At 39.2% G+C, this 57,671-nt stretch carries 54 protein-coding genes and 1 tRNA gene (2 of these 55 only partly in view); 15 read left to right on the forward strand and 40 right to left on the reverse strand.

Features of this window, described 5'->3' with window-relative positions:
• The 4 genes from JG30_RS05815 to trmL form a co-directional block, all read right to left on the reverse strand.
• Positions 1-616, reverse strand: partial view of a CpsD/CapB family tyrosine-protein kinase gene (locus JG30_RS05815; RefSeq protein ID WP_046316946.1) — the 5' portion only. It extends 98 nt beyond the left edge of the window; the window shows 616 of its 714 coding nt (coding positions 1-616); it begins with the start codon at positions 614-616; its stop codon lies beyond the left edge, outside the window.
• Between the two features lie 11 nt (positions 617-627).
• Complete coding sequence (locus tag JG30_RS05820; protein WP_046316948.1) at positions 628-1,404, reverse strand: YveK family protein; 777 nt, start codon at positions 1,402-1,404, stop codon at positions 628-630.
• A gap of 121 nt (positions 1,405-1,525) precedes the next feature.
• Entirely contained in the window at positions 1,526-1,909 is a 384-nt protein-coding gene (locus JG30_RS05825; RefSeq protein ID WP_052725230.1) for a DUF1149 family protein, read from the reverse strand.
• Between the two features lie 8 nt (positions 1,910-1,917).
• Complete coding sequence (trmL, locus tag JG30_RS05830; protein ID WP_046316949.1) at positions 1,918-2,427, reverse strand: tRNA (uridine(34)/cytosine(34)/5-carboxymethylaminomethyluridine(34)-2'-O)-methyltransferase TrmL; 510 nt, start codon at positions 2,425-2,427, stop codon at positions 1,918-1,920.
• Between the two features lie 324 nt (positions 2,428-2,751).
• On the opposite strand from trmL, the gene JG30_RS05835 reads away from it, so the two are divergent.
• Positions 2,752-3,738 carry a GMP reductase gene (locus JG30_RS05835; RefSeq protein ID WP_046316951.1) on the forward strand — a complete coding sequence of 329 codons (987 nt, stop codon included), beginning with the start codon at positions 2,752-2,754 and terminating at the stop codon, positions 3,736-3,738.
• Positions 3,739-3,823: 85 nt separating this feature from the next.
• Here the strand turns inward: JG30_RS05835 and JG30_RS05840 are convergent, their stop codons facing one another.
• The gene (locus tag JG30_RS05840) at positions 3,824-4,963 is read right to left on the reverse strand and encodes an AI-2E family transporter (protein ID WP_046316952.1); all 1,140 of its coding nucleotides are present in this window, start codon (positions 4,961-4,963) and stop codon (positions 3,824-3,826) included.
• Between the two features lie 190 nt (positions 4,964-5,153).
• Between JG30_RS05840 and JG30_RS05845 the strand changes: the two genes are divergently transcribed.
• Both JG30_RS05845 and JG30_RS05850 read left to right on the forward strand, forming a co-directional pair.
• Complete coding sequence (locus JG30_RS05845; protein ID WP_046316954.1) at positions 5,154-6,173, forward strand: lactonase family protein; 1,020 nt, start codon at positions 5,154-5,156, stop codon at positions 6,171-6,173.
• 18 nt (positions 6,174-6,191) lie between these two features.
• A complete protein-coding gene (locus JG30_RS05850) occupies positions 6,192-7,019 on the forward strand; it encodes an undecaprenyl-diphosphate phosphatase (protein ID WP_046316955.1) in 828 nt (275 codons plus the stop codon).
• Between the two features lie 107 nt (positions 7,020-7,126).
• Here JG30_RS05850 and mgtE read toward each other — a convergent pair whose 3' ends face one another.
• From mgtE to yjbM, 4 genes are read right to left on the reverse strand one after another with little or no spacing between them, the layout of a single operon-like run.
• Positions 7,127-8,497 carry a magnesium transporter gene (gene mgtE / locus JG30_RS05855; protein ID WP_046316957.1) on the reverse strand — a complete coding sequence of 457 codons (1,371 nt, stop codon included), beginning with the start codon at positions 8,495-8,497 and terminating at the stop codon, positions 7,127-7,129.
• A 7-nt stretch (positions 8,498-8,504) separates the two neighbouring features.
• Positions 8,505-9,383 (reverse strand): RluA family pseudouridine synthase, encoded by an 879-nt coding sequence (locus tag JG30_RS05860; protein WP_046316959.1) that lies wholly within the window; start codon positions 9,381-9,383, stop codon positions 8,505-8,507.
• The gene (locus tag JG30_RS05865; RefSeq protein WP_046316961.1) at positions 9,380-10,180 is read right to left on the reverse strand and encodes an NAD kinase; all 801 of its coding nucleotides are present in this window, start codon (positions 10,178-10,180) and stop codon (positions 9,380-9,382) included. The genes JG30_RS05860 and JG30_RS05865 overlap by 4 nt, the downstream gene beginning before the upstream one ends.
• Positions 10,158-10,829 (reverse strand): GTP diphosphokinase, encoded by a 672-nt coding sequence (yjbM, locus tag JG30_RS05870; protein ID WP_046317290.1) that lies wholly within the window; start codon positions 10,827-10,829, stop codon positions 10,158-10,160. The genes JG30_RS05865 and yjbM overlap by 23 nt, the downstream gene beginning before the upstream one ends.
• Before the next feature lie 155 nt (positions 10,830-10,984).
• Between yjbM and JG30_RS05875 the strand changes: the two genes are divergently transcribed.
• The gene (locus tag JG30_RS05875; protein WP_052725232.1) at positions 10,985-11,596 is read left to right on the forward strand and encodes a DsbA family protein; all 612 of its coding nucleotides are present in this window, start codon (positions 10,985-10,987) and stop codon (positions 11,594-11,596) included.
• On the opposite strand, the gene JG30_RS05880 is transcribed toward JG30_RS05875, so the two are convergent.
• The 4 genes from JG30_RS05880 to JG30_RS05895 form a co-directional block, all read right to left on the reverse strand.
• Positions 11,547-12,467 carry a competence protein CoiA gene (locus JG30_RS05880; protein ID WP_046316963.1) on the reverse strand — a complete coding sequence of 307 codons (921 nt, stop codon included), beginning with the start codon at positions 12,465-12,467 and terminating at the stop codon, positions 11,547-11,549. The genes JG30_RS05875 and JG30_RS05880 overlap by 50 nt on opposite strands.
• 31 nt (positions 12,468-12,498) lie before the next feature.
• The gene (locus JG30_RS05885; protein ID WP_046316965.1) at positions 12,499-13,143 is read right to left on the reverse strand and encodes an adaptor protein MecA; all 645 of its coding nucleotides are present in this window, start codon (positions 13,141-13,143) and stop codon (positions 12,499-12,501) included.
• A gap of 128 nt (positions 13,144-13,271) precedes the next feature.
• Positions 13,272-13,673 carry a transcriptional regulator Spx gene (spx, locus tag JG30_RS05890; RefSeq protein WP_046316966.1) on the reverse strand — a complete coding sequence of 134 codons (402 nt, stop codon included), beginning with the start codon at positions 13,671-13,673 and terminating at the stop codon, positions 13,272-13,274.
• Between the two features lie 112 nt (positions 13,674-13,785).
• Entirely contained in the window at positions 13,786-14,517 is a 732-nt protein-coding gene (locus JG30_RS05895) for an MBL fold metallo-hydrolase (protein WP_046316968.1), read from the reverse strand.
• Positions 14,518-14,544: 27 nt separating this feature from the next.
• Here JG30_RS05895 and JG30_RS05900 point away from each other — a divergent pair, with 27 nt between their 5' ends.
• On the forward strand, positions 14,545-14,967 hold the full coding sequence (locus JG30_RS05900; RefSeq protein WP_046316970.1) for a hypothetical protein: 423 nt from the start codon (positions 14,545-14,547) through the stop codon (positions 14,965-14,967).
• On the opposite strand, the gene JG30_RS05905 is transcribed toward JG30_RS05900, so the two are convergent.
• The 4 genes from JG30_RS05905 to JG30_RS05920 form a co-directional block, all read right to left on the reverse strand.
• A complete protein-coding gene (locus JG30_RS05905; protein ID WP_046316972.1) occupies positions 14,964-16,964 on the reverse strand; it encodes a copper-translocating P-type ATPase in 2,001 nt (666 codons plus the stop codon). The genes JG30_RS05900 and JG30_RS05905 overlap by 4 nt on opposite strands.
• Positions 16,965-17,458: 494 nt before the next feature.
• Positions 17,459-19,195: a phosphoenolpyruvate--protein phosphotransferase gene (gene ptsP / locus JG30_RS05910; RefSeq protein ID WP_046316974.1), complete on the reverse strand. Its 1,737-nt coding sequence runs from the start codon at positions 19,193-19,195 to the stop codon at positions 17,459-17,461.
• Entirely contained in the window at positions 19,195-19,461 is a 267-nt protein-coding gene (locus JG30_RS05915) for a phosphocarrier protein HPr (protein ID WP_046316975.1), read from the reverse strand. The genes ptsP and JG30_RS05915 overlap by 1 nt, the downstream gene beginning before the upstream one ends.
• A 139-nt stretch (positions 19,462-19,600) precedes the next feature.
• Positions 19,601-19,786, reverse strand: coding sequence for a hypothetical protein (locus JG30_RS05920; RefSeq protein WP_046316977.1), 186 nt, complete (start codon positions 19,784-19,786; stop codon positions 19,601-19,603).
• Between the two features lie 249 nt (positions 19,787-20,035).
• On the opposite strand from JG30_RS05920, the gene JG30_RS05925 reads away from it, so the two are divergent.
• Together JG30_RS05925 and JG30_RS05930 are read left to right on the forward strand one after the other, a co-directional pair.
• Positions 20,036-22,231 (forward strand): ATP-dependent Clp protease ATP-binding subunit, encoded by a 2,196-nt coding sequence (locus tag JG30_RS05925; RefSeq protein ID WP_046316979.1) that lies wholly within the window; start codon positions 20,036-20,038, stop codon positions 22,229-22,231.
• Positions 22,232-22,373: 142 nt separating this feature from the next.
• Complete coding sequence (locus tag JG30_RS05930; RefSeq protein WP_084616682.1) at positions 22,374-22,937, forward strand: GNAT family N-acetyltransferase; 564 nt, start codon at positions 22,374-22,376, stop codon at positions 22,935-22,937.
• A gap of 56 nt (positions 22,938-22,993) precedes the next feature.
• Here JG30_RS05930 and JG30_RS05935 read toward each other — a convergent pair whose 3' ends face one another.
• From JG30_RS05935 to JG30_RS05950, 4 genes are all read right to left on the reverse strand, one after another.
• The gene (locus JG30_RS05935; protein ID WP_046316982.1) at positions 22,994-23,923 is read right to left on the reverse strand and encodes a DUF4097 family beta strand repeat-containing protein; all 930 of its coding nucleotides are present in this window, start codon (positions 23,921-23,923) and stop codon (positions 22,994-22,996) included.
• Positions 23,920-24,579, reverse strand: coding sequence for a DUF1700 domain-containing protein (locus tag JG30_RS05940; protein WP_046316984.1), 660 nt, complete (start codon positions 24,577-24,579; stop codon positions 23,920-23,922). The genes JG30_RS05935 and JG30_RS05940 overlap by 4 nt, the downstream gene beginning before the upstream one ends.
• A complete protein-coding gene (locus JG30_RS05945; RefSeq protein WP_046316985.1) occupies positions 24,572-24,889 on the reverse strand; it encodes a PadR family transcriptional regulator in 318 nt (105 codons plus the stop codon). The genes JG30_RS05940 and JG30_RS05945 overlap by 8 nt, the downstream gene beginning before the upstream one ends.
• Before the next feature lie 358 nt (positions 24,890-25,247).
• Positions 25,248-26,825, reverse strand: a complete 1,578-nt coding sequence (locus JG30_RS05950) for a peptide chain release factor 3 (protein ID WP_046316987.1) — start codon at positions 26,823-26,825, stop codon at positions 25,248-25,250.
• Positions 26,826-26,968: 143 nt separating this feature from the next.
• On the opposite strand from JG30_RS05950, the gene JG30_RS05955 reads away from it, so the two are divergent.
• Complete coding sequence (locus tag JG30_RS05955) at positions 26,969-27,421, forward strand: hypothetical protein (protein ID WP_046316989.1); 453 nt, start codon at positions 26,969-26,971, stop codon at positions 27,419-27,421.
• On the opposite strand, the gene JG30_RS05960 is transcribed toward JG30_RS05955, so the two are convergent.
• The gene (locus tag JG30_RS05960) at positions 27,422-28,234 is read right to left on the reverse strand and encodes a DNA/RNA non-specific endonuclease (protein ID WP_052725234.1); all 813 of its coding nucleotides are present in this window, start codon (positions 28,232-28,234) and stop codon (positions 27,422-27,424) included.
• Positions 28,235-28,269: 35 nt separating this feature from the next.
• On the opposite strand from JG30_RS05960, the gene JG30_RS05965 reads away from it, so the two are divergent.
• On the forward strand, positions 28,270-28,752 hold the full coding sequence (locus tag JG30_RS05965) for a methylated-DNA--[protein]-cysteine S-methyltransferase (protein WP_046316991.1): 483 nt from the start codon (positions 28,270-28,272) through the stop codon (positions 28,750-28,752).
• A gap of 57 nt (positions 28,753-28,809) precedes the next feature.
• Here the strand turns inward: JG30_RS05965 and JG30_RS05970 are convergent, their stop codons facing one another.
• Together JG30_RS05970 and JG30_RS05975 are read right to left on the reverse strand one after the other, a co-directional pair.
• A complete protein-coding gene (locus JG30_RS05970; RefSeq protein WP_046316993.1) occupies positions 28,810-29,346 on the reverse strand; it encodes a DUF402 domain-containing protein in 537 nt (178 codons plus the stop codon).
• Between the two features lie 72 nt (positions 29,347-29,418).
• Positions 29,419-30,201, reverse strand: a complete 783-nt coding sequence (locus JG30_RS05975; RefSeq protein ID WP_046316995.1) for a RecX family transcriptional regulator — start codon at positions 30,199-30,201, stop codon at positions 29,419-29,421.
• A 60-nt stretch (positions 30,202-30,261) separates the two neighbouring features.
• On the opposite strand from JG30_RS05975, the gene rlmD (JG30_RS05980) reads away from it, so the two are divergent.
• Positions 30,262-31,671 (forward strand): 23S rRNA (uracil(1939)-C(5))-methyltransferase RlmD, encoded by a 1,410-nt coding sequence (rlmD, locus tag JG30_RS05980; protein ID WP_046316996.1) that lies wholly within the window; start codon positions 30,262-30,264, stop codon positions 31,669-31,671.
• A 595-nt stretch (positions 31,672-32,266) separates the two neighbouring features.
• On the opposite strand, the gene JG30_RS05985 is transcribed toward rlmD (JG30_RS05980), so the two are convergent.
• The 3 genes from JG30_RS05985 to JG30_RS05995 are packed head-to-tail and all read right to left on the reverse strand — an operon-like array spanning position 32,267 to position 35,849.
• On the reverse strand, positions 32,267-33,427 hold the full coding sequence (locus JG30_RS05985) for a hydroxymethylglutaryl-CoA synthase (RefSeq protein WP_046316997.1): 1,161 nt from the start codon (positions 33,425-33,427) through the stop codon (positions 32,267-32,269).
• Positions 33,427-34,689 carry a hydroxymethylglutaryl-CoA reductase, degradative gene (locus tag JG30_RS05990; RefSeq protein ID WP_046316999.1) on the reverse strand — a complete coding sequence of 421 codons (1,263 nt, stop codon included), beginning with the start codon at positions 34,687-34,689 and terminating at the stop codon, positions 33,427-33,429. Before JG30_RS05990 ends, JG30_RS05985 begins: the two co-directional genes overlap by 1 nt.
• On the reverse strand, positions 34,686-35,849 hold the full coding sequence (locus JG30_RS05995) for a thiolase family protein (RefSeq protein ID WP_046317001.1): 1,164 nt from the start codon (positions 35,847-35,849) through the stop codon (positions 34,686-34,688). The genes JG30_RS05990 and JG30_RS05995 overlap by 4 nt, the downstream gene beginning before the upstream one ends.
• Positions 35,850-35,893: 44 nt before the next feature.
• On the opposite strand from JG30_RS05995, the gene JG30_RS06000 reads away from it, so the two are divergent.
• Complete coding sequence (locus JG30_RS06000) at positions 35,894-36,193, forward strand: hypothetical protein (RefSeq protein WP_046317003.1); 300 nt, start codon at positions 35,894-35,896, stop codon at positions 36,191-36,193.
• Here the strand turns inward: JG30_RS06000 and galU are convergent, their stop codons facing one another.
• The 3 genes from galU to map all read right to left on the reverse strand — a co-directional run bounded on the left by galU (position 36,194) and on the right by map (position 38,920).
• Positions 36,194-37,093 (reverse strand): UTP--glucose-1-phosphate uridylyltransferase GalU, encoded by a 900-nt coding sequence (galU, locus tag JG30_RS06005; protein ID WP_046317005.1) that lies wholly within the window; start codon positions 37,091-37,093, stop codon positions 36,194-36,196.
• 69 nt (positions 37,094-37,162) lie between these two features.
• The gene (locus JG30_RS06010; RefSeq protein ID WP_046317007.1) at positions 37,163-38,122 is read right to left on the reverse strand and encodes a YihY/virulence factor BrkB family protein; all 960 of its coding nucleotides are present in this window, start codon (positions 38,120-38,122) and stop codon (positions 37,163-37,165) included.
• A gap of 9 nt (positions 38,123-38,131) precedes the next feature.
• Complete coding sequence (map, locus tag JG30_RS06015) at positions 38,132-38,920, reverse strand: type I methionyl aminopeptidase (protein WP_046317008.1); 789 nt, start codon at positions 38,918-38,920, stop codon at positions 38,132-38,134.
• A gap of 126 nt (positions 38,921-39,046) precedes the next feature.
• Here map and JG30_RS06020 point away from each other — a divergent pair, with 126 nt between their 5' ends.
• Entirely contained in the window at positions 39,047-39,508 is a 462-nt protein-coding gene (locus JG30_RS06020; RefSeq protein WP_046317010.1) for a flavodoxin, read from the forward strand.
• 13 nt (positions 39,509-39,521) lie between these two features.
• A complete protein-coding gene (locus JG30_RS06025; RefSeq protein WP_052725235.1) occupies positions 39,522-39,995 on the forward strand; it encodes a GtrA family protein in 474 nt (157 codons plus the stop codon).
• A 12-nt stretch (positions 39,996-40,007) separates the two neighbouring features.
• On the opposite strand, the gene wecB is transcribed toward JG30_RS06025, so the two are convergent.
• The 6 genes from wecB to JG30_RS06060 form a co-directional block, all read right to left on the reverse strand.
• On the reverse strand, positions 40,008-41,153 hold the full coding sequence (gene wecB, locus JG30_RS06030; RefSeq protein WP_046317014.1) for a non-hydrolyzing UDP-N-acetylglucosamine 2-epimerase: 1,146 nt from the start codon (positions 41,151-41,153) through the stop codon (positions 40,008-40,010).
• 245 nt (positions 41,154-41,398) lie between these two features.
• Positions 41,399-41,472 (reverse strand) — tRNA-Arg (locus JG30_RS06035).
• 100 nt (positions 41,473-41,572) lie between these two features.
• A complete protein-coding gene (locus JG30_RS06040; protein ID WP_052725237.1) occupies positions 41,573-42,688 on the reverse strand; it encodes a DEAD/DEAH box helicase in 1,116 nt (371 codons plus the stop codon).
• Between the two features lie 191 nt (positions 42,689-42,879).
• Positions 42,880-43,644, reverse strand: a complete 765-nt coding sequence (locus JG30_RS06045) for a GH25 family lysozyme (RefSeq protein WP_052725239.1) — start codon at positions 43,642-43,644, stop codon at positions 42,880-42,882.
• 116 nt (positions 43,645-43,760) lie between these two features.
• Entirely contained in the window at positions 43,761-46,904 is a 3,144-nt protein-coding gene (locus tag JG30_RS06050) for a WxL domain-containing protein (protein ID WP_046317016.1), read from the reverse strand.
• A 768-nt stretch (positions 46,905-47,672) separates the two neighbouring features.
• Positions 47,673-48,707 carry a branched-chain amino acid aminotransferase gene (locus tag JG30_RS06060; RefSeq protein WP_046317020.1) on the reverse strand — a complete coding sequence of 345 codons (1,035 nt, stop codon included), beginning with the start codon at positions 48,705-48,707 and terminating at the stop codon, positions 47,673-47,675.
• Between the two features lie 340 nt (positions 48,708-49,047).
• On the opposite strand from JG30_RS06060, the gene JG30_RS06065 reads away from it, so the two are divergent.
• Positions 49,048-50,742 (forward strand): phosphoenolpyruvate carboxykinase (ATP), encoded by a 1,695-nt coding sequence (locus tag JG30_RS06065; RefSeq protein ID WP_046317022.1) that lies wholly within the window; start codon positions 49,048-49,050, stop codon positions 50,740-50,742.
• Between the two features lie 278 nt (positions 50,743-51,020).
• Here the strand turns inward: JG30_RS06065 and JG30_RS06070 are convergent, their stop codons facing one another.
• Positions 51,021-51,539 (reverse strand): PadR family transcriptional regulator, encoded by a 519-nt coding sequence (locus JG30_RS06070; protein ID WP_046317024.1) that lies wholly within the window; start codon positions 51,537-51,539, stop codon positions 51,021-51,023.
• A gap of 129 nt (positions 51,540-51,668) precedes the next feature.
• Between JG30_RS06070 and JG30_RS06075 the strand changes: the two genes are divergently transcribed.
• Entirely contained in the window at positions 51,669-53,363 is a 1,695-nt protein-coding gene (locus JG30_RS06075) for an MFS transporter (RefSeq protein ID WP_376856702.1), read from the forward strand.
• A gap of 686 nt (positions 53,364-54,049) precedes the next feature.
• On the opposite strand, the gene JG30_RS06080 is transcribed toward JG30_RS06075, so the two are convergent.
• The 3 genes from JG30_RS06080 to JG30_RS06090 form a co-directional block, all read right to left on the reverse strand.
• Positions 54,050-55,558: a DUF262 domain-containing protein gene (locus JG30_RS06080; protein WP_245626297.1), complete on the reverse strand. Its 1,509-nt coding sequence runs from the start codon at positions 55,556-55,558 to the stop codon at positions 54,050-54,052.
• 608 nt (positions 55,559-56,166) lie between these two features.
• Entirely contained in the window at positions 56,167-57,531 is a 1,365-nt protein-coding gene (gene rlmD / locus JG30_RS06085) for a 23S rRNA (uracil(1939)-C(5))-methyltransferase RlmD (protein WP_046317028.1), read from the reverse strand.
• A 65-nt stretch (positions 57,532-57,596) separates the two neighbouring features.
• Positions 57,597-57,671, reverse strand: the 3' end of a protein-coding gene (locus JG30_RS06090; RefSeq protein ID WP_046317030.1) for a diacylglycerol kinase. Its footprint extends 924 nt past the window's final position; the window shows 75 of its 999 coding nt (coding positions 925-999); the start codon falls outside the window, past its right edge; it ends in the stop codon at positions 57,597-57,599.

Raw genomic sequence — 57,671 nt, forward strand, 5'->3', positions numbered from 1 at the left:
GTTTAGCTTTGAGTAGAGCAGCCTTTTCACTAACACCTTCGCGCGCCACCAGAATGGTTCCGTCAGCTTTAGAAGCTACAATTTGTGCATCAGTTACCGTAACTACAGGCGGCATATCTACAATAATCACATCAAATAACCGAGTCAATTGATCCATAATGACCTCCTCGCGGGTTGAGCCCAGTAACTCCGAGGGGTTAGGTGGTTGTGGGCCACTTGTTAATACAGATAAATTATCAATCGTTGTTTTTTGAATTGAATCAGCAATATCATCAGGAGATACTAATAACGTGCTCAGTCCTTTTTGATTGCTTAAGCGAAAAGTTTTCCAAACCGTGGGTTTGCGCATATCACCATCCAACAACAGTGTCTTTTTACCAGACTTGGCAAAAACTATTGCCAAATTGGCCGCCGTTAAGGATTTTCCCTCTGATGGTCCCGAAGAAGTAATTACAATGGATTTGACAGGATGATCACTGGAAGCTGCAAATTGGATATTAGTACGAATGGTCCGGTATTGTTCCGCAATAGTTGACCGCGAATTTAATAAACTAATTAAACTGACAGCCGCAGTTTTTTGACTAGCTAATTGGGTTTTGCTTTTCTTTTTAAACATTTATTAACTCCTTAAATATTCCGACCGCGGCGCGTCGTAACTTCATTATCTTTCCGGTTTTTCTGATCCATGCCAAAATCACGCGCATTTGTGGTCTGCTGTAACTGTTGCTGAGAAATGCGTGCTACATGGCCAATAACTGTTAACCCTAATTTATCCGTAATAAAGTCCTCGTCTTTGATAGTTAGATCGCGCATTTCTACCAAGAAAACCAATCCTATACCGCAGACAATACCCACAACCAAACCAATAAGTATATTTAATCCTTTTTTAGGAGAAACAGGTTTTTGAGGGACTTGTGCCTTGGAAATAATCGAAATCTTATTGACATTTAAGTATTTTTGCACATTTTTTTGAAATTCATATGCTACGATATTGGCAATCGCTTTAGCATCATAACGATTGATATCTTTAGCCTTAATAGTGAACATTAACGAATTTTGCGGTTGAGTTACTTGTAGAGATTTTTTTAATTGATTAGTACTACGTTTAATGCCAATTCTTTTCAGGTCTCGACTGGATTTTTCTAAGACCACATCCCCCATGACAAATTCTTTATAAGTATTGACTAACTGCAAATTAGCAGTTACGTCGTTATTAGTATCTTGAGCCTGTTGCTGTTTAGGTAAAGTAGCAACAATTTGGGTTTGTGATTGGTATTTAGGAGTCATCACTACAAAAGTCACAATCAAGGCTAATATCACACCTACAATTGCACTATTCAAAACAATCCGCCAATGTTTTTTTATAATTTGGTAGAATTCATCAATATTAATATTTTGTTCCATATACCTTTCCCTAATTCTGACTAACGTTCATTATCATTGAATTATCAAAAAATAATGATTGCGCTTTTACTATAATATATAATATCTGATTTCATTTTTCAAAGATACGATGATGAACGCTTTATTTACTCTGGGGATTAAATTCTAAGTGATAACCTTGATCCAAAGTGATCGCAGTTACCTGATATGTTAAAATTTGAATTTGTTCAATGAGCGGTTGTGACAATTGCTGCACTATTTGAGCATCTAGTTGATCAATGGTTTGTGGGCAATTTATTAATTGTACTACTTGGCCAACTAAGCCTGAAATTGCAAATGTTGTACCCTTTGGATGAATATCAAAGGGGGTCATGACCTGAAGTGTCAGCGCATTTTTTACTGGTTCTTGCGGCTCATAATCTTGAAGTTCTACCTGTACTTCAGTTTTAATCGGACTCGAGGCGTCGACAACGTCATAATGAAAACTCTGGACTACAATCGGCCCTTTATTCGCTTGAATATCCATAATTCCTCCTAATGTAATTTATCATGAAGATAATGATGCTGTAATTCTAAACCGGCAAATTGTTGTTGCCGCAATGCTTCGTAAATCACGATGGCACAAGAATTGGCCAAATTCAAAGCCCGAATATTATCAGTCATCGGAATTCGTAAACATTTTTCATAATTTTGACGCATGAACTTTTCAGGTAATCCCGTGGTTTCTTTCCCAAATAAAAAATAATGATCTTGTGTCGTATCTGTATAATCCACTGCGGTATATGATTGATCCGCAAATTTAGAAATTAAATACAGATAATGTGGATCTTTCACTTGTTGTAAAAAATCTGTTAAATCATCATGAATTACTAACTGGACATGATCCCAATAATCCAAACCCGCCCGTTTAAGATGTTTATCGTCTAGCGCAAAGCCTAAGGGCCGAATCAAATGCAAGATGGTATTAGTTCCCGCACAGGTTCGCGCAATATTGCCCGTATTAGCTGGCATTAAAGGTTCAAATAAAACAATATGATTGGTCATTACAGCTAACTCATACCTCCACTCAACAAATAATATTCTTTTCAAATTTTACCACAACTAATTTACAAAAAAACGCATTTCCTCGGTCTAACACAGCGAGAAAATACGTTAATTAACTTATATCGTATACTTTTATTAAATTTGAGTTTGATAAAAACACACGAACTAAGTCCACAAGTTTGATTATAGGCGGTCATGAACTTTTCGGCAAGTCTTAATTTTTCCTTGACATTTGGAAGAAATATTATTTAATAATTAAGGGCGAACTTTTAGCAAATGTATCTCGTTAAATGTTCGCAAATAGATTCGAAGGTGACTGATAAAATGCCGAATAATCCTTTTAATGTTTTTGATTACGAAGATATTCAATTGATTCCGCAAAAATGTATTTTAGAGCATCGACACCAAGCTCAGACTAGTGTCCAATTAGGTAACTATACTTTTCAAATTCCGGTAGTCCCTGCTAATATGGCTAGTGTTATTGATGAAAAATTAGCAGTTTGGCTAGCACAAAATAATTATTTTTATATTATGCATCGTTTTACGCCCCAAACCCGCTTCAATTTTGTACAAAAGATGCACCAGCAGCAACTCTATGCTTCCATTAGCGTGGGTGTCCAAAAAGCCGACTATGAACTCATTGATCAGTTAGTACAGGCCCATTTAACGCCGGCGTTTATTACAATTGATATTGCCCATGGCTACGCTCCTAGTGTTCAGCACATGATCCAGTATATCAAAACTTATTTGCCACAAAGTTTCGTGATTGCCGGCAATGTGGCTACTCCTGAAGCAGTTCACTTTTTGGAGGATGCGGGAGCAGATGCTACCAAGGTGGGAATTGGTCCCGGCCGTGCCTGCATTACAAAGATCAAAACTGGTTTTGGCACAGCCGGTTGGCAATTAGCGGCCGTACGTATGTGCGCTAAAGCTGCAAACAAACCAGTTATTGCAGATGGAGGCATCCGTACCAATGGCGATATTGCCAAATCATTACGTTTTGGCGCGCAGATGGTAATGATTGGCTCTTTACTTGCCGGACATGATGAAAATCCCGGCGAAATCCGCCAAAAAAATGGTCAAAAAGTCAAAGTGTATTTTGGCTCTGCTTCCGAAATGCAAAAAGGTGAACGCAAAAATATTGAAGGTAAAGCTATCACTGTCCCTTACCGCGGTTCAATCAAAACCACTCTACGCGAAATGAAAGAAGATTTACAATCTGCCATTTCATACGCTGGCGGTCGTAATTTAGCCGATTTAAGAAAAGTCAACTATGTCATTTTAAAAAATTCAATTTATAATGGTGATTAACCAGTTAAGCTTATTTTAAGCAAACCCGTCAACTAAATTGGTTGGCGGGTTTTAATTTGACATTAACAAAGTCGTACCATGAAATTCAATTAGTACCATTTTGATACCAATTAGAATTACGTTGAAACCATTTAAAAATGCGGGAACATATAATTTTCAAAATTGCAAATATCGGAATGCCAAAAATAACTCCCGCTAACCCAAACATACCGCCGGATACTAATAAAACAAAAATTGTCGTGACCGGATGCATATTCATTTTATTACCGACTACCAGCGGGGAAACTACCCGCGTTTCAATAGTCTGTTCAATAGCGAAGACAATGATCACACTCCAAATCATCCCATGTCCATTAATCAAGGCTAAAATAATAGCGGGAATCAAGCCTAAAGCGGAGCCGACATAAGGAATTAAATTTAAAAAACCCGCCGTAATTCCCAACAATAAAGCATAGGGAACCTGCGCAATTAAATAACCCACCGCAAACATAACCGCCACCCAAAAGGCCACTGTTAACTGACCGCGGATATAAGAACTTAAGGCGCCATTAATTTCGGTTAATGTCACACCGATGGAGGCTTTTAAACGATCCGGCACATACTTCAAAATTAACGGTTTAATTTGACGATCATCTTTCAGCATGAAGAATAAGACAAAAGGTGCGGTTAGTAAAATCATGACAACATTAGACACAATTCCCACCGCCGAAGTTAGGTTATTAAAGGCTGAACCTAGGACCCCATCCCAACTTTGTGCCAGTGAATGATTAATTTTAGTTGTGGAAAAATTTTGAGTCAAATGTAGTTTTTGTAAACGGGGATTATGACTTAACTCATTGAGCATTCCTTGTAAATCCCGCCAGTAACTTGGAATATTATGAATTAAAGAATTAATCTGACTTTGAATAATGGGAATTAAAGTCACGACCATCCAAATTAACAATCCAAAAATTAAAATAAAAACTATACTAATCGACCACACGCGGGGAATATTAAATTTAGCTTCCAGCCAATCAATCAGGGGATCAATTAAATAATACAAAATTCCGGCTACTACTAGTGGTGGTAAAATGATTCCCAGAATTTGGCCTAGTGGTCGAAAAAAATAGTTCACCTTCCCAAATAGCGCAATAATTACGAACAATAACAAAATATTTAATAACACCACGGTGAATTTATTATTTAAAAACCAGTTTGTAAACCATGTTTTTTTGTTGTTCGTCATGAAAAAACTCCTAAATTGTAATTTTGAAAAAATAAGGAAAAACTAGGCGAGATAGCATAATTTAATATTAACATTTTCCTGCCCATTACGCCTGTTGTTTACGATTGTGATATAAACATCATTGAAATAAGACTTAAAGCAGTTTTTTCAAGGGTTTTATTATAGAATATTGGTCAAAGGAGAAAAAATTATGAAAGAACATGTATTAATTGGTGGTTACACTAAACAAGCTAGTCGAGGCATTTACCAATTGTCTTTTGACAGCCAGCAAGGGCAACTATCACCGGCACAACTGGCCGTTAGCTTAGAAGGTCCGACTTATTTTACTATTTCCAATGCCAATATTTTATATTCGGTAGTCAAAACCAAAACACAAGGTGGTGTAGCAGCTTTTGATCTGGAACATAATTTTCAGCTTTTAGGTCAAGTCTTACAATCTGGTCCAGCGCCGGCTTATATTGAAGTATCCGATAAAAAACAACTAGTGTTTACAGCTAATTTTCATAGCGGTATAGTTAATATTTACCGAATCCAAGCAGATTCTACTCTAACTTTAACCGATCAAATTCAATTAAGCGGGCATTCCGTTTTGCCCGAGCAAGAAGCGGCACATCCGCATATTGCTCATTTAACCCCAGATGATAAACTAGTTATTTGTGATTATGGGACCGATTCGATTTTAACCTATGATTTAAATCCCAATGGCAAGGCCCAGCTTCACGCCACTTTCAAGGTTCCTGCGGGTTCGGCTCCGCGCCATATCGTTTTTAATGGCCAACATCCTGACATTGCTTATTGCATTTGCGAATTGAGTTCAACTGTGTTAGTTTTGCAATATCATGAGGGGTATTTCAGTTTGGAAAATACTTACGCGCTCTTGCCGGCTGGCTTTGAAGAACCTAATACCGCAGCGGCTATTCGCCTTTCCCCCGATCAGAAATATTTATATACATCTAATCGTGGTCACAATTCACTGGTTTCGTTTAAAATTAGTGCTAATGGTCTTGATTTGGAACAATTACAAACAATAAAAACTCAAGGTGATTTCCCGCGTGACTTTCAATTTGATTTAACGGGTAATTACGTCTTAGTCCCGCATCAAAAATCAAATGACGTAACCGTACTGAAATATAATGCTTTGACGGGCTACTTGACGTTTTTAAATAATGATGTACAAGTTCCCGAAGGTACCTGTATTCTATTTTATTAATTTGGAGTGGATTTATTTATGTTAGATGTCTTCAAGGCCATCATTTTAGGAATAATTGAAGGAATTACCGAATTTTTACCTATCAGTTCTACGGGGCATTTGTATTTAGCCAACGAATTTATAAAGCTGCAAGAATCACCAGCCTTTATTAATATGTTTATGGTGGTTATTCAACTGGGAGCTATTTTAGCTGTCGTCGTTATTTATTTTCACAAACTCAATCCTTTCTCACCTCATAAAACTGTCCTTGAAAGAAGGCAAACTTGGACCCTTTGGGGGAAAGTACTTTTAGCTGTCATGCCGTCGGTTATTATTGGATTGCCCCTGAATGACTTCATGGATGAGCATTTTAATACATGGCCGGTAATTGCCGCAACTTTATTAATTTATGGTGTCTTATTCATTATCATTGAAAATTACAATCAAACTAAAACCCCGCGCCTGACGGATTTGAATAAGCTCCCCTATTCAATCGCCTTGGCTATTGGAGCTTTTCAAGTTTTATCCCTTATTCCCGGCACTTCACGTTCCGGAGCAACCATCTTAGGGGCTATTTTAATTGGTACTTCTCGTTATGTAGCTACGGAATTTTCGTTTTTCTTAGCTATTCCGACGATGTTTGGTGCCAGCTTATTAAAACTACTAAAATTCTTTATGCATGGTAATGTTTTTACCGGTTTACAATCTTTTGTCTTACTAGTAGGGACGGTAGTTTCATTCATCGTTGCTTATGCTGCTATTAAATTCTTACTAGATTATATTAAACGAAATGATTTTAAAGCTTTTGGCTGGTATCGCATTGTCTTAGCCCTGATTGTGATTGGCTACTTTGGTTTTTGTAAATAAGAATCAACCCTCACATTTTAATATTCAAAAAATCCTTCTGGTTATCAGAAGGATTTTTTTTAACTATTATGCTTATTAATTAACTGTACATTCCTAATAACCGCAATTTATAGTCCTTTAAAAAAGCCCATAAATAAACTGGCAATATTAAAATAAATCAAAACACTAGTCAGATCACTTAAAGTACTAATAAACGGACCACTAGCCACTGCAGGATCAAAACCGATTTTGGCCATCAACATGGGAATCAAACTGCCGGCGAGATTGGCAACAGTAATTGCCACCATCATCGCTAAACCAATAACTAGGCCTAACACAAAGTTATGTTTCCACAAGCCGACTACTAACCAAATGGTTAAGCCAGTTATTAAGCCAATTACCAAACCGGTTATTAATTCTTTTAATAACAGTTTGATTAGATGTTGGGGATTGTTATTTTCTAAAGATAACCGACGAACTGCTACGGCTAAACTTTGGGTTCCGGCGTTCCCCGCTGTACCTGTAATTAATGAAATAAAAACCGCTAAAATGCTCGCTTGACTTAAAAGATTTTCAAAATGCGAAATCAAGGTAGCAGTAATCATTCCCAAAAAAAGTAAGGTAATCAACCAAGGCAAACGTTTGCTGGCCGCACTTAATGGCGTTGTCTGGGATTCATCCACATCAACACCGGCTAATTTGGAATAATCTTCCTCAGCTTCATCGTCAATGACTTCAATCACATCATCAATTGTGACAATTCCGACTAATTTATTAGCATGATCTACTACTGGCAAAGAAACAAACTGATAATCACGAAAAACTTGTGCGACCGCTTCTTGATCGTCATCCACATAAACGGACACCACATTACGAACCATTACCGTATTGAGCGTGGCTTTTTCATTATGCGTAAACAATTCCCGTAACGACATAATGCCGACGAGATCATTGGCATCATCTACAATATAAAGGTAATAAATAGTTTCTGCTGTCCGCGCAAATTTACGCAACGCCTTTAGGGCTGCACCGACTGTCAAATACTGGCTCATAACCACATAATCTGTCGTCATTAAGCCCCCGGCAGTTTCCGTATCATAATGCAATAAGCCGCGTAACTGATTGGCATCAGCAGTGGACATAATCGACAAATAGCGATCTACTTCCGCTTTATCTAAATGTTCCAACATATCAGCGGCATTATCGTCGTACATACTATTAATAACTTCGGAAGCATATTTCAGATCCATTTCATGTAAAATGCGTGAAATGTGGGGATCATCATCTTGCAAGGTATCAAACATGTCGCCGATTTCATCGGGAGCCATAATCGCATAAAGTTCTTTTCGTTGGGCTTGGTTCAAAGTCATAAAAAATTGTCCCTGTTCATAAAAATGCATATCCAAGAACTTTTTCCGAAATTGTTTAGTTTGGTTGTTATCCAATAATTCAGATAACTGATCAAATTGTTGTTTAACCCGAGTTTCTAATTCTGTCATTTTTCACCTATAACAGGGCTTGTATGTCTGTTGGCACCGGGGCCCATATCTGAATTTGTTGTCGTTGAATTTGATGCCAAAATGTAAAATGCCGACAATGTAAAGCTTGTCGGGCAATATAATGAGTTGAACCGCCATAAGCTCGATCGCCTAAAAGCGGGTGTCCCATGGCTGCACAATGTACACGAATTTGATGGGTGCGGCCAGTAACTAACGCTATTTTTAACACAGTATAATGAGGAAAACAATCTAAAACCTGATATTTCGTAAGAGCTGGTTGCCCTTGTGGATCCACGCAGCGTAAATTATGATTCTGCGGATCCACCCCAATGGGAAAAGTAATGGTGCCTTGGGTAGGCAAATTGCTCCAGGTTCCAGTTACTAGAGCCAGATATTCTTTTTTCACTGCTGCCGTTCGAAACTCGCTTGCTAAAAGATAATGCGCGTAAGCATTTTTAGCTAAAGAAATAATTCCGGAAGTATCTCGATCAAGACGAGAAATTAAATGAATCACATCATTTTGATGTTGGGACTGCAAATAGAATTTGACTAAATTAGCCAGTGCCGGAGTAGTTTGCCCTTGAGCCGGCAAGGATGCTAGTCCCGCTGGTTTATTCAGAATCAAATAATTATCGTCTTCATACAAAATACTGAGCGGACCAGCCTGAGGGACTATTTTGGGGGAGCTGTTTTCATTAGGCAGGCGTACCCAAATTTCATCATTTTGACGAACTAAATAATCAAAGTAGCGTCGCTTATGGTTTACAAAAACTAATCCCGCATGATATTTTAATTGTTTTAATTGCGTTCGTGAAAAACCTACCTGTTGTAAAAAACTGCCTAACTTTTGTACCGGAGCGTCTTGTTTGCGCCAATGATAGATCATCGTTGATCATCCACTAAAAATGCATTGCGCACGCGCAACCAAAAATTCTTGGGCCGATAGGAAGCAATTTTTATTTTTTGATCGGCCATCTTATATTGAATTTTTTGAATGGCACAATGATCATAAGCCAAATTATCAATGGTAATAATATAATCACTGCCCGGATCCGGTATCACTGTAAGAATCTGATTATGGGTTAAAATCAAAGAAGAATTTACTGTTCGATAAACTCGATTATTGATCGGTGCCATTTCATTAAATTGCATTACCTCTAAAGTGGGATCAATTAACGCCCCACCTAAGGACTTCGAATATGCCGTGGATCCGGTAGGCGTCGAAACTACTACCCCATCACCGCGAAATCGTTCAAATTTTTGATCATTAATTAATACATCTGCGCGCATGGTTTGCGAAACTTGACGCAAAGTAGCCTCGTTGAGAGCCCAAAAATGTGCGACCTGCTGAGAAGTATAGGTTACTTGTACATCTAAAAGCGGATATTCAATGACTTTTTTATCATCGGCTACAATGTGTGTTACTAATTGGTCTAATTCATTATCTTGCCAATCGGTATAAAAACCCAGATGTCCGGTATGGATGCCGATAAATTGTAAATGATTCAACTGATTGTTAAAACGATGAAAAGCACTTAAAAAAGTGCCATCGCCGCCAATCGTAATTACTAAATCCGGGTGATTAGCTTGAATCGTAATGCCGGCTTGCCGTAATTTGACCTGGAGCTGTTGGGCAACTTGTTGGGAAAGAGCTTTTGAATTATTTTGAATCCAAACTTTCATGATTTAACTCCTTTGGCGATTTGGGTTCCCGGATTTTTTGAGTGTGAAAATAGCGCTGTGCATCTTGAATTTCTCCACGAATCTTGGACATTTCTTCATCTAACATAAAGGAAGCTTCTGCTGCTCGTTTTAAACGCGAATTAATATCTGCCGGAAAGTCGCCTTGATATTTATAATTTAAAGAATGCTCAATTGTCGCCCAGAAATTCATGGCCAAAGTACGAATTTGAATTTCCGCTAAAATTTCTTTTACACCTGTAGCTAATTGAATCGGATATTTAATTACGATATGATAAGAACGATAACCACTTTGCTTACTATTAGTGATATAGTCTCGCTCTTCGACTACAGTGAGATCCGTGCGATCATGGAGCAAATCTACCACTTGATAAATATCTTCGACAAACTGGCACTGAATGCGCAATCCCGCAATATCTTGCATATCCTGCTCTAGTAAATCATCAGCGATAAACCGCCGTTTCATTTTTTCTTTAATACTTTCAACGGATTTAACGCGACCTGTAACATATTCAATCGGTGATTGTTCACCTTTTTCTAAAAATTCCTTACGCAATGACCGTAACTTAATTTTTAATTCGTCTACTGCTTGTTCATAGGGCATCAAAAAGACGGTCCAATTTCTTTGCACCATGATCTCACCTCAATTTTAGAATAACGCATCTTGTCTGCATGGACTGAAGCAGCTATTATTAAAGTAAATTGTATATCTATTGCATTCTCAATATTTTTTGTTAAGATATCGTGTGGCTTCTTATTGATAAGAAAATCTCTAGGAGGATTAACATGTGGGAAGTTTTTATTTTTATTAATCCAATTGGCAAAAGTGGACTCACTGTGGAAAAAACACTTATTAATTTTACCAAAAAACACAATATAGCCGTCCATCTAACTTTTGTCCCGTTAAGTAGTGTGCAAATTGTTGATAATTATATTAAATATAACCATCTAAATCAACATGATCTCCAACTACGTAATCAAATTACACAAAATATTACGCTTGCAACACATTGTTATAAAGCAGCAACCCTCCAAGGAAAACGCAAAAGTCGCCAATTTTTAATGAGCTTACAAGAGGCAGTCGACTTTGAAAAACGGCCGTTTAATATAGATTTAGTGAAAGAAATCGCGACTCAATCCCATTTAGACGTGGCGGCCATGTTGGCTGATCAAAATAGTAACTTTACAGCTCAACAATGCTTACAAGATCAGCAACGAGCTAACCAATTAAACATTCAGACTACCCCTTCGATAGTAATCTTTGATTACTCCGATGCGCAAGATGATCAAGGAGTTATTATTGAAGCCGAAACCGGAGCACAACTCGAACCTTTTTTAAACAAATTAGTTAGTCAACGTCACGTCCAGCAAAGTCCTGATTTGCACATCTTAGACTAACCTTCGGCTCAATCAAGGGTAATTTTTGAAAATTGGTGCGCTGCAAAGTTTGCAAGAGTAAAGTGTAACAAGGAAAATAGCGATAAATTGGAAACATCGTCTGTGACGGTGTTTTTTTTACATAATGCAGCATATTGATCCGCTGCTGATAACATTGATTTTGTAAGTGAACAAACTGCCGACTGGGGTACCGCTGTTGTTGCCGATACCAACGTAACCAATTGATATGTTCTAGACGATAAGTGCCCAAGGAAGGTCGAAATGTCCATAATTGCTGCCACGAAGTGAAATGTACCTGTCGCCAATAGAGTCTGGAACTATGCGGGGCCATTTGATAATTGTAATTTAGTCGTAAAAAATTATCAGCCGGTAGTTTAAACAACACATAAAAAGCCCAAAACTTGGAATAACTGAGGATAGTTTGTAAATGCCGCAATTTTGCCGCTTTAAAATAGTGTTCCGGACCAAAAATCCATAACGGATGGTAGTTTTTGTTTTGATAACCTTGTTGTCGTTCGGATAATTCTAGGCGACTAATCGGTGAACACTGATATTCAATGGCTAATTTCATATTAGAACTTAGCGCTTGAACGTCAATTCGTTGATTGGGCGGGGCAAACACCTCCAATTTTACCTGAAAGGCCGGCTGAAAAAAAGTAGCCAACCACTGTTTCCCCGCTTGATGGACTAGAGATTCCGCTTGCTTAGTTTCCGATTTTGTGATATGACGAAAAAACGGCCGTCGCTGTCCGTTGCCAACATATTCTACTTCACGTTGACAATGGGGACAAAACAACGGTCGTTGTTGTTGATAATGCACTGCATAAATTAATTGACCCGTTAAATCTTGCGCAACAAAAATTGAAGTCACCCTTCAATTAATTACCCATAATTTAGAAAATTTACCGGAAATAATAACGTGCTAATTCTAAAGCCGTTTGACTCATCACTTCTTGACCAAATTCTGCAATTGTTTCCGGAGCCTGTGTTTCTAAGTTTCCATATTCTGCAGCAATCGCTTGAATATCATCAACGTTCAGATTACGTAACTCATCAACGAATAAGGTTAATTTTAGATAAAATCTTCCTTGATACTGATATAAATCACTCTGACCAGCTTCTAAGACCAAATTACGACTTAAATCTACGAAATCTTCAAATTGATCAAAACTAACTAAAATAACTTGTTGTTTAGCTGTCGATGAGGTGGCTGAATCGGTTGTGTCCTCTGTGGCTTTAGCTTCCACCTCCGTCTTCGCACTATCTTCATCTAAGAGATTAAAATCGGTGGTCTTATCGTCCATTTCGGATGGAATTTTGGTAATTAAAAGTTCCAGCCCTTTAGTATTGGGCATTACTTGAAAAGTCACTGCTTGGTCTTTGGAAAATTTGTGATCAGTGTCTACTTCTTCTAAAATACTGTAGAAGAAAGACTCGATTTGTTTGCGGTTGCCTAACAAATCTAAAACATCAACGCCACGTTCTTCCAGATCATGATTCGCTAAAAAAACCCGAATCATATTCTCATTAACGTGCTCGACTTCCACAATGATCACCTGCCAATCTTATTCAACTTATACTTATTCTAACAGCCCGTAGTTGAATGTAAAGTCATAACAGCAAAAAACTAGAACAAATACTGTTCTAGTCCTTGTTGCTCGGCATTAAGAAAACATTAAAGATTTGAAGCTAATAATTGGGCTTCCTTTAATTCTAAAATACGAACCTTGCGAGGTAAAAAGCGCCGAATTTCATCTTCATTATAACCGACCTGTAAACTCTTGTCATCCATCATAATCGGACGCCGTAACAAACCAGGATTTTGTTCAATTAAAGCAATGAGCTGCTCAATGGTCAAATCATCAATGTCCACGCGAATATTTTGGTAAGCCTTTGAACGTGTAGAAATAATCTCTTCTGTGCCATCTTCTGTCATCTGTAAAATTTTCTTAATTTCTTCTTTAGTCAAGGGTTGTGCAAAAATATTTCGTTCCTTAAAAGCAATGTCATTATCTTTGAACCATTGTTTTGCTTTACGACAAGAAGTACAACTGGGTGAAGTGTATAAAATTACCATTGTGATTGCTCCTATCGTTCAAATTTAGGATTATTTTATCACGCTTTTATCAAAATGCAAAAAATATACTTCTTTTTTCGGGATAAAATATTAATATGAATAAATATATATTCTAAAAAACAATCTTTAATCCTTGATACGCACGCAAGACCTTTACAGCGCCAGCGGCTTGCTGCGCTTGTTGTGTTAATCGATCTAAAGGATATTCTTGTGGTAAATGGGAAATAATGAGCCGTTTAACTTGGGCTTGCTGTGCTAATTCTCCCGCTTGCTGTGAGGTTAAATGCCAGAGTTGTCCAGTTTTTTCAGCTGGAAAATTTGTATCCGCGATCAAAATATCTGATTTAGCAGCAAACTCGGCTAATTGCGAAAAATAGGCCGTATCGGCGGTATAGGTCAACACCGACTGATGATTAGTAACACGGACAGCAAATGCCGGTACTGGGTGGACAGTCGGCAAAAAAGTTAAAGTCAGTGGCCCCAAAACTAAAGGTTCCAGCGCGGAATAGCCATGACCTTGTGTCACATCCGGCAAGGTCAAACTAGCAAAATTTAAAGGATCCTGTGTATGTCCATAAATAGGTAAAATCGGTTCTTTTTTTACTCCTGTATGCAACTGCCAATAATATTGCAGAACTCCGACATCCGCGATATGATCGTGATGATAGTGCGTGAGTAAAACGGCATCCAATTGCAATGGATCTAAAACCATTTGCAGTGCATTTAACACCCCGCTGCCACAATCTACTAGTAGATTATAATTCTGTTCTTGAATTAAATAACCACTTGTTGCACGATTACGATAAGGATAGCCTCCGTAGTAACCTAAAACTGTTATCTTCATTAATTACACCTCAATTGGAGAAAAATCATGGCTGATCTCGTTATTTTAGCTGGCACCAAAGCCTGGCTGCAGCGACAAAAACCGTCTCAAGGAATTTTAGCATATAATCGCAACTATCCTAGTGATTATATTGTTTTGCTGCCTGTCCATAAAACCACTAACTACCCAACCAAAGCTCCCTATTGGCACTATGCCAGTGGTCATTTACAGCCTTGGTTACCTTTGCGCTTTGACTTAATTTATTTGAACTTAAATACAGAAAATTTTGCTTTATTACGTCATTACTATCCGCAATTACCAGCCAATTGTCTGTGTTATGAGCGTTTAAAAGCGCCTCAAAGTTTGATCATTACAGATCAACCCCATCTTTTAACGCAGATTAGCCAATTACTACAACTAAAAGTGGAACAACTACAGGCAACCAAACTGTCTTATCAACAAGACCATTAAAGTCGTAAACTAGCTGCATTCAGCGCCACGATAACCGTCGACAACGACATCAACAAAGCCCCTAAAGCTGGACTTAAAACAATTCCCGCAAAAGCCAAAACTCCTGCTGCTAAGGGTAAGGCGATGATGTTATAACCAGCACCCCACCAGAGATTTTCTAACGTTTTTTGCCGAGTGCGCCGTGCTAATTTTAAAAACTGAATAATCGCTAAAGGCTTACTATTCACTAAAATAACATCTGCGGCATCTAACGCCACGTCGGTACCCGCACCAAAAGCTACACCAATATTAGCTTGCGCCAAACTCGGAGCATCATTAACGCCATCTCCCACCATCATGACTTGATGGCCTTTTTTTTGTAAATCCGCAATAATTTGTTGTTTAACTTGCGGCTGCAACTCGGCTTTAAAATGTTGAATCCCCAGTTGTTTTGCTATGTGAGCTGCGATGGCTGAATTGTCACCTGTCAACATCACCGGCGTCAATTTTTGGTCTTTAATCGCCGTAATCATTTTTTTAGCTGTAGACCGTAACTGGTCCCCAACTATTAAGTATCCAATAATTTGCTGATCATGCACTAAAAAACTCGTAGTCTCGGATTGATGCAGTGTAGGTACTTGTAAGTGTTTTTGTGCAGCCAAGCGGGGACTTAGTAGTTGATAGTTTTCGGTCGCCACTTGGCCTGCTAGTCCCCCACCTGCTAAGGTTTGAACATTCTGGGCAGGCTTGAATGACTGCTGCTGCTTTTTGAGGTAGCGGCGCACACTTTGGGCAATGGGATGATTAGATTGGCTTTCCAGACTGCCAATAATTTGTAAAATTTGAGATTGATCGTACTCTTTACTCAAAGACCGGCAGGCTATAACTTGAAATTGTCCCTGAGTCAAGGTCCCTGTTTTATCAAAAACTACGTAATCAATTTGTGCGCTTTCTTCAATTACTTGCCGCCGTTGTATCAAAATGCCATGACGAGAACCTAAGGCGGTACTGCGGGCATTAACTAACGGAATGGCTAAACCCAAAGCATGCGGACAAGCAATTACCAAGACTGTTACTAATCGTTGAATACCTGTAGCCACATCACTAATTATACTCCAGACAAGCAAGGCCAAAAAACCAATCACCAGTGCGGCATAAAAGAGCCAGCCCGCTACTCGTTGTGCCCAGGTCTGTAATTGGGATTTATTCTGTTGTGACTGCTGAACCAAATGATTGACATTGGCAACAAAACCGGAACCCGCCGCTTGGGTAACTTTGATAGTCAAAGTTTTGGAACCATTCAGTGAGCCTCCGACGACTGCATCATTTACATTTTTTTGAACCGCTTGCGATTCTCCCGTCACCAAAGCTTCATTGACTTCACTATGACCGGAAATAACTTGGCCATCTAAAGGCACAGCCTCTCCGGCTCTGACAACTACTTTAGCCCCCACCGCTACTTGCTGCAGAGACACATCATGGGTGCGGCCATTTTGCAGGACATGTGCTTTGGCCGGTAACAAAGATGCTAAATGATTGACTGCTTGTTGGGCCTGCATCATAGAGTTCATTTCCAGCCAATGTCCTAACAACATGATTAAAATTAAAGTGGCCAATTCCCAAAAAAAATCCATGACAAACGGGTGCTGGTGGAGCACATTATTGTGAATAAAGGCATAGAGACTGTAACCATAAGCCGTGACAATCCCTAAAGAAATTAGGGTCATCATTTCCGGTTGCCGGGCCTTCAATTCCGCTACTGCGCCCTTTAAAAATGGACTGCCCCCATAAATAAACAAGATTGTTGCTAATAAAACTACCAAAATATCGGAGCCGGCAAATTGAAATTGGAAAGGTAAATGAAGCCCCATTGCCGGAGCCATAAATAAAATTGGAACTGCTAAAAAAAGTGAATTCCAAAATTTCTGTTTTAAGTTTCCCATATGCATCATTTGTCCGCCGTGCAGCATTTGATCATGAGATGACATTGACATTTGATGCTGTTGATGTTGATTCATTTTCACTTTTCTCACCCACATTATCTAATCTTAATTTCATTATCAGCCAAAAAAGACCTGGTCACAAATAAGTTGCTTTGTTTCCAGATCCTAGATCAGCTTATTTCCATTAGATGGAAGGTTAAAATTATAAAATGGATAATGTAGGTCAATAAGTCAGTCAAACCCATCTGCTGAACGTGAGAGAATTATTCAATCTCAATTTAGCTGTAGTTAAAATGCACTGTCAGGAATCTTGGATAACACTACGGCATTTTTGTTTCCAACAGCATTTGTCAAGCACAGTTTCATCTGCCAAATTAAAAGTTGACTGCGCGCCGGCCATTTTATATCAAAATAACCGGTTATTATCCTTTTGACTCAACTAAAATCTAATTTTTGTAAGGACTAGCGATTGGATTTTTTATTTGATAAACGAATATTGGAACCCCTTATTTTTATCTACCAAACAAAAAAGCTTAACCTACTCAAAAAGAGGTTAAGCTTAATTTGTTTTAGTGTCGATGTTCTTTGACAAACTGTGCGACTAATTTTTCATTTTCTTCATTGCTTAAGGAAACATTAGTTGCTTGTTCTACTAAATCTTGTAATTCTTGGGTATCTAAATGTTTCATCAAGGAGCGTACTCGTAAAATCGAAGTAGCACTCATTGAGTACTCATCAAGGCCCATCCCTAAAAGCAATGGAACCATGGTTGAATCACCAGCAGCTTCGCCACACATACCAACCCATTTACCTTCTTTATGAGCCGCATCAATGACATTTTTGATGAGCCGTAAAATAGAAGGATTATAAGGTTGATAAAGATAAGAAACGTGTTCATTACCCCGATCAGCTGCCATTGTATACTGGATTAAATCATTAGTACCAATACTGAAGAAATCAACTTCTTTGGCAAATTGATCCGCTAAAACCGCTGCAGCTGGGATTTCAATCATAATACCCACTTGTAATTCTTGCTCGTCGTAAGCAATACCCTCAGCTTTCAGTTTTGCCATTTCTTCTTGCAAAATACCCTTAGCTTGTCGGAATTCTTGCAAGGTAGCAATCATTGGAAACATAATCCGCAATTTGCCATAGGCTGAAGCTCGTAATAAAGCCCGCAACTGAGTACGAAAAATATCTTGACGATCCAAGCTAATACGAATGGCCCGGTAGCCTAAGAAAGGATTCATTTCTTCCGGCAATGGCAAATACGGTAAATGCTTATCGCCGCCAATGTCCATGGTCCGTACTACAACCGGCTTACCTTTCATACCTTCTAAAACTTCTTTATAAGCTTCAAATTGGTCATCTTCACTAGGTAACTCTGCAGAATCCATATACAAAAATTCTGTCCGGTATAAACCAATAGCTTCGGCACCATTATCATTGGCTCCCACGAGATCTTTGGGAGTGCCAATATTGGCCGCCACATCAAAATGTTTACCGTCTGCCGTTACTGAGGCCGCAGTCTTCAATTTCGCCCATTCGGCTTTTTCTTGCGCGTAATCCTCAGCTAATTTTTGATAATGCTGGATGTCCGCTGCAGCTGGTTCAAGAACCGCTTCGCCATTGACTCCATCCACAATCATATCTTGATCATTTTGGACATCTTGGGTAATTGTATCGGTACCCACAATGGCCGGAATTTCTAAGGAGCGCGCCATAATGGCCGAATGCGCAGTACGGCCGCCAATATCGGTAACAAAAGCCTTCACATATTTTTTATTTAATTGAGCAGTATCACTTGGAGTCAGATCATGAGCCACAATTATTACTTCGTGATCAATTAGAGCTGGATTAGGTAAGGAAACTTGTAATAAATGACTCATGACTCTTTTAGTAACATCTCGGACATCAGCTGCCCGTTCTTGCATATACTTGTTATCCGTCATAGCTTCAAACATTGCAATAAAATTAGTAGATACATCATGCAAAGCTTGTTCCGCATTGACTTTTTGATCTTTGACTTGTTGTTCAATCGCCCCGGTGAATTCCGGATCGGCTAAGATCATTTTATGGGCATCAAAAACTTGGGCTTCTTCTTCACCCAAGGTTTGTTGAGCTTGGTCGCGAATCTTAGTTAGTTCAGAATCAGCTTGAGCAATTGCCGCTTGGAGTCGCTTGATTTCAGCAGCCTCATCTTTAATAGTCACTTTCTTAAAGGACAGATCAGGCTCTACCAATAAATAAGCAGGTGCATGTGCAAAACCGTCACTAGCGGCAATCCCCTTTAAGGTTTTCGTCATTATTCGGAGAGTCCTTCTTTCGTCATAGTTTCGGAAATCGCTTTAATAGCTTCACTGGCGTCTTCTCCATCTGCGCTGATCGTTACATCAGCCCCTTGACCAACACCCAAGGACATTACACCCATAATTGATTTTAAGTTAACGGTCTTACCAGAATATTCCAAGTTAATATCTGAATTAAATTTGCTAGCCGTTTGTACTAACATGGTAGCTGGACGGGCATGGATTCCTGTCTCAGCAATTACATGAAAATCTTTTTTTTCCATCATGAAGACCTCTCTTTAACTTTTGTAATTTTCATAACTAATGAAAAGGATTAACTTTACATCAAAAACAACATTAACATTATTCAAAATACATGGCAAGTTTTTCAACGAAAAATCTGGCAACAATTACCACAAAGCGTTACTTGTTGTCGCTTTCAGAAAAGCGATAAATTACATGCCCATTAATCTGGGCTTCCCCCACAATTTGCTTCCGTAAATTAAAGGTTTTCCAAGCCTGATTAAAAGCAAAAAAGTTTGATTCATCGACTTCAATTGTTTGCCGCTTGCCGGCCACTAAATCATTTAACATCATCGTATAATCCATTTGGTAACCTTCTTTTGTATGAACTTTCCCAACTAATGGGCGCTTATTGCGAATTGTTTATTTATTTTAAAAAAAAACCAAAAAAAATTCAATTAGCACTTGCATATGTCGAGTGCTAATTATATAATATGCATTGTACTAAGAAATTAGTACCAATTAAACTATTCCTTCCATAAATAGTAGACGAGAGAATGTATAGTTTAATGTTGTTATTTTAAATTTAATGAAGAAAGGTGGAAGCGTGTATTTATGCTTTGTCAAAATTGTCATCAAAATGAAGCGACTATCCATCTCTATACCTCGGTTAATGGCCGACGTGCAGAAATTAATTTATGTCAAAATTGTTATCAAAAATTACGTGAACAACAAGCCATGGGTGCTAACAATAATTTAAATAATGATCCCTTTGGCTTTGGTGATCTGAGTGAAATTTTTGGCGTCAATCCTCAAATGGCCGCTCGTAGAGCTCAAGGAATTCCTGATGGTGCTCCCGGCCAACAAGGAGGTAATAATTCAGGTAATGGAATTTTAGATCAATACGGCGTGGACTTAACCGCCCAAGCAAAGGCCGGAAAAATTGACCCTGTAATTGGTCGTGATAAGGAAATTTCCCGTGTTATTGAGATTTTGAACCGCCGCACCAAAAATAATCCAGTCTTAATTGGAGAAGCAGGTGTTGGTAAAACCGCTGTCGTTGAAGGTTTGGCTCAAAAAATTGTTGATAGTCAAGTCCCAGAAAAACTACAAAATAAACGCGTGATTCGTTTAGATGTGGTCTCTTTAGTTCAAGGAACTGGTGTCCGGGGCCAATTCGAACAACGTATGCAACAATTAATTAAAGAATTACAAGCTAATAAAAACATTATTTTATTTATTGATGAAATTCACGAAATTGTCGGTGCAGGTAACGCCGAAGGCGGGATGGATGCCGGTAATGTTTTAAAACCGGCCTTAGCTCGAGGCGAACTTCAATTAGTTGGGGCGACAACATTTAATGAGTACCGTCAAATTGAAAAAGACTCTGCTTTGGCACGGCGATTACAACCCGTAGAGGTCAATGAGCCGTCAGTTGAGGAAACTTTAAAAATTCTGCAAGGGATTAAACCTAAATACGAAAATTATCATCATGTCAAATATACAGACGAAGCGATTAAAGCAGCAGCAACGTTGTCTAATCGTTATATCCAAGATCGTTTTCTCCCCGATAAAGCTATTGATTTATTGGATGAATCTGGATCGCGAAAGAATTTAACCTTAAATCCAATTGATCCTAAAAATGTTCAACAAAAAATTGATCAAGCGCAGGCCCAAAAGCAAACAGCCTTAAAACAAGAAGATTATGAAAAAGCAGCTTTTTATCGCGATCAAGTGAAAAAATTGGAAGATATGCGCGATAATAAAGTCGATACGGAAAAACAACCTACTGTCACCGAAAAAGATATTGAACAAGTAGTCGAAGAAAAGACCAATATTCCAGTTGGAGAATTAAAAGCTCAAGAACAGCAACAATTGAAAAATCTGACTCCTGATTTGGAAGCACATGTCATTGGTCAAAACAAAGCTGTGGAACAAGTTAGCCGTGCTATTCGCCGAAATCGGGTTGGTTTTAACAAAACCGGACGTCCGATTGGTTCGTTCCTTTTTGTCGGACCAACTGGGGTCGGTAAAACTGAATTAGCCAAACAATTAGCGAAACAGCTTTTTGGTAGTGAAGACGCGATGATTCGTTTCGATATGTCGGAATATATGGAAAAACACAGCGTCTCCAAATTAATTGGTTCCCCCCCGGGGTATGTTGGCTATGAAGAAGCCGGCCAATTAACGGAAAAAGTTCGCCGGAATCCTTATAGTCTAATTTTATTAGATGAAATTGAAAAGGCTCATCCTGATGTGATGCACATGTTTCTTCAAATTTTAGACGATGGTCGCTTGACAGATTCCCAGGGGCGGACTGTCAGTTTTAAGGATACAATTATTATCATGACTTCTAATGCTGGTCAAGGTGAAAGTGAGGCCAGTGTCGGTTTCGGTGCTGAAGCCAATGGCACAACCAATTCCGTGATCGATAAGTTAGGAAATTATTTCAAACCGGAATTTTTAAATCGTTTTGATGGCATCATTGAGTTTGCTCCTTTGTCCAAAGATAGTTTGTTAAAAATTGTCGATCTTATGATTAGTGATACTAACAAAATGATTGCCGATCAAAACCTCAGCATTACAGTTAGTCCCGAAGCTAAAGCTAAAATTGTCGATTTAGGTTACAATCCGGCTATGGGAGCTCGACCATTGCGGCGTGTGATCCAAGAGCAAATTGAAGATAAAGTTGCAGATTATTTCTTGGATCATCCAGCAGAAAAACAACTGCAGGCAATCCTGGATCAAGATCAAATTAAAATCCAGGCAGCTCAATCTCAGCCTGATTCAAAAACAAGTTCCCCACAATAAACTAGATATTACCCCCGGCACTTCCAGTTAGATTGGAAGTGCTTTTTTATTGGTTTGAAAAATTCATTGCCCAATGGTGAATTGTCGACAATCGGACAATGGACGTGTAAAATTAATGCATGGAAAGTTCAGCAGTTAGGAAGTGAAGCAATTGTTTATTTCGCCCCAATTCGTATCTGATAATCTGCCAGTTCAATTGGTTTTACCAGATCTTAATCAAGCAAAAGCCTTATTTGCTATCATTGCGAATCATCGGGACGACTTAAAACCGTGGATGGCATGGGTAACGACTGTCAAATCAATTGAAGATGAAGAAGCTTTCTTGCTGAACTCCCAGCAACAAATGTACAAACAAAAATTATTTTTGCTGACCATTTGTGTGGAAGGATCCCCAGCAGGCGTGATTACTTTATATGATTTAGATTTTCCCAATCATCATGGTAAAGTCAGTTATTGGTTGTCACCCCAATATCAAGGTCATGGAATTGCCAGCCGTTGCCTCGAAAGAGTTTTAGCCTACGCTTTCAATCAATTGCATTTACACAAATTACAGGTTTGGGCAGATGCTTTTAATTATAAAGCCCAGCATGTTGCTCAAAGAATGGGCTTTGAGCATGAAGCTACGATGAAAGAAGAATTGTTTTTTAATGATCGTTACCATGACATGGAAGTCTTTTGTTATGTCAACTTAGCCCAAAATGTTTAAAACCACTTGATTGAAAGATCAAGTGGTTTTTATTCGCTTTTGAAAGACCAACTTTATCAGTCAACAAATACCTGCAGCTCGTCGCCAGCGATATGAAGATTATTTTGATAGTGCGGTCGTTTATAAAAATTGCCCTTAGTTAATTGGTGCTGGTAATGAATGGAATTGCCCTCTCCTCGAATCGAATAACCTAAATTTTTATTTAAATCTTTAAAAACCAGCTTGCCATTATCACCTTGAATTCGATTATGCTGTAGAAATTGTGTTTTTTGACAAGTCAGGGCGACCGTATCTGCGTCAATAGTTACCTGTTGTAAAGTGGAATTACTAATTTGTGCTTTGAGACCATCGCCGTCGCAGTTTACCTGTTTTAAACGTGAATTATTAATGAGATAGTTGCCTTGATCATCATCAGCAATCATTTTTTCACTGATCTGTACATGATCCAACTTTAATTTAGTCTTATCGTTATCCCAACGCAGTTGCCGCAGTTGTAATTGATGTAAGGTTAGCTGAACATCATTACCATCAATTTTAAATTGATTTAATGGCCGACTGGCAGGTACTGTGATGTAAATTTTGGTATTTGGCAGACGATCTTGATCCATCGCACCATGAGAATCATAATCCGAAATACTTAATTGCTGATGCGCTACTTTGACTTTGACCGGCAAAGCTTGTCGATTAGTCACCCGAACTAAAAAGCGATCACCAGTTTGAACCACAACTTGAGCATTATAAACGTCTAAATTAACATTTTGAAACGGTTGGGTTAATTGATAACTATGATTTTTTCTACGTGGCAAAGAATGTCCCGAGACGAGCGCAATTTCCTGATCACCACTAATAATTTGTGGTCGCCGTGAAAAATCTAATAAATTACCTTCTTGGTTAATCGTTTTTATGCCGCCATTTTGAGCTCCAAAAATTGCCAATGCTGTGCCGATAACCAGAATAACTAAACTCCACAGATAATACTTTTTCATTTAAGGTTACCTCCATGGTAATAACGATTACGAAATACTTTATTGCCAACCCAACGTGCGGCTTGTGCGGCTGAAGAAGCTAAAAAGCGCAGTAACTTGATTCCCAATGGTAATAAAAGTAACGCACCAGCAATACAAATTAAGCTTAAACCAACATAAAAACAACCCACAGCCCAATAACTTGTTCCTAAAAAAGTTACGGTCTTTAAACCGAGAAAGATCCCTGTGCCAAAAAGGGTTACTACTAAAATGACAAAGGCGACAACCATCAAAACAAGAAATAATAAAACGCCACATAAAACTCCTAAAAAGGGAAAAGCTACCGGTACGGCACATAACCCTAAAATAATCCACCATACGGTTCGTAAATCTCGATGTGATTGCCGGGTTTGGCTCTGGGAAAAATGACGTTGAGCTTCTTGATCTTGTGATTGCTGCTCTTGTACCACAGCAGGTGTCAGGGAATAATCTGCCAAAATTTTATGAGCTAATTGCTTGGCTGTTCCCAGTTCAGTTTCAATTTGACTTTGGCTATAGAGCTTAGCATCTAATAAATATTCTCGATAAAATTCCAGAACATCCTGTCGCTCCTCGGGATCTAAGCTGGATAAATACCCTGCTAGTTCCGCCATATATTGGTCAATCAAATCATGCATCTTTTGTCTCCTCCAAAACTGAATTTACCTGCGCTGAAAAATAATGCCAGTCGCTAATGATATTATTGAGATGCTTTCGGCCAGTATCAGTCAATTGGTAATATCGGCGATTACGGCCCTGATATGGTCGATCATAGGTATTTAACTCTGCACTCTTCTTTAAGCGTCGTAAAACCGGATAAATGGTGGATTCGGAAATCTCAAAATGCGATTGTACTTGTTGAGTTAACGCGTATCCATACAGATCTTGGTCGACCAAAGAAGCCAGAACCACTCCTTCAAGTAATTCCGCGGATATTTGAATTGCCATAATTCTGCCCCTTCCAATACTATATTTAATATAATATCATATTTAAAAAATATTACAAATAAAAAAATAACTATGCTCTTCGGCATAGTTACTATTTTTCCGTGATTATTTATCCTAAGCGACTATTTTTAACTGAAACGTTAACCCATCACCATTGTGACTTCCTAGCTACTAAATCAGTATCGCACTAGTTAGCAATGTAAATTCCTTTAAAAACGGGAAAATAAAGCCGCCCACTGGCTAGCTAGATGGAAACGAAGATTTTAGCTCCATCCACTACTTTTTATAGATAACTTGGATAAACAATGCGTCAATCTAGACTATTGGGTAAAGTTTGAAAAAATTTGTACACTAACAATTATAATTTGGCCGTTAATTTGACTTGCGGATATTTCTCCTGAAACCAATGTTCAGCAAATTGATTCTCAAATAAGAACAGCGGCTGATCAGCCATATCTTTGACTAACAAATTGCGCGAGGACGACATTTTGGGATCTAACTGCTCTGGGTCAATCCACCGCGCAATGCGGGAACCAATCGGTTTCATAATTACTTCCGTATTATATTCATTTTGCATCCGAAATTTAAATACTTCAAATTGTAATTGTCCCACTGCTCCCAAAATATAGTCACCGGTTTGGTAACTGCGATAGAGTTGCACGGCTCCTTCTTGAACTAACTGCTGCATTCCTTTATGAAAGGACTTTTGTTTCATAACATTTTTAGCAGTTACTTCCATAAAAAGCTCAGGCGTGAACTGGGGCAACGCCGGATATTCAATCGCTGTTTTTCCGCTATACAAAGTATCACCAATTTGAAAATTACCGGTATCATACAAGCCGACAATATCGCCCGCCACAGCTTTTTTGACCCGTTCCCGTTGATCGGACATAAATTCAGTCGCATTATTGAGTCGTAAAGATTTCTGCGTTCGCTGTAAAGTCACATCCATTCCTGGTTCAAATTCTCCGGAACCAATGCGCACAAAAGCAATTCGGTCACGATGTTTAGGATTCATATTCGCCTGAATTTTAAAGACAAATCCGGAAAATTGGTCATCGGTAGCCGCCAACTGACGGCCATCAACTAACTGGTGTGCACTAGGAGCGGGAGCCATCTTGATAAACTCATCTAAAAAAGTTTGAACCCCAAAATTAGTTAAGGCTGAGCCAAAAAAGACTGGCGTTTGTTCACCTTGAGCAATTTTGGCTTGATCAAAAGGGTTTCCAGCGGCTTGAATTAATCCCACTTCTTCCAAAGTTTGACGATAAATACTGTCATGCGTCAATGGATGATCTGCTGGCAAGTGTCCCTGCTCGTCTAATGGTAAAAATCGCTCTTGTGGTTGATCTGCATGATACAATTCAATCTGATTATGGTACAAATCATACAATCCTACCAAATTCTTGCCACTGCCCATTGGCCAATTCATTGCACAGCCTTCAATTTGCAGCAAATCCTCTAACTCGCCGATCAAATCCAAAGGTTCGCGACCGTCACGATCTAATTTATTCATAAATGTGAAAATCGGTATTCCCCGTTGTTTAACGACTTTAAATAGTTTTTTGGTTTGGGCTTCAATGCCTTTAGCAGAATCGATGACCATTACCGCGGCATCAACCGCCATCAGGGTACGATAGGTGTCTTCAGAAAAATCTTCATGTCCGGGCGTATCCAAAATATTGATATGTTTGTCGTGATAATTAAATTCCATAACCGAACTGGTTACCGAAATACCCCGCTTTTTTTCAATTTCCATCCAGTCAGAAGTAGCATAATTTCCACTTTTTTTACCTTTAACCGTTCCGGCTGAGCGAATCACGCCGCCAAATAATAACATTTGTTCCGTGATCGTCGTTTTGCCGGCATCAGGATGGGAAATAATGGCAAAAGTCCGCCGCTGCGCCACTTCTTGTGCCAATGATTCTGGTTTCATCTATTTACCTCGGATCTTTTTCTAAAATTTAAAAAACGCCCCTGTGACATGAATAACTAGTGGGCGAGCAATGTTCAAAAGAACTTTTAGACAAATCACGCCAAGTACGTTAGGATAAAAATAGTTAAAGGAAGTGCAAAGCAATGTCCAATAAAAAAAACTTTGTTATTTATACTTTTTTATTTGTAATTCCCTATTTTTTATGTCTCACTCTTATTGGAACTTGTTATGACGCCCTAGTTAATCATTATCATAGTTGGTGGCGCTTATTGGTTTGTGCCTTTATTGGGGCTTGTTTAATGCTGGCGGTCAAAGCAATCGCTCAGCGACCTATAAAAATTATTACGCAGCGAACTACCAATCAAATTTTAAAAGTACTGATCAATTTTTTCAATATTGATTACAGCCCGCGCAATTTGTATATTAATTTTGGTGTGGATGGAGTCTTAACGGTTATCTTCGCTTTAGGGTTACGCCGTTCCTTTTTCCTCTATCAATTGCAGGGCACCATGGTCGGCTGGATTATTTTCTTATTAATTCTATCTTTAACTCTGGCCTGCAACCTGGAATATAGCGCCTTTCAAAACACCAAATAATCAATTACGTCTTATTATACTAGTCCCGTCTTGATAATTCAAAGTCACCCCTGCTTGGACATTAAAAATATAAATGTTGAATTTAACTTCTTGATCCTCAACTGATTGGCCTTGCATATGCACCCCGCGGGCTAGTAACTCTTGATCTTTAAAGACTGGTTCGACTTGATAACGTACGTGGTGTCGCGTTTGTTTGAGATAGTTGGCTATTTGATTTTCATAATAAGTCATCGCCGGATCATTCAAAGAACGTGTTCCCGTCATGAGATTTTTAGGATTGTTGTTTTGACCAGTTAATTGATAACCAATTAAATGACAACGATTATATAACCAATCTTGATGATTACCAATCCAAATCCGTTTGTTATGATAAGCTGTCGGTTGAATGTACAACCGTTCGCGCGGCTCACGAGGCATTAAATCCGTACCCAACATGGCATTAGCCGTGGTTACTCGGTTGAAACGATCTAAAGGGCCATAGGTTTGCCAACTTCCCCGCGCCAAAGTTAAATCAGCACTTGTAAAAGTCGGCTGATTATGGTTAACCGCTACAATTTGCCGTCCTTGATAAGTCCAATTGGCTAAAGAACCTGTTTGATCGGATGTTGAAGATCGTTGAGAACCATTGATCGCTGGCTGCAAGCGCGTCAGCGGAGATTGTTGATTGGTATTCGGTTGTTTCGAGTGGGTGTTACCATCAGGCAAACCTAAAAATAAGAGTATGCCAATTATCAATAATCCAAAAACTAAATTCGAACGACGGCGTTTGCGGACATTACGTTTACGATGGGCGTGTTTTCTTCTTGCAGCCATAACTCCTCCTTAATTATTCCAGAAAGGCTCATCCTATGCTTTTTCGTCAAATTTATCATTCACCGATCGGTGAAATTACTATTATTGCCAGTGATAAAGCATTAGTTGGCGTTTGGTTAGCGGATCAAAAATATTTTGCCGAGGGATTACCAAATCAAACTATTAAAAATCAGGCCAATGTAATAACCCAGTTAGTAGATCAGTGGTTAGAGCTATATTTTCATAAAAGCCCGCCACTGCAGTTACAAATCACTTATAATAATACGCGACTAACGCCCTTTCGCCAACAAGTTTGGCAGACTTTACAAACCGTCCCCTGGGGACAAACCATTACTTATCAGCAATTAGCACAACAAGTGGCAAATAAAAATTACACCCGTGCCGTTGCCCAGGCGGTGAGTCACAATCCGTTTACTTTAATTGTTCCCTGTCACCGCGTGGTGGGACAAGGACACCAATTAACCGGTTTTGCGGGCGGTCTGGTGCGAAAACGCTGGCTCTTGAACTGGGAACAATAGACTGTCAACAAAAAGGAGCAAGCTGTCGAGCTTGCTCCTTTTTGACTAGCTAATCCATTAAACATGATGTAAAAGTTCCTGATACCGTTGATACCAAAGCTCTACATATCCTTGTGAAAAAGGTCCCTTATGCTGATCAATCCATTCAATTAAGGTTTCGGTACTATATTTTAAGATGTCGTCAATTTGCTGCGAATAATGCCATAAGTGGGCATGTAACGCATATTCATCAACATCTAATAAACGTTTTTCGCCATTGGGAAAAACTTTAACATCGAGATCATAATCAATATATTTTAACGCTTCCTGGTCTAAGACAAAAGGCGTCGCTAAATTACAATAATACGACGGCCCATTTTCCCGTAACATTGTAACAATATTGAACCAGTAATGCCGGTGGAAATAAACTAACGCTGGTTCGCGAGTCACCCAGCGTCGGTGATCAGCTTCCGTCACCAAAGTATGGTCATTACAACCAATTACTTCATTTTCACTTGTTTTTAAAACCATAGTATCTCGCCAAGTACGATGTAAATGGCCATCATGCTTATAACTCTGGATTGCTATATAGTCACCTTCTTTTGGAAGTTGCATAGCCACCCAGCTTTCCAGAGTATGACTTACTCACTTCAAATTATAGCAAAGCTGCTGCTTGGATAATACTAATTAATCTAAATTTTCTAAAAAAGTGCAAATGGCCTCATGGGTAAACCCCCGGCGCCGTAAAGCAGCATACAATTTAGAACGTGCTTGAGATTGTTGTTGATAACGGGACCACAGCTTAGTTCCTACTTGAGTTAATAAAGCACTCTCCGCTTCCGGATCAGATTGCCAATTACAATTAGCTAATACTTGGTCAATTACCTCTGGCGAATAACCCCGCGCCAATAAGCGTTGTTGAGCTTTCAAACGTGTCCGTTGTAAAGTTTGATTATGTGCTTGCTGTTTGACTTTTTGAGCCAACTTTGTAGCATTATCCAGCTGCAATGAGCGCGGAAATAATTGCAAAGCTTGGTGGATGGTAGCCGATTCAACTTGTCTTTGATGTAATTTACGGGCAATTTTTTGAGGACCATCCAAAGTGGTCTTCACAGCTGTACGGACTACTGCTTGAGCATAGCTTAAATCATCGACATAATGCAAAGCTTGCAACCGTTTGATGGTTGATTCGATCACAGCTTCAGAATAATTTTGTTCTACTAAATGTTGCTTTAATTCGGCCCGGCTGCGGGGTTGATAACCCAAATAATTGAGCGCTTTTTGATAGACTTGGTCAGTTTGTTCAGCATCTTGAATTTGTTGGACTGCCAGCTTATCTAACTTTGTACCCTTAACTAACATGTACCGTGTTAAAATCGATTCGCTCACTGAAAACGCATAATGATTATCTAAAAAAATATTATAACGACCAGGACGTTTTTGGGTACTAATTTTAGTGATCAACGGCATGATAAACTCCTTGTGTTATACTCAAAACAATTGATTTAATGAAAAAGGAAACCAACCAACTTGAAAACATCTCAATGGCACTTAAAAATAGGTCAAAGTCTGACTTTAACTATCAAAAAAATGGGTATTAATGGTGAAGGCATTGGTTATTGGCGAAACCACGTAATTTTTGTACCCCAAGTTTTACCAGGTGAAATTGCGACAATTGAAATTACCCATATCGCGCCTAATTATTTGCGCGGACGGTTAATTAAACTGAAAAAAACCAGCCCCCATCGCAACCTTCAACCGTCTGTCTTGGCCAAACAAGTAGGAGGATTAGAACTAGCACATCTACTATATCCACAACAATTAAGCTATAAACAAGCTATGTTGCACGAAGCCTTACGTCATTTCCGCCCACGCGGTTGGCAAAAATATCACATTCAACCCACTATCGGCATGAATGACCCTTGGCATTATCGTAATAAAGCCCAATTTCCGATTCGAATAGTTAACGGGAAATTAATCTGTGGCTTATTTAAACCTGGCAGCCACACGATCGTGGACTGCTTAGAAATGCCTACCCAAGGTTCATTAACTTTGAGTATTTTACAACGGCTTGTTCCCTTGATTCAATCGTTTAATTTACCCATTTATCAGCCGGAGTCTAATTCTGGAATTTTAAAAACCTTGGTCGTACGGGAAAATCCCTCTACTAACCAAGCACAATTAACCTTTATTACGAACTCATGGAAACTGCCCCAAAAGCGGGCTTTAATTGCCGCGATCCATCAAAAAATTCCAGAGGTAATTTCCATTGCCCAAAATTTTAATCCTGGTACTACCAGTTTAATTTGGGGAACCGATACTAAAATTTTGTGGGGTCAGTCTCATCTGATAGAGACTATCGGCAAGATCCAATTCCAATTATCGCCGGCAGCCTTTTTCCAATTAAATCTAACGCAAACAGAGAAATTATACCAAGTCGTTCAGCAAATGTTAAATCCACGACCAACGGACACTATAGTTGATGCTTATGCGGGGGTGGGAACCATTGGGCTCAGCTTGGCTGCACAAGTTCAAACCGTCATTGGCTCTGAAATCTCTTCCGCCGCTGTCCGTGATGCCAATGCTAATGCCGAATTGAACCATTTGACCAATGCCCATTACGAATGCGGGCGTACTGCCCAATTATATCCGCAATGGTTACAACGTGGGTTACAACCATCGGCGGTGATTGTCGATCCACCACGTACCGGGTTAGAGCCGGAATTTTTGCAATTTTTAAATCAATCCCACTTGTCAAAAATTATTTATCTTTCTTGTAACCCCTCTACATGGGCACGTGATCTTCGCACACTCAGTCAGGTTTATCATATTCAAACCATCCAACCAGTGGATATGTTCCCGCAAACACCCCACGTGGAATCCGTAACCTTGCTCAAACGACGTCGCTCTTCCAAACAGTCCAATAGAAACTTTGAATAAGCCCAATATCATATCAGCTCATCAGCTACTACAAAAATAAAAAGTCACGCCGCATGCGACGTGACTTTTAAAGTGGAGATGATTGGCAACTGCCATCCTAACAGTAACACTACACCTTAATATAATGAAATCATCACTTTAACGCCATGTATTATTCATAAATCTTGATGTCTGCTATGCAGGAACATCCAAATGTCAAAAAAATTGTTATCGTGATAATTTCTTGAGTTCTATGTCGAAACATAAAACTACTATTATTTATCCGCTTTGAATCAATAACCTTAATTAAAGAAGCTTTTCACTCATGCTTCTAACCTTGCAGTTGCAGGAAGGTATATCATCTTTCCACGTCTTTATAATAGCATTTTGTGCAAACGTTTGCAACTATTGTTTATTCCTCAAAAGCTCAATTAATTCAGAATAAAATCAACTTGTTTTTGTTGTGACGCGAAGCTTTAGCGGCTCCTCGCATATCCTGTTTCGGATCGAAAAAAGAATAAATATTTTAAATAATTTATTCTTGTAAATTTCTTCAAAGAATAAACTCAGCAATTAATTTACTAGTCAGTGAGAAATTGTTGTTTTAAATTCAGCTTTAGACATAAAAGCGCTGGTGCGCCTCAACTTTGGTTAAATAATGTGGCGCTGTCGGATCACTTTGGGTTAATTCTTGTGCGGAACCATCAGTAACTAGTTGTTGTTGAAATTCTGCTTCATATTCCGCAATCGTTAACCGTTGCCGTTGTGCTAACATTTTTTGATGACTATGCGGATGTAGTTGCTCTTGAAACCCAGCCACTAAAGTTCCGGTAAATAATTCTGCGACAGCGCCTGAACCATAGCTATAACAGGCCAATTGGTCACCTGCTTGTAAGCTGGTATCATGATCCAATAAAGAAATTAAACTTAAATATAATGAACCGGTATAAATATTGCCAACGACTTGACCATATTGCACACTCGCTTGAAAACGCCGCATTAAGCGTTCGTAATCGACACTGGCTAGTTGTCCTTGCAAAGAGCGCACGGCTTTCAGTCCCATTTTCGAAAATGGTAAATGGCATAACAACGCCTGTAAATCTGCCGGTTGCCATAACTTTTGCGCTTGGGCTTGAGTCCACAAGTTCTGAAACATTTTTAAATAAACTTCTTCGGAGAACTTACCACGGGCCATCGCCTCTTGCGAATAATTAGGTCGCCAAAAGTCATTGACATTTTGACTTTGATAAACTGAATCCGGAGCGATTGCTAAAATGCGGGGATTGGCGCTCACTAAAAGAGCTACTGCTCCCGCGCCTTGTGTTACTTCACCGCTGGTCTGTAAGCCATAACGTGCAATGTCACTGGCTAAGACCAGTGCTTTTTGTTGAGGGTGCTGCGCTACAAAATCCCGGGCCAGTTGCAATCCAGCCGTCCCCCCATAGCAAGCTTCTTTCAATTCAATGGCCCGCAAATAAGGCGACAACTGCAATAATTGCTGCACGAATAAAGCCGCTGCTTTGGACTGATCTACTCCACTTTCCGTGGCCACGATCAATAAACCGATTTGCTGCCGATCAGCTGTCGAGAGAATTTTTTCGGCAGCATTAGCCGCTAAAACGACCGCATCTTGATCTAGACTAGGGATCGCCATTTGCCGTTGCCCGATGCCGATTAAATATTTATTGGGATCTGTCTTTCGTGCCTGAGCTAAATCTACTAAATCTAAATATTGGGCAGGAGTGTAAAAATCCATCTTATCAATGCCAATATTCATTACTCAATTCCTCCTTGAGATTGCTGGCGTAACTTGGTAATTAACGCCTTGGCTTGAGCCAAATTAGCTTGCTGGGGCTGTTGCCGTAGTTGTTTGACAATCAGATCAATTTCGGAAGTACGTGCTCCAGCCATCAAAGCCAAACTTTGTAACTGCAAATTCATATGTCCTGCTTGAATTCCCTGGGTCACTAACGCACGTAAAGCCGCAAGATTTGAAGCTAAACCCACACTGGCAATAATTCGCATCAACTGTGCTGCTGAAGGGTGTTGTAAAATTTTTAAATTAATTTGCGCCAGCGGCAAAGTAGAGATCGCTCCGCCAACACTACCAAGCGGTAAATTTAAGTTCAAAACTCCGCGCAAACCTTTAGGCGTCAAGTGCCAAGAACTCAGACTGCGATGCTGATCATTCAATCCTGCATACACACTAGCAGCTACATTGCGTGTATCGTTTCCCGTCGCTAACACCACTGCCTGGACACCGTTCATGATGCCCTTATTATGCGTGGCCGCCCGTGCTAATGAAATGTGGGCTAATTTACTAGCTTGCACAATTTTACGGGCTACGACTTCCCCGCTCAAATTAGAAGTTTGTAGTTGTTCAAATTGCACTTCGGCTACCGCTTGTACCTTTTGTTCCGGAGCATGATTAGATAGAATAGCCATTAAATACTCTAATTGTGGCAGTTGGATTTGTAAATAATGACCCACAGCTTCAGCTATGGTATTAACCACATTGGCTCCCATGGCTTCACCGGGATCTATCAATAACTGAAATTCTACAAATTCTTCTTGTTGTTGGACTGTGATTTGGCGCAAACCACCGCCATGAGCGATTAAAGAAGGATGCGCCTGCAAAGCAACTTGCTTTAGCGCCCTTTGCTGGGCTTTCAAAAATTTTTGAGGTTGCCCTAGTTGACCCACAAACACAATTTGTGCTCGAATTCCTTGCCGCTGTACCTGCGTGGTAAATCCTCCGCTGCGTGCTACGCGTTGAGCCGCATTACTGGCGGCTGCAATGACTGAGGGTTCTTCTATAGCCATCGGCACTAAATATTGATGTCCATCAATCAAAAAATGATTAGCTAACCCTAAAGGGAGCGGAAAAGTGCCAATTTGATTTTCCACTAAGCGACTAGCAATCGTTGTTGGTAACGCCGTATTGTCCCGAAACAAAGCTTTTTCTGAGGCTGTCAATATGCCCTGTTCTTCTAACTGTTGTAAACGTTGTTCCGTGCTCAATTCATAAAACTTAGTCATCTTAAACACTCGATTTCTAGGGCGAGTCCTTGTCCGCCCCCTACACATAATGCTGCTAAACCGCGGCGTAAATGCAAGCGTTGTAAATTATGCACTAAAGTTGTCATGATGCGCGCTCCGGAAGCCCCCAAAGCATGTCCCAAAGCCAGCGCGCCGCCACTGATATTATATTTTCTGGTAGGAATTTGTAACTCCTGCTGAACCACTAATGCTTGGGCCGCAAACGCTTCATTCACTTCAAATAAATCAATATCGGCTATTGTCTGATGCTGCCGCTGTAATAATTTTTGAATAGCTACTACGGGGGCATACCCCATCAATTCCGGAGCGTAACCTACTTCTTGAAAAGCGACTAATCGGGCTAACATTGGCCAATGATAGGCTTGGGCATTTTCAGCAGTAGTCAACACTAAAAGCGCGGCCGCATCACTATATGGTGAGGCATTCCCAGCGGTTACACTACCGTGCTTTAAAAACACCGGTGGCAATTGCGCTAAACTTGTGAGATTGGTTTGGGGACGAACCGTCTCATCTTGAATTAGGTCATTCACAGGGATGATCTCTGCGGCAAAGTTGCCTTGCTGGGCAGCCACTGCAGCTTTTTGATGAGAAGCTAACGCAAATTCGTCCTGCTGCTGGCGGGTTAGTTGATACTTAGTAACTAAATTTTCAGCAGTGACTCCCATCAGTTGTTGACTAGACGCATCGGTTAAACCATCAACTACAATGTCATCTTGAATTTCCGACAAATCAAACTCTTTTTTATTCTTACGGCGCACCAACCCTGGCGCCTGTGTCATACTTTCCGTACCTCCAGCTACTACTACTTGGGCATCCTGTAACAACAAAGTACTTTGTGCCAAACGTAAGGCCTTCAAACTGGAACCGCAAACTTGATTAATAGTTAAAGCCGTCCCAGTGACTGGCAAATGAGCCTGTAATTGAACTTGGCGGGCGACATTTTGTCCAGCACCTGCGGTAAGGACATTCCCCAAGATCACTTGATCAATCTGGCTAGGATCCAGCGAATAAGCGGTCAACATTTTTTGCAATAATTTAGTAGCTAAACTACTGCTGGTTTCCTTTTGTAATCCACCAAAAAATTTACCCACGGGGGTGCGATTAGCTGCTACAATAACAATGTCATTTGGATCTAAAATTTTGCATCACTCCTACTTAATTGAATCAATAAACGAGGCCCTTAATGAATGCGGCTACTTTAATTGCGTTGCTTCAAGATTTACGCGCCAACACTCCAATCTATTTTGAAGATGGCGAACACGAATTATGGGGAATCTTCAGTATAGCATCTGTTACTACGAATTCAACCCACATAATTGAGTTGCGTTTGCAACGGCATCGATTAAAAACCTATAAAGTTTGGGAAGTAATTGTTTTACTCCAACAAGCGGATCCTCAAACTTTAGTGGCTGTTACGCACACAAAAAAACGCCAGCTAATTTTTGGAATCCGTTTAGCTGGACGTCAAGTTTATTTGAAATGATTATTTTTTGGTTTCTTCTTGGGCCAACTGTTGACCTAGTTGAATGATATAACGCCGTAAATCATCTTTAATTTCCGGATGTGTTAAGCCATATTCAATACTCGTTTGCATATAGCCAAACTTATTCCCGACATCATAGCGTTTACCTTTAAATTCCCGTGCAAACACACGTTGGGTCTTATTTAACCGGTCAATGGCATCCGTTAGTTGAACTTCATTACCGGCTCCCGGTTTTTGCGTTGCTAAGATGTCAAAAATATCCGGTGTAAGTAAATAGCGGCCAATAATCGCTAAATTGCTAGGTGCTTGTGCTGCTGCGGGTTTTTCTACAAAATTATTGACCCGATACAATCCGGGACTCGCCTGACCATCGGGCGCAATAACTCCATATTTGGAAACATCTTCTTTGGGAACTTGCATTACTGCCAAAGTAGAAGCGTGAGTCTGATTATAATCATCGATAAGTTGTTTAGTCAAAGGAACCTGATCGCGCATTAAATCATCGCCCAGCATCACTACAAAAGGTTCATCAGCTACAAAAGACTTGGCAATCCTGACAGCATCACCTAACCCTTTGGGATACGGCTGGCGCGTAAAATATAAATTAATGCCAATTTTAGTAATATTGTGTACTAAATCTAATAACTTATCTTTATGTTTTGCTTTTAAATTTTGTTCCAGCTCAGGTGCTGAATCAAAATGGTCCTCAATCGGTCGTTTGCCTTTACCGGTAATAATTAAAATATCTTCAATCCCGGAAGCTTTGGCTTCCTCGACAATAAATTGAATTGTTGGTTTATCAACTATCGGGAGCATTTCTTTAGCCATGGCTTTTGTGACTGGCAAAAAACGTGTTCCTAAACCGGCCGCGGGAATAACGGCTTTTCTTACCCGTTCCATACTTACAATCTCCATTCCAATTAAGATTATTTAATAAAAAATGAACATACATATTATAGCATAAGCAATTTAACTTCCCGATTGGCTTCGCTTATTTAAAAATCGATGAAATCGTGCTGAATGCTGAATACTACCAGTCCATGCTTCCAACACGGCAGCATTTAAGGCGGCTCCAATCATAAAAACATTGCCTACTAAATTTAACCAAATAATTAAGATAAAAAAAGTGCCCAAAGTCCCATAGGAATTCCATCGATATCCAAAATACTTCAAATATAAGCTAAAAACTTGGGCTAAAATCAAAAAGACCATTGTCGACAATAATGCCCCCGGCCAAACATAACGTAAGGGACTATGTGAACTCGATAAGAGCAAATATGCTAATGACATTAATAAAAACAACATGGTTAAGGAAACTGGCCATTTCCAGCGAATAAATTCTTGAATAATCTCGGGACCCCAAGACACATAAGGCTGGAGCCACAACAAAATTTGCTGACCCGCAATAAAAATTACCATACCGCTAATCGTTAACAAAATAAAAGCTGCCGTAAGAATAATCGCTGTGAAGCGGGTAATGAGGGCATTCACCCATGAAGTTTTGACATAAAGCGTTTGCTTATTCAGACCATAAACATCATTTACGCTTTGCTTGAGAATGTTAACCACTCCCGAACTGGACCACAACGTTCCAAGAATCCCAAAAGACAATAATCCCCCATTAGACCGAGTTAATAACTTAACGATCAGTGGTTGAATGAGCGGCTGTAATTGAGTGGGAATAATCGTTTCTAAATAACCCAATACCGCTTTGACATCCAAATGCAGCCAAGGGATGACACTGCCAATCAATGAGATTAAAGGAAAAAAGGACAGAATTCCATAATAAACAATGGCTTTAGAAGAGAGGCTGAGATTACCATTTTTAATCTTTTGTAAAACAAGCTGAACAAATAAGACCACTTTCGTGGTCCATTTATTCGAAGAAGAAACTAATGGTTGTGGTCGGGTCGGTTTAAAGTCTGTCATAGGCACTCGCTATAAATAATTTTTGTCAAATTCCGCGTCTTGTGAAGTTAAAATTTTCGGACCATCAGCAGTAATTGCAATAGTATGTTCATATTGTGCACAATTGCTGCCATCGGCTGTTACAAAATATTCCCAATCATCCGGGGCAAATTTACTTTTAATTTCCCAAGTTCCTAAAGTAATCATGGGTTCAATTGTAATGGTCATTCCTTCTTTGAGCCGTAAGCCCTTGCCGGGTTCACCATAGTGCGGCACATTAGGTGCTTCATGCATGCTCGGTTGAATTCCATGGCCAATCAAATCCCGTACATCGCCCATGCCCTCAATATCTTCCGTGTAATGTTGGATGGCATAGCCAATGTCTCCTAAACGATTGCCTACTCGAGCTTGATCAATACCTAAATATAACGCTTTTTTGGTCACAGCCATTAAATGCTGCTTTTCCGGTGTAATCTCTCCCACCGCATAAGTCCAGCATGAATCACTTTGATAACCATCCAATTCAATGGTCATGTCCACACTGACTATATCACCATTTTTTAAAATAATATCTTTGCGCGGTTCCGCATGCGCCACTTCATCATTAACACAGACACAAGTCGCAAATTGGTACCCTTCAAAGCCCTTTTCCGAAGGTCGGCCACCATGTGAGGTAATGAAATGATCCGCGAAATTTTCAATTTCCATGCCTGAAACACCTGGCTTAATTAATTTACTTAAACCTAAATGTGTTTGTGCTAATAGAGCACCTGATTTACGCATACCTTCAATTTCGCGAGCCGATTTTAAAGTAATCAAACAATCATCCTCTCTTATTATTCTGTCAACATTATAGCTCACTGCGGACCAAGGTAAAACAACTTCCCCTTTATTCCCAACATTTTGCTATAATAGGGACCATTAAAAATAAATGGGGTTAGTTGGTTGACAAAAGTAAAAATTGTATACGCCAGTATGACAGGCAATGATGAAGATATGGCTGATATTTTAAGTGAAGATTTTGAAAATGCCGGCATGCAAGTTGAAATGTCGGAAATCTCCCAAACTGATGTTCAAGACTTTCAACAAGCTGACATTTGTATAGTTGTCAGTTACACTTATTCTGACGGCTTAGAAGGTCATATTCCCGATGAGGGTCTAGACTTTTATCATGATTTGCTTGAAACCAACCTCACGGGTAAAACATTCGGTGTTTGTGGTTCCGGCGACACTTTTTATCAAGATTTTGCACTCGCTGTGGATAATTTTGAACAAGCTTTCCAGACCACGGGAGCAACTATGGGGGCACCCAGTGTTAAAGTGGAATTAGCTCCTGATCAGGAGGATATCGCCCGCTTAGATCAATTTGCGCAAACTATTATTAATCATTTCCAGAAGAAAGATTAAACCAATGAGGCTCTTGCATAAATATCACGAATTTTTGATTTATAGTATCTTTGGCTTCCTCGCTTCACTTATAAACATTGTTAGTTTCAATCTCTTTCATAATCACTGGCACTTAACGATGTTATGGGCTAATACTATCGCGTGGCTGTTGGCTAATTTATTCTCTTTTTTTGCTAATAAAGCCGTGGTCTTTAAGGCCAGCGGCCATCATGGCTGGCGGTTTATAAAAGAAATTATTTTATTTCTATCCCAACGGATCGTGGCTTTATTGTTGGATAATGTTTTAATGTGGCTGGGTGTTAATTGGTTACGTTGGTCTAATTTAATTGTCAAAACCGGTGATCAATTAATTGTGGGAATTGTGAATTATTTGTCGACCCGGGCTATTTTTCTGCATGAAAATGGGCCTTTACTGCGGCGAATGGAGCATCGGCGGCAAACGCCCCCTAAAAAAAGTACAACTAAAAAAACTTGCCACTCAAAGTAGCAAGTTACAAATTTAATTTTGAAATTCCGATGGTCGGTGGGTTAACTGCCCGAAATAATACCGAAGAATTTGACAGATGCGCGCACTGGCTTGACCGTCGCCGTAGGGATTTTTAGCTTGCGCCATCGCTTGGTAAGCCTGCGGATCATCTAACAATTGGCACATGGCGGTTTTTACCTTTTGCGGATCCGTTCCCACTAATTTTAAAGTCCCTGCAGCGATACCTTCCGGGCGCTCCGTGGTATCACGCAACACCAAAACCGGTTTTCCTAAAGCTGGAGCTTCTTCTTGGACCCCTCCCGAGTCACTCATAATAAAGTAAGAACGGGCTGCTAAGTTATGAAAATCAACGACATCCAGGGGTTCAATTAAATGAATCCGTTCCTGGTTACCTAAGACTGCTTGTGCCATTTGCTGCACTTTAGGGTTTAAATGCACCGGATAAATGATTTCTACATCAGGATGACTTTGTAGCACTGACAGCATTGCTTGAAAGACTCGCTTCATAGGTGCACCCTGATTTTCCCGGCGATGCATGGTTACTAAAATAACTCTTTTAGCCGGATCAATTAAATCCAACACTTGATGGTGATAATCACTTTGCACGGTTTGCTCTAAAGCATCAATCGCGGTATTGCCAGTAATGAAAATTTGTTTAGCCGGATGATTTTCCTGCAATAAATTCATTTTACTTTGGGTTGTAGGCGCAAAATAAAGATCAGTTAAATCGTCGGTCATTTGCCGATTCATTTCTTCAGGCCAAGGTGAATATTTATTCCAAGTCCGTAAACCGGCTTCAACGTGTCCGATCGCAATCTGATGATAGAAAGCTGCCAATGCCGCGGCCAATGTAGTTGTCGTATCTCCATGCACTAAAATTATATCAGGAGTTTGCTCGACTATTACTTTTTCCAAATCCAATAGTACTTTGCTGGTAATACTACTTAAAGTTTGTTGGGGTTGCATAATATTTAAATCATAATCGGGTTGAATGCCAAACAATTCTAAAACAGAATCCAACATCTGGCGATGTTGAGCAGTCACTACTGTGAGAGTTTGAAAAAATTCCGCCTGTTGTTGTAATTTCAATATCAGGGGCGCCATTTTAATGGCTTCCGGACGTGTTCCAAAAATAGTCATGACTTTAATTTTTTTCATAACGATATAAACTCCATTGCTAAATGTTAAGGAAGGTTATTATGTTGCAGCTCATCATTAGTGGCATTTTATTATTTGCCAGCGGTTTTGCGCTCGTTTTAGCTGGTTATCAACTGTGCCGGCGCCACTATGCTTACTCGATTCTTTTCTTTGGTGCTCTTCTTATAATTACCATTATTTTTGTTAATTTTTTGCGACATAGATAAAAAAATTATAAAAAGCCCCATTATATTAGGGGCTCAAAATGATCTCGATCGGATTCGAACCGATGACCTACTGCTTAGGAGGCAGTTGCTCTATCCAGCTGAGCCACGAGACCAAGACGAGATCGAAATAATCTTCACCAATTGATTTTCCCACGAATTACAGTCACTGTAAAGTCCGAGCGGTCAATCCTTCTTGTGCCAACACCCTAGCGACTAAGGATGACGTGTAGTGCGTGGCCCACTAAATTTTCCGTTCTGTAATTGAACTTTGCGCGCCCTAATGGTGCTAGCCTGTAAAAGATGTTGCAATTGACGCCAGTCATGTTGATTACCTAGCGTGACTACTTCACCGTCGTGTCCCATTCGCCCAGTACGACCGCTGCGATGAATATATTGTGTAAGATTTGCAGGATTTTGCCAATTCACAACCGTCGTAATTGCCGGCAAATCCATGCCGCGGGCAGCGACATCTGTGGTCAATAAAATGGAAGCTTGTTTTTGCTCAAAAGTACGAATGGCTTCTTCGCGCCGCCGTTTAGGATCGCTCGTATCTAACACCATAAAATAGAGCTTTTGATAGCGCAAGGTTGCCGCTAAACGATGCAACGCTTTACCCGACGCACAAAAAACTAAGATGCGGGCAGATTTGCGGTGTGCTAGTTGTTTTAATAACTGAATTTTATGGTTCTCATCCGTCAGCACAAAATAATGCTGTAACCCCTGACGGGAAAAAGAATCTTGACTTTGATCAACAATAACAAATTGTTGATGAAATAATTGTGATAATTTTTGAAATTGTGGTGTACTCGTTGCCGAAAAAAATACTAACTGCACGCCTGCTGGAGTTCGTTGTAATAATTGGCGAAGCTCAGGTAATTTATCGCTGACCATTAAATCCGCTTCGTCCACCACAATGGTTTGTAATTTGGCTAATTTTAATTTCCGCTGGGTCACTAAATCGTGCACTCGGCCTAAAGTCCCCACCACAATTTCCGGTTTGGTTTTTAGTTTTTCAATCTGGCGTTGTCGATTAGCTCCCCCAATGACCCCATAAATATTTAATTCTGGGGCCAGTGAACGTAAAACATTTCGTGTTTGGATGGCCAATTCTTGTGTCGGCTCTAAAATCAATTTTTGCAGACCTTGCTGGGGCTGCACTTGAGTAATCAGCGGCATTCCAAAAGCTAACGTTTTCCCCGATCCGGTAGGGGCCAGTCCTAAAACAGATTGGCCTTGCATCAGGGGGTTATACGTCTGAGCCTGAATCGGCGTTAAATGGTGAAAATGATGCTGCGCAAAATAGGCAGCAAACTGTTGGGGTATTTCCATAAAATCCTCTTTTTTAACTTCATTAAAACACTAAATCAGTTTCCATTGTAGCAAGAAGCAGCCTGCAAAGTCGAGCAATTTTTAGCAATCAATGACTACTAAAAATAAGGTTTCAACTTTGACACCCGGTTTCAAAATCCAAGCTGCAAAACCGACTCGGGGAACAATCCAATTCTTTATCCAAGAGTCCGCTAATGAGTTCCTGATTGTCCAATAAAATTATTAAAGTCGGCTTGACTACCATTAAAAACTGATAAATGATAACGATTCGTGGAGGCTAAGCTGGGAATCTTCCCTCGAGTATCATATTGCCAAAAATCAAGTTGTAAATTATGCACAGGGCGGGGGCCGCAATTTAACCAGCCTCCGGATTGATTCTGAAGTAAGGCCCTATCCCTAGGATCGACTTGTAAAATTACCGTGCGATGATAATGACGCATTAATAAGTATTGTAATTTTTTTGCTCGCCGATTAATTTGTGTCCAACTCGGTCGTTGATCAGTATAATTATTAATCTGCAAGACAATCGGTAAATTACCAATCCGCGCCCCAACATTCCCCACAAAATTATTGTACTGCGCCACTGCCGAACTGCTAAAACTAAAATAGTGATAACAACCTACCGCTAACTGGGCTCCTTGAATTCGCCAATAATTATCCAAAAAACGATCACTGAAATAATCTGCACCTTGGGTTGCTTTTAAATAAACAAATTGTACCCCATGCTGCTGTAATAAATGAAAATCTTGATAGCCATCCGTATCACTAATACTGACACCTAACACTGGATATTGGCGACTAGACGGCCGGGTGGTATTACGCAGAAAATTGAAACTCAAACCTAAAATCACAAGAATCAGACCGATGAAAATAATCATAATTTGAAAAATACGTCGTTGCTGTTGCCGCGTCAGATGACCATGACGGGCTTGATACTTCTGCCATATCACACTCATTAAACCTCGGATCAAATTTACTTCTATTGTACCCATTTTAGAAAAATTTGGAGTAAATTAAATCGTCAACTACCCTTTGCTGTTTGGAAGCAGAGATAAGCAATTTTTGAATCCGATTACGGGGTATTGGACAGCGTCCAGGTCATTGTCCCGGTGTATTGCCCTACTACATTATTGGCATCAGGAATTTTTAAAGAAATTTGATCCGGTTTCCAAGATAAAACAGCGGATTCCGACTTGGTAGTTACCGTGGCGGAGCTATTGGGTTGATCCTTCAAATTGGCAACGTTTAATAATTCCACATTATCCGTATTCCCTTGTGTATCGGTTGTTGTTAAAGTGGCCTGATTCAAAGCGGCAGTAATGGTATCCCCGTTCCCAAGTCCAGTATATTTTGTTAAATTAGGTTTGGCAAAAGCCACAGTGGTGCCTTGTGGCAGGGCTTTTTGACTTGCCGTTTTAAAGTTAGTGATTTGCGCGGTCACTTTCCAATGGCGCGTGGGCCATTGCAGTTGTTGATCTTGATAAAGAAAATCATCTTCGATTTTGAGTTGGAATTCGGATTTATTAGTAGTTTGTAAATTAAAGGAATACTGGGAATTAAAGGCTAATGATTTATCTGGAGTTAATGTCATCCCATACTTCGAAGCATAGACAAAAACAATCACCTGATTGGTTTTTTGATAATTACCTATGACTTGAGCGTTATTGTGACTGGCATCAGCATTCGGATCATACGGATGGAAAGTGGAAGTTCCATTCACCATTAAATAATAACCTAAGTATTTATGCCCAGAGGCCATTAGACTAGGAGCCGGAGCATTTGGAATGGGGCTATCGGTATTGGACAAAGAGGCGTCAACTAATTTGGTTCGGGCCGGTAAATTTTCTTGTAGAGGTTGATCAATACTGCCTAAAGTATAATTATCTCCTGCTAAAGTAAATAATTCATCCGGCAAACTGGCTGCACTAGTACCGACGTAAGCTGCGGGATCTGTTTTATTAATAGAGGCATCCCAATAATGGAACGTCGCCCGACTAATAGTGCCGTTATAGTATAAGGTGATTTTATATTTATAATCTTGATCGTATTTCAAGGGCAGCGCAGCTAATTCTGTGGCCGTAATCGCTTTTTCTGCTCCCACTGGCGTGCCATTACTATCTAGTGTAGTAATCGTTGCGTGATCATATAAATAATCTTTATCAGCTGCATCAAGGAGATGATTGGGTGCATGACTAGAAGCATCCGCGGTTTGACTAGAAGAGATCACCTGTTGCAGCGGTTGCGTTAATGTACTGTCTTTTGGGGTGATGGTCTTGGAATCTTTGTCCTTATAGGCAAATTGATAAGTTTTTTCCGGCACTTGCACATAGGAAATTTGTTCTAAACCTGGCGAAGTGGTATCCTGTGGTGTTTTCGTGCCAAAGTTTTCTACTGTAGAATCCTTAGGATCACCACGATAAATATTAGAGGAAATACCCGATGCCTTAACTTTGACAAATTTCACACCCTTCTGAGTGACCACATCTTTTTCCCACTGATAAGGTGAATTAGCGGAAGTCGGGGTTTGTTTGGCTCCCCAATCTATTTGAAAATTTAAATCTGCGCGAATAAAAAGATCAGCAAAACCGTCAAATTGAGGGCCTAACAACTTAGTGGTATTTAACTCATAATCGTAAGCGTGCTGTGCGGAAGTCGCATCCGCCGGCTGCTCTTTTAAAGTTTGGGGGTTTTGGGAGCCAGTGTTATTAATCAACTGATCAATATCTTTGGCATTCAATGAATTAATCGCAATCGTGTAAGGAGCCTTAGTTGCATCTTTGGGCAAACTGATCGTGGCATACTTAGGAACTGTAAAATTCTTTACTTTAAATACTGTGGGGGCAAAACCCGTTGGTTGAACGGGGAATTTCTGCAATAATTGAAACTGTGCAGTCGCATTAGTGAATAATTCTTGACTACCTGCAGTGACTACGCCGCCTGAAGAATCAAAAATTTGGTATTGTCCTTTATTGTCTTGCTTAGTTGTTGTGCCTTCTACATTGAGAAACGGTAATTCTGCCCGTGTCACAGGGCGATTGCTGGTATTCACATACATTGCCGCAGTGGTATTAGCTGTTGAATAGTTAACCCAATTAACCTGGCCGTTATCAAATAAATACATAAAAGCTAGATCATTGCGCGTTCCCGAGTTATCAATATCCGTTCCCATTAAATCAAAACTGCGGCCATTGGAATCTAAATGCCCCTTGACCTTTGTATTGCCCTTGGATTGATCATTAAAAGCCCAGATTCGGGGTAAAATGGTGCCATTTCGATTAATCGGAGTCAGATCATTTTTATCAAAGGCAAAACCTTTTCTTTGATTAACATTAAAAGCTTGATACGTTCCGTTTAACTTTACGGGTTCTAACTGACTAACCTTATCATTATCGCCCTTACAACCTTGCACATCTGTGTCATATAAAAATTTAATGTTAACATCCCACTTTGAAGAAGCCTGAGAATTATTCCGAACTCCAGCCGCATTAGTGGAAACTTTGAGCCAGTCACTGGGATCGGGACTATTCTGTGCCCCTAATCCGATACCAACATCATACGAGGCACGAAAATTACCGGTGGTATTTTTATAGCCAGACCAATTGTTTCTACCATCGCCGCTTAACTTTATCGTATATAATAAATCAATCCAATTACCGTTAGCGTAAGTAACTTTTTTCACTACAAAAGAAGCCGGCTTACTATGATCTTTTATTATAAAGCCATTGATACTGCCGCCTGCCCACACGTTAACAGAGCTAGATGTCCATAAATTTTCTAAATTAGTATAGCGGGCTTCTTGGCCTTCAGCAGGCTTATAGTTATTATAGTCTTTCGGGATCATAAAACTTAAATCATTATATTCGCGCGGGATGACAGGAATATTCTCATCAGTAGTCAACACAGGAGTTTTCATGACTTTAGCATAAGTGGCCACGGCATCTTTGTCCGCTTGATTTGCTAGGTCATTTTCTAAGTTACTATCTAAAAATGGCCACTTGGGAAGGACATTAGCATAGCTTTGCTCATTAAGGCCATCTCCATCAAAGTCACCCTGACGCCACAGGTCGTCAGAACCCCGTTGTAAAATTTTTTTAGTTGCAATCAAATCGTGAAAATTCACCGCGTAACTAGTATTACAAAAATAGAACCAACCACACACTAAGAACATCGTAGCGAGTAACGCTTTTTGAACTAAATTAAATTTATTTTTGTGCATTAGGAAACTCCTTGAAAATGAATCATAAACACATTCGAAAATCATCCTCATACGTTTTGAATATATTGTATAATTTCGAAAAATGTTTTTTGATTATCATCAAATATCATTCAGTAGTAAATTATACACTTTTTATTATTCTTTTATCAATTGATCTGCTTAAATCCCTTTATTTTTTATGTGCAAATAATTTCTTTTCAGAAAACATTTTTTATTCTTACGCTCTTATAGGAAAAATATATGCCAAAATACTTGAGTTAAAGCTTAGGTTAGAATTGGTGTTGATTTTCAAGTTAGTCTGTTCTGGTAATGAAATAACTTCTGAAAATCAGTTTAAAATTATGATAAAGCACAAAAATATACCTTTTTTAACGGAAAAATATGTGTTTTAAACAAATTTTTTAATTGATAAAGTGAGCAGTGGCGATTAAGCTTTATTTATTCTGTGATAAACAAACAAAGCTAACATTTTTTTGCCTAAGTTAATACAATCTTGGTTTTTATCATTGGCGCCAACGTCAGCAAACTAATTTCCTGGCTGAGGATTCTGGCTAGACTTTTCCAGCCACTTATCGTTAGCAGCAACTAGGATTAAAAGTCTGGAAACTGCATACAAATCTCTTGTCGCACTAACTGCAACGTTGGGCTGAGATTAAATGGACTAGATTGATATTTTAGAAGATAAAAAAAGCACTCTTTGGAATTAGACATAACTTCTAATTCCCAAAGAGCGCTGAAAATAACTCAAATACTATTTGCTTTTACAAATTAAACTTCTACCGGAACGACCCAACCTTCAGGGCCTTTGCGATCCCCAAATTGAATTCCCGAAAGCGTATCATACAATTTCCGCGTAACTGGCCCGACTTCTGTCTCACTATAGAAGACATGAAGTTTCCCGTTATGCTCCAGACCACCGATAGGTGAAATTACGGCTGCAGTACCGCAGGCTCCGGCTTCTTTAAATCGATCCAAATCGTCAATGTAGACGTCACCTTCTTCAGTTTGCATGCCTAATTCATGCTCGGCTAAATAAAGTAGTGAATATTTCGTGATACTTGGTAAGATGGAAGGAGATTTCGGCGTCACAAACTTGTCATCTTTCGTGATACCAAAAAAGTTTGCTGAGCCCACTTCTTCAATTTTTTTATGGCTGATGGGGTCCAAATAGACACAGTCAGAAAAACCTCTTTTATGAGCTTCTTCTCCAGGCATTAGGCTGGCACCATAATTACCACCAACTTTATTTTGCCCCGTACCTTTATGGGCAGCACGATCATATTCTGAAGTTGTGAAATTAGTCGGTGTCAAACCACCCTTAAAATAATTTCCAACCGGCATTACAAAAATTCTAAAAAGATATTCACTGGCTGGATGGACTCCAATTACTCCCTCCACGCCAATCATAACTGGGCGAATATACAATGTAGCTCCATTGCCGTAAGGTGGTACAAAATCAGCATTTGCTTTAACTACATCCTTTACCGCCTGAACAAACATTTCGGTGGGCACTTCTGGCATCAACAAGCGTCGACAACTCCGTTGCATTCGCTGGGCATTTTGATCGGGGCGAAAAAGCTGGATATTGCCTTCCTTAGTTCGGTAGGCTTTGAGACCTTCAAAGTCCGTTTGCCCATAATGCAAAGCCGTTGCACATTCATTCATTTGCATAGTGCTTTCACTGACCAGGCCGGCATCTTGCCACTCACCATCACGATAGTAAGCCTGATATCGGTAAGGCAGATCCATATACTCAAATCCTAAATTATTAAAATCAACATCACTAACTTTTACTTTTGCCATAATATGCCACTCACTTTCTAATTTGAAATTAATAAAATGATAACATGATTAAAATTTAAGTCAAGGTAATTAACCAAAAATTTATCATTGTTCTTGTTTGACAGGGTTTTCAGGTAAATTTACGTTTTAATAAACGTCAGTCTGTAAAAAATGGCTTTTTAATATTTTTAGAAAAAATATAGCAACCACCCGGAATAATGTCTCTTGTTTTTCCCAAAAAACTTTTATATGACGTGGTAGTATTTAAATAAATTTAATTTTTCTTAACTTTTCGGTTCCCCTAAGTCAATAAATCGACTAGAATACCAGTTAAGATACAGAAAGGGGATTCTTCATTTTCATGTCAAATGATTCTAACATTAACACTCAAGCTTTTTATTTAAATCCACAACGCAAGGTGGCTGTTCTAAATTATAATGAAAAATATATTGCGGATATTTTTGAATTACTCGATAGTGAGGAGCTACTCCAAATTGTTCAAGCATTCTTAGATCGGCGGCGCCATAAAACCGAAACTAATAATGCATTTGAAGATCAAAGCGCCACCAAGTACGTCGCTACCATTAAAGCGATTATGCTCAATCAAAGTGCTGTTTTCCAACAATTTGATCGCACAGAAGTTTTGCAGAGTATTGAGGCTCTTTATTCCTTCTATCGTTCTTTCTTAAGAATTGCAGTTTTGAATCAGCATGATTCCAGCGTTATGGCTAATGGCTTCATGAACATTGACAATCAATTTAATGATTTGGTTATTCACTTATATCGCACCATTGAAGAAAAACTACAAGGCTTTGCTAACAAAACATATCGCCAAGTCAGTGCCGGTTCTTCAGCCTGTATCTTGACACAATCTCATGACTGGCCGATTCCGGCAGGTTATGAAGCTTTAAAACCGATTCGATTTATTGATACTTTAATGCTTCGGCCACCAATGATGATGAAAACTCCCAGCAATAAACGCGAAGGAACTTTTACCGCAGTCGAACAAAATCCGATCCAGAAATTCACCGGCTCGCAAGATGAATGGTTCTGTTTCCCAGCCAAAATTGGTGAAAGCTTAGCTTATATCTATTTTCATCGTGATTATTTTGCCAGCGGTATTTCCCTAGCCAATTTATTTGAAGTTGCCGATGCAAAGAGTGTCATTGGTCATAAACCCGATTTAATTCTATTATTTGGGCTACAACATACCGAAGGCGATGTTTGCCATTATTATCATGACACCGACAATGATCTCTGGGTTGGAGAAGTCCCTTATAATGATAAAACCACTTATTTTGGTTATATGAAAAAGATGTGCTTGACATTACACAATTTGCATATGATTTACCAAGGTAAATTGCCTATTCACGGTTCCATGGTTCAAATTAATTTTGCTAATGGTCAAAGCAAAAATGTGGTTTTCTTCGGTGATTCGGGTGCCGGTAAATCTGAGTCGATTGAAGCGTTGCAAGAAATTGCAGATGATCAAATTATCGATATTGAAACCATTTTTGATGATATGGGCAGTTTCACGCTCACTGATCATGATATTTATGCTCAAGGCACCGAAATCGGCGCTTTTGTCCGCTTAGATGATTTAAGTTCTGCGGTTGCTTTTAACAATATGGACCGGGGCATCTATCTGAATCCTGATCAAAAAAATGCCCGTGTCATTATTCCTGCAGATTCTTATGCCCGCGTAATTGCCCATCATCCGATCGATATGTGGGTATATGCGAATAATTATTCTGATAAAATCGGCGTGCACCGTTTTGCCACGGAAGATGAAGCCAAACAAACATTTATTGCTGGCAAACGTAAAGCTTTAGGTACGACGGATGAAGTCGGTATGAGTACCACCTTTTTTGCGAATCCCTTTGGACCAGTCCAAGAAGAAGCCCGCACCCGTCCGATTATCGATCAAGTCTTCCAGCGTTTGTTTGATCACCATATTTACGTTGGTGAAATCTATACCCATCTGGGATATGATAAATCCAAAACCAGTTTGAACCAATCAGCTCAGGAATTATTAGATCTCCTGACCAACAGCTAATTGTTAGTAAAAGCAATCAAAAAATCCACTATCAAGTAGTGGATTTTTTTGTGCCATCCTAGCGATGACTAGCGCTCAAGACATAACAACATCTAGTGGCCTGAAACGTGTAAAAATTTATTTCTACTAGTAAAAAGCCAAATGATCAGCTCAATTTCACTCACAATTGTTCTCAAATACTCTGCTGTTTTGGCATGCCCTGTGGATAGATAAAAACTGAGAAGACGGACGGCAATAGCCATTTTGAAACCAAACTAATTCAGTGGCTGGCACTTATTTTACTGTTTGAAGGCTGCTAATTGCTGGTTCAAGTAGTCCACCACTGCCGTATAGTGCGCCAAACCATAGCCCACCGTGATTTTTTGTGAATCCGTAATGCCCTCTTGCTCCCATTGCTGCAGACTACTTTGTAAATGGTTAATTTGTGCTGTTTTCAACTGAATTTCTTTTTCCATCAAGTTAATAATTTGGGAGCGACTTAAATTATCGCCAAAAAAAAGTTTCATTAAAAAATCCGATTTAAAAACTTCTGCCACTGCATCAGAATTCAAATAAGTCTGTAACTCTTTTTTCCCGGCAGCCGTAATTGAAAAAACATTCTTATTCGGCTTATCAGCCTGAATAATGGTTTGTTTGACTACTTTACCTTCTTGTTCCAATTTTTTTAAAGTAGGATAAATCATCCCATAAGTACCATCATAAAAATAAGAAATTTGATTTTTTAGGACATCATTAATTTCATAGCCTGTTTGCGGTTTGTTCCGTAAAATTCCCAGAATAACCTCTCTACCTTTCATCATTATCATCCTTTTTATTTTTCATCATATCATTGGCAGATAATCTTTTCAGTATTTATATAATTGACAACTATATTAATTATGTTTATATTAATGTTATTAATATAAAAAGAAGGGCTACTCATGCGTATTCGCAATAGATTAATTATTCTGGCTATGTCTATTGGTATTTTTTTATGTATGCTGGATACCACTGTCATGAATGTCGCTTTACCTGCTATTCAGTCTAGTCTGGCGGTGCACTTGGATAAATTATCTTGGGCTTTGAACATCTATACTATTTTGTTTGCCACTTTAACCATTCCTTTGAGCAAATTAGCGGAGCGCTGGGGAATTAACAAAACTTATATTGTCGGTTTACTTATTTTTATAAGTGGTTCAATGATTTCAGCAGTAGCTCAAAACTTACTCAGCTTAATTATTGGCCGGGCTGGACAAAGCATTGGTGCGGCAATTGTTTTTCCGTTATCTTTAACTATTGGTATTAGTTCTGTAGATCTGGCCGCGCGAAAAGGTGTGATTGCTGTCTTAGGCATTACTCAAGGTCTAGCCTCTGCTTTAGGTCCCACTATTGGCGGCTGTGTTACTCAATTTTGGTCTTGGCGCTGGATTTTTATAATTAACATTCCTTTGTCTCTTTTTTCTTTGCTTATTTGTTTCTTGGGACTGACGTTAAATGAAACTAAGCAAAAAGAACCCTTGGACCTTTGGGGTTCTCTTTTCAGCATGATCACTTTGTTCGCCTTTACTTTGGGTCTAGTGCAAGGACGTGCGTGGTGCTGGCATAGTGAGACAATTATCGGTTTATTTATAACCGCCTTAGTTGCTTTAATACTCTTTATCATTTGCGAGTCTCAATCACAACATCCTATGGTACCGCTGGCGCTCTTTGGCAATCAAGAATTTACAGGGGCGGCTATTACGATTGTTTGCAGCAATCTCTTTTTAGTGGCCGTGACCGTCATCTTACCAACTTACTTCACCAAAATTCAAAACAAAACGGAATTAACTGCAGCCTTTTTAATTACGCCCATTACGGGGATGATTTTTATCTTTTCGCCACTGGCCGCTGTGTTCATTGATCAATTAGGAGCGCGGCGCGTCTTAGCAATAGGTTTTTTATTAATGACAGGCAGTTTTTGGCTGTTTTCCACAATTAATATGAAAAACTTGACTCTCGTAATTATCAGCTGCTTAATTTTGGGAATGGGTTATGGGATTATCACGGGCCCGATTACTGTTTTGGCAGCTTCCGATTTTCAAGGAACGTTACTAAATGCTTCGCAAAGTGTGGCGGGAGTTCTGCGTCAAATCGGTATTTCTTTGGCGATCGCCATTTATGTCAGCGGCTTATATGGTAATTTAGTCACAGCGCGCACCCAGGCTACGCAATATATTCAAGCAGAAGTCGCGACGTTAAAAATTCCCATGGCTAAAAAACAACTACTGACCCACCAAGCGTTGCAGGCTTTAAGTCACCATTCTTCTAAAACGACGACTAATTATTTTACTGTCCAAGACAAACAACAAATTGTTCAAGCACAATATATTAAAAGCTTACAGCAGCAACCGCAAGACTTGTCTCCAGACAGGCAACAACAGCTGCACCAACACATTCAAATCCAGGTGGAGCACAAACTAACTAAGATCAATCGACAAATTAACACTGTAATTCATAAAATTCATCGGTTTGCCACACGCCAATATGATCAGGCTTTTGCGAAATTATATCGTGCTTCTGTAATATTCGTTTTTCTGTCGACTCTCAGTTGCTTACTGTTTCCTGCCAAAAAAGTTACACCTGAACCCAGCCGGTCCAAATAATTGCTTAACTTTGATTTCAACCAATTGAATCCATTTAAACGACCACTACCAAGAGGCCTATTGCTAATTATTGATGTTAACCAGAAGAGTGTTTGGTCAACCTAGCCATATTTGATGTTTTTCAGATAACTTATTCTTGGTTCAAGCCTTAATTGTTCCTAATTACTACTCAATCCCTAATCTTTTTTCCCTTAGACAGATGCACCCAATTTTACCTTTTTCTACTTTATTGAATAAGACACTTGATCTGTGATGTCACAAATTTCAGAAATTTTTGCAATAATCGCTAAAATAACGGTTGCCGAAAAATTCGTTTCAACTATCGTACCATTTTCCAGCCTTGATGGATGGTGCCAATTACCTCCAAATAGCATTCGTTTCAATTGAGGATTGGCTTTAATACGTTCATAATTAAGGCTATCTTTATTCCAAATATCATTCAGAAAAGTTAGCAACATCTGACGCCAAGATTTGACCGAATACTCATTCTCATTCAGTGTAATGAAAATAGGTTTTTTACCAGTTACATCAATTGCTTGATCAATTGTATACTCACCGGAAAGTTCTTCTTCATTTGCCTCTTTGATGTTTGGTTTTGGAAAGATATTCGTTAATTCTTTAGCCAGTTTTTCTGTACGATCAATGATAGCTTCTCGATTCCAACGATCATAGCTTTTGGCTATCTCTCAAGTCAGAGAAACATTGGAGTTTTTATAGAAGTCTTTCTTATCAGCATAAAGATTATTACTCATTTCCTGATTATACATAGTAAGGGTGAGATTACCAATTGTGTTGCCATACTGCTCTTTAACTTTATCGGCATTGGCTACCTGCAAGCGCCATTCAGCATTTAACCTTTGAGGTAAAATATGTTCTACCTGGGCATTATCAAAGTCGATTGTTTCCTTTGTTCTATGCTCTTCCAAAATTACTAAAGCTAACTTGGCTAAGTGATTCCTTTGATGATAAAGATCTTCTTTCATCAAGCTTTCGGATAATTTATCATCATCTGGGAACTTATTTTTTAACAAGCGCAACAATCTTGTTTTTAAATTGCCACCATCTTGAGATAAACCACAAAGAGCGACAACGATCTTATCTAGTCCATTGGAGGGCATTTTACATGCTTTTAGCCTAAACAAATAGCTTTCTAAAATGTGCGCCAGCTCATTGAGTTCTGCTTGTTTAATTTGTCCAGAGTCCACTAAATCTAGCAATAGCATTAAATAAGGGAAAACCACCTTGATATCCATCACATTTATATGACTTAAAATCTTGCTAAACGCAACATCATTCGATTTATGATTCAGTATTTGATCATAGTAGCCTGCAAATTTAAAGAGGTCCGCTAAGGCTTTTTCAGGTCTTAATCTTTCAGTAATAAAATAGTTCTTATAACTACCATATACATCATTTTTCTTCACTGACACATGGGTTTTCACCACCAGATAATGGCGAATAAACTCCGCAAAAGTCTTAGTCGGAAACATGCGTTCCATTTTGACCCAATATTTTTTATAAAGTTCAGCTTGCTGCTGAGAGTCCAGCTTCATTAAAAGAAAGTTACGTACTAAATCTGATGGTGATAATGATACCCCTGTAGAGTTTAAGCTTTCAAAAATAACTTGAGGGTTTTCCTCATTTGGATTATTACTTAGCTCAATATAAACCATATTAAAATGATTCATGGCCTCATAGAGTTGAGAACTGTCAATATCTGAATTAGTAATTAATTTTTGGAAAAGATGATAATTATCGATTACTTTAGACGGCTTATTAAATTGAGTTATGCCGTTCATAACTGAACTAAATGCTTCATAATCATGTTCAACCGGTTTGAATTTTAAATGACCATTATCCGCAAGATATTTATTCGTTAAATATTCTTCTTCAATTTCTGCCTGATCTTGTTCATCCGCCTCTGACAATGCTTTTAAAAGTAGTGTCAGGCTTATCAATCTTTGCTGTCCGTCAATGATACGATAAATATGACTCATCTTGTTGCCGGTCTCTGTAACATAAACAATGGCCCCTATAAAATGATCAGTATCGTTTTGCACTGCAAGAGTTAAATCTTTAAAAAGCTGCTCACATTGATCTCTACCCCATTCATAATTTCGTTGAAACACAGGAATTTCAAAAATTGTTTTCCCGCTTCCTAAGAAATCAAATAGGTGTATACTATCAGCTTTCACGCTATTGTTCCCTCCCGAATTTACTTTGTCTTAATTTTTACAATATACCTTCTGGGGCATGCATACCTGATCTCCCAAAAGGTTCTGATGATAAAATTGTTGGTCCGTAAACAATTCTAGTGAAACCTTAGGATTAAAACTCAGAGCTTTTCCAAATTTATAAATTAAAATTTCACTTTTCACATAAATTCTTCTTCAGCTAAACAACACTAGCTTCTCTTATGCGTCCAAAGTTTATCCAGTTAATAAAATATTTTTTTAATATGATTATAGCAAACTTATTTATCAGGCGGGCATTCAATCTTGGTATTTATCAAATTAGCTAAACAATGTGCCAACTACTTTTTATAGTATACGTCTAATCTAATAATCTTCCGTGCCCAGTAACTAGTTAGACAATCTTCCAATGGTTAATCATCTTCTAATTTATTTTATAATTGTTATTAATCCTACTAATTTGTGGCTGATGGATATATCATCGTCCAAAACACAGTGCTCGCTAAAAGCAGCGCAGATTCATTCCTCTTTTCAGCCAAACAAAAAAGTGGACTAATTCGCTCCACACAAACGAAATTAGTCCACTTCCAAGCTGTCACGCAAACCTTGCTCTATGCTTTTTTTATACGTTTTAACACGGTGACACTTTCCACATGCTTAGTCATTGGAAACATATCCACAGGTGTACACTGAGTAATTAAATACTGTTCTTGCAATAATTGGCAATCGCGTGCTAAAGTCGCGGGGTTGCAGCTAATATAGACAATTTTTGACGGCTGTAAAGCCTGAATGCTACTAATTAAACTATGATCCAAGCCTTTACGTGGAGGATCAACCACTAACACATCTAACTTTTGGCGGTTCTGCGCCCAATTATTCAATACCGTTTCCGTTTTACCCTGAATAAATTCCACATTGGAAAGATTATTCAGCGTGGCATTCCTGCGCGCGTCTTGGACTGCCTGAGGCACCACCTCAATACCAATTACTTTTTGCGCCTGCGGGGCTAAGCTTAAACTGATCGTGCCAATACCACAATACGCATCGACAACAGTTTGTTCTCCCGTCAACTCTGCGGCTCTTATAGCTAATTGATACAATTTAGCAGTTTGTTCGGGATTAATTTGATAAAAAGATTGTGGCGAAATGCGAAACTGATGACCCAATATCTCATCGGTAATATACTTTTGACCTGCTACTAATTTAAACTCGGGGCCTAAAATGACATTAGTAGGTTTTGAATTCACATTTAAATATAATGAAGTAACTTGCGGTAGTTTGGCAATTTGCGCCAAAACCGCTGATAAATGGGGAATTTTCGTAGTTAAAACTATTAATACGACCATCAATTCACCACTAGCTGCTGCTTGCCGGACCATAATTTCACGCACTTGTCCTTGATGATGGACCTCATCATAGCCTTGTAATTGATAAGCGCGTAGCAAATCACGAATTTGATTGATTGTTTGATCAATTGCCGGAGCCTGAATTAAATAATCATCCAATGGAATCAACTCGTGAGAGCGACTGCGAAAGAAGCCTGTAGTGGCTTGACCAGCCACCGTGCGTACCGGAATTTGAGCCTTATTACGATAAGCTAAAGGGTGTTCAGCGCCAACAGTTGGTTGCACCGTTACTTTTAAGCCTTGTTTAGCCAAAGTTGTTTGTAGTTGTTGGCGTTTAAACTCCAACTGTTGGGGATAAGCTAAATGAATTAAGGGGGCAATTCCCGTTTGGACATACTTTTGATTTACCTGTTCCACCCGATAAGGGGACTTTTGGCGAATGTGTAGGGTTTTGGCAAAGCCAAATTTGCGACCGATTTTTGTAATTACTGCAGTTACTTCTTCGCCAGGCAAAGCATTTTGCACAAATAAAGAATAGCCTTCGACTTTAGCTACACCCAAACCGGCATAAGATAAATCAGTAATCGTTAAATCTACAGTTTGATTTTTGGTCAAATTAATTTTTTTCATGGGGCTCCTTATTAAAAAAGATCGGCACAATAATTTGTGGTCGACCTTTGAATGAATATTTCACTTTATTTTTGTTTTAAAGAATCAACACTTTGAACAAATTGCTGTTCTGCCTGTTGTTCATCCGGTGTTTCCGAACT

This window comes from Bombilactobacillus mellifer, assembly GCF_000970795.1.
GTDB lineage: Bacteria > Bacillota > Bacilli > Lactobacillales > Lactobacillaceae > Bombilactobacillus > Bombilactobacillus mellifer.

Bases quoted from the DNA above. Each gene is read 5' to 3' on its own strand.
- JG30_RS05820 (WP_046316948.1), bottom strand. From the start codon at position 1,404: ATGGAACAAAATATTAATATTGATGAATTCTACCAAATTATAAAAAAA.
- JG30_RS05825 (WP_052725230.1), bottom strand. From the start codon at position 1,909: ATGGATATTCAAGCGAATAAAGGGCCGATTGTAGTCCAGAGTTTTCAT.
- trmL (WP_046316949.1), bottom strand. From the start codon at position 2,427: ATGACCAATCATATTGTTTTATTTGAACCTTTAATGCCAGCTAATACG.
- JG30_RS05835 (WP_046316951.1), top strand. From the start codon at position 2,752: ATGCCGAATAATCCTTTTAATGTTTTTGATTACGAAGATATTCAATTG.
- JG30_RS05840 (WP_046316952.1), bottom strand. From the start codon at position 4,963: ATGACGAACAACAAAAAAACATGGTTTACAAACTGGTTTTTAAATAAT.
- JG30_RS05845 (WP_046316954.1), top strand. From the start codon at position 5,154: ATGAAAGAACATGTATTAATTGGTGGTTACACTAAACAAGCTAGTCGA.
- JG30_RS05850 (WP_046316955.1), top strand. From the start codon at position 6,192: ATGTTAGATGTCTTCAAGGCCATCATTTTAGGAATAATTGAAGGAATT.
- mgtE (WP_046316957.1), bottom strand. From the start codon at position 8,497: ATGACAGAATTAGAAACTCGGGTTAAACAACAATTTGATCAGTTATCT.
- JG30_RS05860 (WP_046316959.1), bottom strand. From the start codon at position 9,383: ATGATCTATCATTGGCGCAAACAAGACGCTCCGGTACAAAAGTTAGGC.
- JG30_RS05865 (WP_046316961.1), bottom strand. From the start codon at position 10,180: ATGAAAGTTTGGATTCAAAATAATTCAAAAGCTCTTTCCCAACAAGTT.
- JG30_RS05875 (WP_052725232.1), top strand. From the start codon at position 10,985: ATGTGGGAAGTTTTTATTTTTATTAATCCAATTGGCAAAAGTGGACTC.
- spx (WP_046316966.1), bottom strand. From the start codon at position 13,673: ATGGTAATTTTATACACTTCACCCAGTTGTACTTCTTGTCGTAAAGCA.
- JG30_RS05895 (WP_046316968.1), bottom strand. From the start codon at position 14,517: ATGAAGATAACAGTTTTAGGTTACTACGGAGGCTATCCTTATCGTAAT.
- JG30_RS05900 (WP_046316970.1), top strand. From the start codon at position 14,545: ATGGCTGATCTCGTTATTTTAGCTGGCACCAAAGCCTGGCTGCAGCGA.
- JG30_RS05905 (WP_046316972.1), bottom strand. From the start codon at position 16,964: ATGAATCAACATCAACAGCATCAAATGTCAATGTCATCTCATGATCAA.
- ptsP (WP_046316974.1), bottom strand. From the start codon at position 19,195: ATGACGAAAACCTTAAAGGGGATTGCCGCTAGTGACGGTTTTGCACAT.
- JG30_RS05915 (WP_046316975.1), bottom strand. From the start codon at position 19,461: ATGGAAAAAAAAGATTTTCATGTAATTGCTGAGACAGGAATCCATGCC.
- JG30_RS05920 (WP_046316977.1), bottom strand. From the start codon at position 19,786: ATGGATTATACGATGATGTTAAATGATTTAGTGGCCGGCAAGCGGCAA.
- JG30_RS05925 (WP_046316979.1), top strand. From the start codon at position 20,036: ATGCTTTGTCAAAATTGTCATCAAAATGAAGCGACTATCCATCTCTAT.
- JG30_RS05935 (WP_046316982.1), bottom strand. From the start codon at position 23,923: ATGAAAAAGTATTATCTGTGGAGTTTAGTTATTCTGGTTATCGGCACA.
- JG30_RS05940 (WP_046316984.1), bottom strand. From the start codon at position 24,579: ATGCATGATTTGATTGACCAATATATGGCGGAACTAGCAGGGTATTTA.
- JG30_RS05945 (WP_046316985.1), bottom strand. From the start codon at position 24,889: ATGGCAATTCAAATATCCGCGGAATTACTTGAAGGAGTGGTTCTGGCT.
- JG30_RS05950 (WP_046316987.1), bottom strand. From the start codon at position 26,825: ATGAAACCAGAATCATTGGCACAAGAAGTGGCGCAGCGGCGGACTTTT.
- JG30_RS05955 (WP_046316989.1), top strand. From the start codon at position 26,969: ATGTCCAATAAAAAAAACTTTGTTATTTATACTTTTTTATTTGTAATT.
- JG30_RS05960 (WP_052725234.1), bottom strand. From the start codon at position 28,234: ATGGCTGCAAGAAGAAAACACGCCCATCGTAAACGTAATGTCCGCAAA.
- JG30_RS05965 (WP_046316991.1), top strand. From the start codon at position 28,270: ATGCTTTTTCGTCAAATTTATCATTCACCGATCGGTGAAATTACTATT.
- JG30_RS05970 (WP_046316993.1), bottom strand. From the start codon at position 29,346: ATGCAACTTCCAAAAGAAGGTGACTATATAGCAATCCAGAGTTATAAG.
- JG30_RS05975 (WP_046316995.1), bottom strand. From the start codon at position 30,201: ATGCCGTTGATCACTAAAATTAGTACCCAAAAACGTCCTGGTCGTTAT.
- JG30_RS05985 (WP_046316997.1), bottom strand. From the start codon at position 33,427: ATGAATATTGGCATTGATAAGATGGATTTTTACACTCCTGCCCAATAT.
- JG30_RS05990 (WP_046316999.1), bottom strand. From the start codon at position 34,689: ATGACTAAGTTTTATGAATTGAGCACGGAACAACGTTTACAACAGTTA.
- JG30_RS06000 (WP_046317003.1), top strand. From the start codon at position 35,894: ATGAATGCGGCTACTTTAATTGCGTTGCTTCAAGATTTACGCGCCAAC.
- galU (WP_046317005.1), bottom strand. From the start codon at position 37,093: ATGGAACGGGTAAGAAAAGCCGTTATTCCCGCGGCCGGTTTAGGAACA.
- JG30_RS06010 (WP_046317007.1), bottom strand. From the start codon at position 38,122: ATGACAGACTTTAAACCGACCCGACCACAACCATTAGTTTCTTCTTCG.
- wecB (WP_046317014.1), bottom strand. From the start codon at position 41,153: ATGAAAAAAATTAAAGTCATGACTATTTTTGGAACACGTCCGGAAGCC.
- JG30_RS06040 (WP_052725237.1), bottom strand. From the start codon at position 42,688: ATGGAAATACCCCAACAGTTTGCTGCCTATTTTGCGCAGCATCATTTT.
- JG30_RS06045 (WP_052725239.1), bottom strand. From the start codon at position 43,644: ATGAGTGTGATATGGCAGAAGTATCAAGCCCGTCATGGTCATCTGACG.
- JG30_RS06050 (WP_046317016.1), bottom strand. From the start codon at position 46,904: ATGCACAAAAATAAATTTAATTTAGTTCAAAAAGCGTTACTCGCTACG.
- JG30_RS06060 (WP_046317020.1), bottom strand. From the start codon at position 48,707: ATGGCAAAAGTAAAAGTTAGTGATGTTGATTTTAATAATTTAGGATTT.
- JG30_RS06065 (WP_046317022.1), top strand. From the start codon at position 49,048: ATGTCAAATGATTCTAACATTAACACTCAAGCTTTTTATTTAAATCCA.
- JG30_RS06070 (WP_046317024.1), bottom strand. From the start codon at position 51,539: ATGAAAGGTAGAGAGGTTATTCTGGGAATTTTACGGAACAAACCGCAA.
- rlmD (WP_046317028.1), bottom strand. From the start codon at position 57,531: ATGAAAAAAATTAATTTGACCAAAAATCAAACTGTAGATTTAACGATT.